This is a genomic window from Thermosynechococcus sp. (genome assembly GCF_025999095.1).
Taxonomy (GTDB): Bacteria; Cyanobacteriota; Cyanobacteriia; order Thermosynechococcales; family Thermosynechococcaceae; genus Thermosynechococcus.
The window spans coordinates 342,482-398,699 of sequence record NZ_AP024678.1; the positions used below are offsets into that span (position 1 = coordinate 342,482).

General features: G+C 54.1%; 52 protein-coding genes, 2 tRNA genes, 3 rRNA genes, 1 other RNA gene and 2 pseudogenes (2 of these 60 cut by a window edge). 29 read left to right on the forward strand and 31 right to left on the reverse strand.

The annotated features are described in order from the left end of the window. Positions 1-285 carry the final stretch of a Bax inhibitor-1 family protein gene (locus tag Q0W94_RS01695; RefSeq protein ID WP_315863150.1) on the forward strand. 438 nt of this gene lie to the left of the window's left edge, so the window shows 285 of its 723 coding nt (coding positions 439-723); its start codon lies beyond the left edge, outside the window; it ends in the stop codon at positions 283-285. Here the strand turns inward: Q0W94_RS01695 and aroC are convergent. The 6 genes from aroC to rimI all read right to left on the reverse strand — a co-directional run bounded on the left by aroC (position 282) and on the right by rimI (position 5,046). Continuing rightward, entirely contained in the window at positions 282-1,373 is a 1,092-nt protein-coding gene (gene aroC / locus Q0W94_RS01700; RefSeq protein ID WP_297760245.1) for a chorismate synthase, read from the reverse strand. The genes Q0W94_RS01695 and aroC overlap by 4 nt on opposite strands. Before the next feature lie 14 nt (positions 1,374-1,387). After that, entirely contained in the window at positions 1,388-1,726 is a 339-nt protein-coding gene (locus tag Q0W94_RS01705; RefSeq protein ID WP_297760248.1) for an iron-sulfur cluster assembly accessory protein, read from the reverse strand. Positions 1,727-1,737: 11 nt separating this feature from the next. Continuing rightward, complete coding sequence (locus tag Q0W94_RS01710; protein WP_297760251.1) at positions 1,738-2,676, reverse strand: TIGR01777 family oxidoreductase; 939 nt, start codon at positions 2,674-2,676, stop codon at positions 1,738-1,740. Between the two features lie 6 nt (positions 2,677-2,682). Beyond that, entirely contained in the window at positions 2,683-3,126 is a 444-nt protein-coding gene (locus tag Q0W94_RS01715) for a ChuX/HutX family heme-like substrate-binding protein (RefSeq protein ID WP_297760254.1), read from the reverse strand. 78 nt (positions 3,127-3,204) lie between these two features. After that, entirely contained in the window at positions 3,205-4,380 is a 1,176-nt protein-coding gene (locus Q0W94_RS01720; RefSeq protein WP_297760257.1) for a transaldolase, read from the reverse strand. Positions 4,381-4,503: 123 nt separating this feature from the next. Next, positions 4,504-5,046: a ribosomal protein S18-alanine N-acetyltransferase gene (rimI, locus tag Q0W94_RS01725; RefSeq protein ID WP_297760260.1), complete on the reverse strand. Its 543-nt coding sequence runs from the start codon at positions 5,044-5,046 to the stop codon at positions 4,504-4,506. A 40-nt stretch (positions 5,047-5,086) separates the two neighbouring features. Here rimI and Q0W94_RS01730 point away from each other — a divergent pair, with 40 nt between their 5' ends. From Q0W94_RS01730 to ald, 6 genes are all read left to right on the forward strand, one after another. Further along, positions 5,087-5,485: a DUF2996 domain-containing protein gene (locus Q0W94_RS01730; protein ID WP_051372892.1), complete on the forward strand. Its 399-nt coding sequence runs from the start codon at positions 5,087-5,089 to the stop codon at positions 5,483-5,485. Positions 5,486-5,488: 3 nt separating this feature from the next. Continuing rightward, a complete protein-coding gene (locus Q0W94_RS01735; protein WP_297760263.1) occupies positions 5,489-5,947 on the forward strand; it encodes a peroxiredoxin in 459 nt (152 codons plus the stop codon). Positions 5,948-6,049: 102 nt separating this feature from the next. Continuing rightward, positions 6,050-6,772 (forward strand): DUF928 domain-containing protein, encoded by a 723-nt coding sequence (locus Q0W94_RS01740; protein ID WP_297760266.1) that lies wholly within the window; start codon positions 6,050-6,052, stop codon positions 6,770-6,772. Positions 6,773-6,779: 7 nt separating this feature from the next. Beyond that, an RNA gene (rnpB, locus tag Q0W94_RS01745) (RNase P RNA component class A) lies at positions 6,780-7,144 on the forward strand. Between the two features lie 81 nt (positions 7,145-7,225). Next, entirely contained in the window at positions 7,226-8,074 is an 849-nt protein-coding gene (gene pheA, locus Q0W94_RS01750) for a prephenate dehydratase (RefSeq protein WP_297760269.1), read from the forward strand. Positions 8,075-8,081: 7 nt separating this feature from the next. Next, complete coding sequence (ald, locus tag Q0W94_RS01755) at positions 8,082-9,173, forward strand: alanine dehydrogenase (protein WP_297760272.1); 1,092 nt, start codon at positions 8,082-8,084, stop codon at positions 9,171-9,173. A gap of 885 nt (positions 9,174-10,058) precedes the next feature. Here the strand turns inward: ald and Q0W94_RS01760 are convergent. After that, the gene (locus Q0W94_RS01760; protein ID WP_297760275.1) at positions 10,059-10,409 is read right to left on the reverse strand and encodes a nucleotidyltransferase substrate binding protein; all 351 of its coding nucleotides are present in this window, start codon (positions 10,407-10,409) and stop codon (positions 10,059-10,061) included. Between the two features lie 84 nt (positions 10,410-10,493). Continuing rightward, complete coding sequence (locus Q0W94_RS01765; RefSeq protein ID WP_297760278.1) at positions 10,494-12,020, reverse strand: UbiD family decarboxylase; 1,527 nt, start codon at positions 12,018-12,020, stop codon at positions 10,494-10,496. 64 nt (positions 12,021-12,084) lie between these two features. On the opposite strand from Q0W94_RS01765, the gene lpxA reads away from it, so the two are divergent. The 3 genes from lpxA (at position 12,085) to Q0W94_RS01780 (ending at position 14,955) form a co-directional block, all read left to right on the forward strand. Continuing rightward, a complete protein-coding gene (gene lpxA, locus Q0W94_RS01770; protein ID WP_297760281.1) occupies positions 12,085-12,888 on the forward strand; it encodes an acyl-ACP--UDP-N-acetylglucosamine O-acyltransferase in 804 nt (267 codons plus the stop codon). Positions 12,889-12,983: 95 nt separating this feature from the next. Next, on the forward strand, positions 12,984-13,490 hold the full coding sequence (locus tag Q0W94_RS01775; RefSeq protein WP_297760284.1) for a hypothetical protein: 507 nt from the start codon (positions 12,984-12,986) through the stop codon (positions 13,488-13,490). A 7-nt stretch (positions 13,491-13,497) separates the two neighbouring features. Then, entirely contained in the window at positions 13,498-14,955 is a 1,458-nt protein-coding gene (locus Q0W94_RS01780; RefSeq protein ID WP_297760287.1) for a serine/threonine-protein kinase, read from the forward strand. Positions 14,956-14,962: 7 nt separating this feature from the next. Here the strand turns inward: Q0W94_RS01780 and Q0W94_RS01785 are convergent, their stop codons facing one another. Both Q0W94_RS01785 and Q0W94_RS01790 read right to left on the reverse strand, forming a co-directional pair. Beyond that, positions 14,963-15,661: a DUF1995 family protein gene (locus Q0W94_RS01785; RefSeq protein ID WP_297760290.1), complete on the reverse strand. Its 699-nt coding sequence runs from the start codon at positions 15,659-15,661 to the stop codon at positions 14,963-14,965. 5 nt (positions 15,662-15,666) lie between these two features. Further along, positions 15,667-15,996, reverse strand: coding sequence for an Hpt domain-containing protein (locus Q0W94_RS01790; protein WP_297760293.1), 330 nt, complete (start codon positions 15,994-15,996; stop codon positions 15,667-15,669). Positions 15,997-16,199: 203 nt separating this feature from the next. On the opposite strand from Q0W94_RS01790, the gene argC reads away from it, so the two are divergent. Next, a complete protein-coding gene (gene argC / locus Q0W94_RS01795) occupies positions 16,200-17,252 on the forward strand; it encodes an N-acetyl-gamma-glutamyl-phosphate reductase (protein ID WP_297762328.1) in 1,053 nt (350 codons plus the stop codon). A gap of 3 nt (positions 17,253-17,255) precedes the next feature. Here the strand turns inward: argC and Q0W94_RS01800 are convergent, their stop codons facing one another. The 3 genes from Q0W94_RS01800 to hemH form a co-directional block, all read right to left on the reverse strand. Beyond that, positions 17,256-17,435, reverse strand: coding sequence for a hypothetical protein (locus Q0W94_RS01800; protein WP_297760296.1), 180 nt, complete (start codon positions 17,433-17,435; stop codon positions 17,256-17,258). After that, positions 17,435-17,713 (reverse strand): hypothetical protein, encoded by a 279-nt coding sequence (locus Q0W94_RS01805; RefSeq protein WP_297760299.1) that lies wholly within the window; start codon positions 17,711-17,713, stop codon positions 17,435-17,437. Before Q0W94_RS01805 ends, Q0W94_RS01800 begins: the two co-directional genes overlap by 1 nt. A 79-nt stretch (positions 17,714-17,792) precedes the next feature. Beyond that, complete coding sequence (gene hemH, locus Q0W94_RS01810) at positions 17,793-18,959, reverse strand: ferrochelatase (protein ID WP_297760302.1); 1,167 nt, start codon at positions 18,957-18,959, stop codon at positions 17,793-17,795. Positions 18,960-19,079: 120 nt separating this feature from the next. Between hemH and Q0W94_RS01815 the strand changes: the two genes are divergently transcribed. The 3 genes from Q0W94_RS01815 to Q0W94_RS01825 all read left to right on the forward strand — a co-directional run bounded on the left by Q0W94_RS01815 (position 19,080) and on the right by Q0W94_RS01825 (position 21,229). After that, entirely contained in the window at positions 19,080-20,672 is a 1,593-nt protein-coding gene (locus tag Q0W94_RS01815; protein ID WP_297760305.1) for an Hsp70 family protein, read from the forward strand. Between the two features lie 24 nt (positions 20,673-20,696). Continuing rightward, the gene (locus Q0W94_RS01820) at positions 20,697-20,960 is read left to right on the forward strand and encodes a DUF3146 family protein (RefSeq protein WP_297760308.1); all 264 of its coding nucleotides are present in this window, start codon (positions 20,697-20,699) and stop codon (positions 20,958-20,960) included. Between the two features lie 65 nt (positions 20,961-21,025). Beyond that, positions 21,026-21,229, forward strand: a complete 204-nt coding sequence (locus Q0W94_RS01825; protein WP_297760311.1) for a hypothetical protein — start codon at positions 21,026-21,028, stop codon at positions 21,227-21,229. Here Q0W94_RS01825 and Q0W94_RS01830 read toward each other — a convergent pair. From Q0W94_RS01830 to Q0W94_RS01840, 3 genes are read right to left on the reverse strand one after another with little or no spacing between them, the layout of a single operon-like run. Then, positions 21,207-22,355 carry a tyrosine-type recombinase/integrase gene (locus tag Q0W94_RS01830; RefSeq protein WP_297760314.1) on the reverse strand — a complete coding sequence of 383 codons (1,149 nt, stop codon included), beginning with the start codon at positions 22,353-22,355 and terminating at the stop codon, positions 21,207-21,209. The two genes, Q0W94_RS01825 and Q0W94_RS01830, sit on opposite strands and share 23 nt — an antisense overlap. Beyond that, a complete protein-coding gene (locus Q0W94_RS01835) occupies positions 22,330-24,636 on the reverse strand; it encodes a heavy metal translocating P-type ATPase (protein WP_297760317.1) in 2,307 nt (768 codons plus the stop codon). Before Q0W94_RS01835 ends, Q0W94_RS01830 begins: the two co-directional genes overlap by 26 nt. Positions 24,637-24,659: 23 nt before the next feature. Next, positions 24,660-25,640 (reverse strand): bestrophin family protein, encoded by a 981-nt coding sequence (locus Q0W94_RS01840; RefSeq protein WP_297760320.1) that lies wholly within the window; start codon positions 25,638-25,640, stop codon positions 24,660-24,662. A gap of 186 nt (positions 25,641-25,826) precedes the next feature. On the opposite strand from Q0W94_RS01840, the gene Q0W94_RS01845 reads away from it, so the two are divergent. The 11 genes from Q0W94_RS01845 to Q0W94_RS01895 all read left to right on the forward strand — a co-directional run bounded on the left by Q0W94_RS01845 (position 25,827) and on the right by Q0W94_RS01895 (position 39,402). Then, positions 25,827-26,036: a chlorophyll a/b-binding protein gene (locus tag Q0W94_RS01845; RefSeq protein WP_126987406.1), complete on the forward strand. Its 210-nt coding sequence runs from the start codon at positions 25,827-25,829 to the stop codon at positions 26,034-26,036. Positions 26,037-27,370: 1,334 nt separating this feature from the next. Then, positions 27,371-28,210 carry a DNA repair protein RecO gene (gene recO / locus Q0W94_RS01850; protein WP_297760324.1) on the forward strand — a complete coding sequence of 280 codons (840 nt, stop codon included), beginning with the start codon at positions 27,371-27,373 and terminating at the stop codon, positions 28,208-28,210. Further along, positions 28,207-29,508, forward strand: coding sequence for an MFS transporter (locus Q0W94_RS01855; protein WP_297760327.1), 1,302 nt, complete (start codon positions 28,207-28,209; stop codon positions 29,506-29,508). Before recO ends, Q0W94_RS01855 begins: the two co-directional genes overlap by 4 nt. Positions 29,509-29,599: 91 nt before the next feature. Continuing rightward, positions 29,600-30,991: a PP2C family protein-serine/threonine phosphatase gene (locus tag Q0W94_RS01860; protein WP_297760330.1), complete on the forward strand. Its 1,392-nt coding sequence runs from the start codon at positions 29,600-29,602 to the stop codon at positions 30,989-30,991. Between the two features lie 75 nt (positions 30,992-31,066). Further along, entirely contained in the window at positions 31,067-31,456 is a 390-nt protein-coding gene (locus Q0W94_RS01865; RefSeq protein ID WP_297760333.1) for a hypothetical protein, read from the forward strand. 78 nt (positions 31,457-31,534) lie between these two features. Next, positions 31,535-34,159, forward strand: a complete 2,625-nt coding sequence (gene mutS, locus Q0W94_RS01870) for a DNA mismatch repair protein MutS (protein ID WP_297760336.1) — start codon at positions 31,535-31,537, stop codon at positions 34,157-34,159. Positions 34,160-34,208: 49 nt separating this feature from the next. Next, entirely contained in the window at positions 34,209-35,435 is a 1,227-nt protein-coding gene (locus tag Q0W94_RS01875) for an MFS transporter (RefSeq protein WP_297760339.1), read from the forward strand. A gap of 68 nt (positions 35,436-35,503) precedes the next feature. Beyond that, positions 35,504-37,303, forward strand: a complete 1,800-nt coding sequence (locus Q0W94_RS01880) for an AarF/ABC1/UbiB kinase family protein (RefSeq protein ID WP_297762330.1) — start codon at positions 35,504-35,506, stop codon at positions 37,301-37,303. A 23-nt stretch (positions 37,304-37,326) separates the two neighbouring features. Beyond that, positions 37,327-38,049: a Stp1/IreP family PP2C-type Ser/Thr phosphatase gene (locus Q0W94_RS01885; protein WP_297760342.1), complete on the forward strand. Its 723-nt coding sequence runs from the start codon at positions 37,327-37,329 to the stop codon at positions 38,047-38,049. A gap of 5 nt (positions 38,050-38,054) precedes the next feature. Then, positions 38,055-38,234, forward strand: a complete 180-nt coding sequence (locus Q0W94_RS01890; RefSeq protein ID WP_297760345.1) for a hypothetical protein — start codon at positions 38,055-38,057, stop codon at positions 38,232-38,234. Positions 38,235-38,268: 34 nt separating this feature from the next. After that, positions 38,269-39,402, forward strand: a complete 1,134-nt coding sequence (locus Q0W94_RS01895; RefSeq protein WP_297760348.1) for a cob(I)yrinic acid a,c-diamide adenosyltransferase — start codon at positions 38,269-38,271, stop codon at positions 39,400-39,402. A 5-nt stretch (positions 39,403-39,407) separates the two neighbouring features. Here Q0W94_RS01895 and Q0W94_RS01900 read toward each other — a convergent pair whose 3' ends face one another. From Q0W94_RS01900 to Q0W94_RS01940, 8 genes and pseudogenes are all read right to left on the reverse strand, one after another. Continuing rightward, entirely contained in the window at positions 39,408-39,731 is a 324-nt protein-coding gene (locus Q0W94_RS01900) for a helix-turn-helix transcriptional regulator (protein ID WP_297760350.1), read from the reverse strand. Further along, positions 39,731-40,352: pseudogene (locus Q0W94_RS12325) on the reverse strand (S41 family peptidase). Before Q0W94_RS12325 ends, Q0W94_RS01900 begins: the two are co-directional and overlap by 1 nt. Continuing rightward, a complete protein-coding gene (locus Q0W94_RS01915) occupies positions 40,324-40,431 on the reverse strand; it encodes a PDZ domain-containing protein (RefSeq protein WP_297760361.1) in 108 nt (35 codons plus the stop codon). The pseudogene Q0W94_RS12325 and the gene Q0W94_RS01915 overlap by 29 nt, the downstream one beginning before the upstream one ends. Before the next feature lie 125 nt (positions 40,432-40,556). Continuing rightward, a 5S ribosomal RNA gene (rrf, locus tag Q0W94_RS01920) occupies positions 40,557-40,673 on the reverse strand. A gap of 145 nt (positions 40,674-40,818) precedes the next feature. Beyond that, positions 40,819-44,363: ribosomal RNA gene (locus Q0W94_RS01925) — 23S ribosomal RNA — on the reverse strand. A gap of 145 nt (positions 44,364-44,508) precedes the next feature. Then, positions 44,509-44,581 (reverse strand) — tRNA-Ala (locus Q0W94_RS01930). 12 nt (positions 44,582-44,593) lie between these two features. Continuing rightward, positions 44,594-44,667: transfer RNA gene (locus tag Q0W94_RS01935), tRNA-Ile, on the reverse strand. A gap of 116 nt (positions 44,668-44,783) precedes the next feature. Then, positions 44,784-46,273, reverse strand: a 16S ribosomal RNA gene (locus Q0W94_RS01940). Together the 16S, 23S and 5S rRNA genes with 2 tRNA genes alongside form the textbook arrangement of a ribosomal RNA operon. A gap of 300 nt (positions 46,274-46,573) precedes the next feature. Between Q0W94_RS01940 and Q0W94_RS01945 the strand changes: the two genes are divergently transcribed. Then, positions 46,574-46,864: a hypothetical protein gene (locus Q0W94_RS01945; protein ID WP_297760364.1), complete on the forward strand. Its 291-nt coding sequence runs from the start codon at positions 46,574-46,576 to the stop codon at positions 46,862-46,864. A 31-nt stretch (positions 46,865-46,895) separates the two neighbouring features. Beyond that, a complete protein-coding gene (locus Q0W94_RS01950; protein ID WP_297760367.1) occupies positions 46,896-48,293 on the forward strand; it encodes an IctB family putative bicarbonate transporter in 1,398 nt (465 codons plus the stop codon). Here the strand turns inward: Q0W94_RS01950 and Q0W94_RS01955 are convergent. After that, the gene (locus tag Q0W94_RS01955) at positions 48,262-48,507 is read right to left on the reverse strand and encodes a hypothetical protein (RefSeq protein ID WP_297760370.1); all 246 of its coding nucleotides are present in this window, start codon (positions 48,505-48,507) and stop codon (positions 48,262-48,264) included. The genes Q0W94_RS01950 and Q0W94_RS01955 overlap by 32 nt on opposite strands. Before the next feature lie 866 nt (positions 48,508-49,373). Between Q0W94_RS01955 and Q0W94_RS01960 the strand changes: the two genes are divergently transcribed. Beyond that, complete coding sequence (locus Q0W94_RS01960) at positions 49,374-50,471, forward strand: ArsA-related P-loop ATPase (RefSeq protein ID WP_297760372.1); 1,098 nt, start codon at positions 49,374-49,376, stop codon at positions 50,469-50,471. A gap of 6 nt (positions 50,472-50,477) precedes the next feature. Here Q0W94_RS01960 and hisD read toward each other — a convergent pair whose 3' ends face one another. The 6 genes and pseudogenes from hisD to Q0W94_RS01985 all read right to left on the reverse strand — a co-directional run bounded on the left by hisD (position 50,478) and on the right by Q0W94_RS01985 (position 54,915). Beyond that, complete coding sequence (gene hisD / locus Q0W94_RS01965) at positions 50,478-51,773, reverse strand: histidinol dehydrogenase (RefSeq protein ID WP_297760374.1); 1,296 nt, start codon at positions 51,771-51,773, stop codon at positions 50,478-50,480. Between the two features lie 141 nt (positions 51,774-51,914). Next, entirely contained in the window at positions 51,915-52,226 is a 312-nt protein-coding gene (locus tag Q0W94_RS01970; protein WP_297760377.1) for a DUF29 family protein, read from the reverse strand. A 4-nt stretch (positions 52,227-52,230) separates the two neighbouring features. Beyond that, positions 52,231-52,284 (reverse strand): annotated as a pseudogene (locus Q0W94_RS12330) (hypothetical protein); the annotation flags it as partial. 91 nt (positions 52,285-52,375) lie between these two features. Next, on the reverse strand, positions 52,376-53,464 hold the full coding sequence (ruvB, locus tag Q0W94_RS01975; protein ID WP_297760380.1) for a Holliday junction branch migration DNA helicase RuvB: 1,089 nt from the start codon (positions 53,462-53,464) through the stop codon (positions 52,376-52,378). A gap of 21 nt (positions 53,465-53,485) precedes the next feature. After that, positions 53,486-54,481: a ketol-acid reductoisomerase gene (gene ilvC, locus Q0W94_RS01980; protein WP_297760382.1), complete on the reverse strand. Its 996-nt coding sequence runs from the start codon at positions 54,479-54,481 to the stop codon at positions 53,486-53,488. Between the two features lie 149 nt (positions 54,482-54,630). Continuing rightward, a complete protein-coding gene (locus Q0W94_RS01985; protein WP_297760384.1) occupies positions 54,631-54,915 on the reverse strand; it encodes an RNA-binding protein in 285 nt (94 codons plus the stop codon). Between the two features lie 234 nt (positions 54,916-55,149). Here Q0W94_RS01985 and mnmA point away from each other — a divergent pair, with 234 nt between their 5' ends. Next, positions 55,150-56,218 carry the 5' portion of a tRNA 2-thiouridine(34) synthase MnmA gene (gene mnmA, locus Q0W94_RS01990; protein ID WP_297760387.1) on the forward strand. 41 nt of this gene lie beyond the right edge of the window, so the window shows 1,069 of its 1,110 coding nt (coding positions 1-1,069); it begins with the start codon at positions 55,150-55,152; its stop codon lies beyond the right edge, outside the window.

Sequence of the window (56,218 nt, forward strand, 5' to 3'; positions counted from 1 at the left end):
CTTGCCAAAACGGTACAACTGGGGATTATTGCCCTGCTGGTGGTGCTGCTTCTGCAGTTAGTCTTCAGCTTCTTTGGTGTCTTTACGCCTACGTTTCTAGAAATTGCGATTTCTGGCATCGGCGTCGTACTCTTTGTGGGGGCTGCGGTGGTGGATTTCTTTGTGCTGCCCCGCACCTACCGCGACGATCAGTATCTCTCTGCTGCCCTTTCGATGTACTTGACCTACATCAACCTCTTTATCTTTATCCTGCGGTTACTGATTGCCCTCAATCGCAGTCGCTAGAAGCGCAGGTGACACTGGGCATGATCCCGTAGCAGATGGTCACAGAGAACCAGGGCCACCATTGCCTCAACCATCGGCACCGCCCGCGGCAGCACACAGGGATCATGCCGCCCTTTTGCGGCCAAAATTGTCTCTTCACCCGCTTGGTTCACGGTCTTCTGCGCTTGACCAATGGTCGCCGTGGGCTTAAAGGCTACCCGTAAAATAATGTTTTCGCCATTGGAGATGCCCCCCTGAATCCCCCCGGAGCGATTGGTGCGGGTCCGAATTCGCCCCTGTGCATCGGTGTAGAACTCGTCGTTGTGCTCTTGACCCGTGAGCAGGGTACCGGCAAAGCCAGAGCCAATCTCAAAGCCCTTACTAGCAGGCAGGGACATCACTCCCTTGGCAAGATCTGCTTCCAGCTTGTCAAAAACCGGTGAGCCCAAGCCCACAGGGACATTGCGAACCACACACTCAATGACACCGCCAATGGAGTTGGCCTGCCGCCGTGTTTCGTCCACCAGGGCAATCATTTTTTCGGCGGCGGCGGCATCGGGACAGCGCATGATGTTGGCCTCAACGGCAGCGGCGGCAACGGTATCGGGATCCACAACCGCCTCAATATCCTTAACCCGCTTGACGTAGGCAATAATTTCCGTAGCCGCCACCTGGGTAAGAATTTTGCGGGCGATCGCCCCCCCTGCAACGCGCCCAATAGTTTCCCGGGCCGAGGAACGCCCACCCCCTTGCCAGTTGCGAATACCGTACTTGGCATCATAGGTGGCATCGGCATGGGAGGGGCGATAGACCTGCGCCATGTCCGCATAATCTTCGGGGCGAGTATCCTTGTTGCGCACCAGAATGGCAATGGGGGTGCCCAGGGTTTTGCCCTCAAAGACGCCGGAGAGAATTTCACAGCGATCGCTCTCTTGGCGAGGGGTCGTGAGACGACTTTGACCAGGGCGGCGGCGATCCAGTTCCTTTTGAATATCGACTTCCGAGAGTTCTAGCCGAGGAGGGCAGCCATCCACGACAACCCCCACCCCACCCCCGTGGGATTCACCAAAGGTGGTGACGCGAAATAGGTGCCCAAAGGTATTGCCCATACTGATCCTCAACCCTACGATCTGCTTACCCGAAAGGCCATACCACAGCCACAGGTTTGACTGGCATTGGGATTGTGGAAGCGAAAGGCGCCCCCCATTAAGTCTTCAATGTAATCTACCCGCAAACCCCGCAATACCTCAGCCGCTTCAGCCGCGATCGCGATCGTCCAGCCCTGGGACCGGGTCAGCAAATCCGTCGGTTTAGGTTCGGCCACAAGAGCCAGATCATAGCGCCAGTCACCGCACTCACTGGGTTGTACCTGAATCCGCAGAATGGCTGCCTGGCCTCGACTAATGCCGTGGGCTTGGAGACGTTCCAACTCTTGGATAGCCGCGGGGGTCAATTCCACCATCTTGCACAAAACTAGTCGGGCCTCTCAGTATATCGTGGTTTGAGGAGGTTGGTTAGAGCCGTCTTGGCATTGGGGTAGTCAAATTGAAAGCCCATAGCCAGCGTCCGCTCCGGCAAGACCCGCTGCCCCTTGAGCACCACATCAGCCCCTTCCCCAAGCAGCAGTTGCAGCACGGGGGCGGGCACAGGCAACCACGAGGGGCGTTGCATCACCTCTGCTAAGACACGGCAAAAGTCCGCCATTCTCAGTGGTTCCGGAGCGGTGGCATTGTAAACCCCCTGCATTGCCACCTGATCCACAGCAGTCAGAATGAGGCGCACTAAGTCCTGCTGATGAATCCAGGAAAACCACTGCTGACCAGAACCCAGAGGCCCTCCCAGATACAACTGAAAGGGCAAGAGGAGCTTGGCCAGTGCTCCCTGCGCCCCAAGGACAATGCCAAAACGGAGAATCACTAACCGCACGCCCAAATCCGTGACCCTTTGGGCAGCGGCTTCCCAGTCCACACAGACCTTGGCTAGAAAATCATTTCCCGCAGCATGGGTTTCAACAAAGGTTTCTGTATCACTGGTGCCGTAGTAGCCAATGGCAGAGGTGGAGACCAACACCCGCGGTCGCTGTTGACATTGGGCGATCGCCTGTACTAATTGCTGCGTCCCTACCACGCGACTGTCGTAGATCTCCTGCTTGCGCTGAGCTGTCCAGCGGCCATTGGCAAGGGGTTCACCTGCCAAATTAATGACTGCATCCGCCCCCTCAAGGGCAGAGAACCAATCCCCGGCGGCCTTGGGGGTGTAGCCCGCCAATTCCACACGGGACATGCCAGCAAATTGTTTAGCGGCTTTCCCAGGGGAGCGTACTAGGGCAACCACTTGATCGCCGCGATCGCTGAGGGCTTTGATGACCTGCTGCCCCACAAATCCAGTAGCGCCGGTTACAACGACTCTCATAAATGCCTATCCATGGGTTGCGCTGGCGGTTTTTGCCTCAAGGGCTGCCACTACCGGCTGCCACTCTGTGCCGTAGCGCTGCCGTAGGGCTTGCCAAGCGGCCACTTGGCCTTCAGCATACTCGCCGGGTTTGCCCCACTGCAAAAAGGCACTGAGGACGGATTTTTCATTGCTATCGAGAAAGCGAATGGCATAGGTGGGAAAATTCCCCCGTTTGGCTTGCCCCTCCTCAAAGCGGATTTTGGCCACCTGATCCATATTCAGGTGAAACTCAAAGTCCTCGGTGTGCATATTGGCATAGCACCCCTTGGGCAGTTCGGCATAGAAGACCTTGGCGAGGGGCGATCGCACCTCCAAAACCGCAACATCGTTGGTGACGACAAGGCGCAGTAGCCCCAGCTGCTCACAATCCCTGAGGAATTGCTGGAAGGAGGGAGAAGAATTGGACATTGTTGGTGCATCAGCTATGAACGCTTCTTCCACTGTGACGCACAGGGGATGCCAATGCAAGCCTACCGAGTGCACTCTCTATTTTGCCTGAGCCAAGTGCAGCACAACTCCCAGACCTGCTCCCATATCCTCTGGAGTGACCTTGCCATCGTGGTTGGCGTCGAGGGCATCAAAGACTGCATCGGTGCCCAGCCACTCTTCGCGGGTAATAATGCCATCGCCGTCAAGATCATAAACATGGAAGAGTTCTTCAGCAGCATGGGTGAGGGTTGCTTCCCCCTCGATACGGGCCAGGTGTCGGCTCAGGAGATCTTCAAGGGTTTCCAGAGCCTTGGTAAAGCCTTTAATCCCTTCCTCGAGTTTTTCACTGGCCATCTCATCAGCCGCGTGCATCTTGCGGAAGGTGGCCTCATCCATGGGCAGTTTTTCAATGGCAAGGGTGGCCGCGATCGCCGGATCCAGCTTGCGCTTTAGCTCGCCGCTCGTGTTTTGCAGCTCTTGCAGCAGGGCCGGTGAAATTGTCAACAGATCACAACCTGCCAGTTCAATAATTTCGCCAATGTTGCGGAAGCTGGCCCCCATCACTTCGGTGGGATAGCCAAATTTCTTGTAGTAGTTGTAGATTTTGGTGACGGAGATCACCCCCGGATCCTCAGGCCCCGGATACTCAGCACGGCCCGTTTTTTTCTTGTACCAGTCGAGAATGCGACCCACAAAGGGGGAAATCAGTGTCACACCCGCCTCAGCGCAGGCGATCGCCTGATGGAAGCCAAACAGCAGTGTTAAATTGCAGTGAATGCCCTCTTTCTCGAGAATTTCAGCAGCGCGGATGCCTTCCCAGGTGGAGGCAATTTTAATCAGCACGCGATCGCGCCCCACGCCTGCGGCTTCGTATTGGCCAATCAACTCCCGCGCCTTTTGTACCGTCGCTGCCGTATCGTAGGAGAGCCGCGCATCCACTTCCGTTGAGACCCGACCGGGGATAATCTGCAAAATTTTCAAGCCAAAGGCCACCGCCAAGCGATCCACAGCAAGGGAGACAATCTCGCGGGGAGTGGCACCAGAGCCCAAATCCGCCTTGGCTTGGCGCAGGGTTTCATCCACAATGGGCTGGTACTCCTTCATTTGGGCAGCAGCAGTAATCAACGAGGGATTCGTGGTGGCATCGCGGGGGGTGAATTTTTGGATGGCGAGGATGTCTCCCGTATCAGCGACCACCACGGTCATTTGTCGCAACTGTTCCAGCAAGTTCATGAGACAGGTCTCCCAAACGTGTCCCTTTCATTATCGTTCGCCCGCCCAAGGGTAGGGGAAAGCGCCGTAACAAAGCGCAATATGTCATCTCTAGGCTGTCATCTCTAGGCTCCCTAGGGAGCTCTAGGTGCAATCGCTGAGGGACCAACCTTGTGCCTCCACCCGCGATCGCCAATGCTGCCAGTGCTGCTGAAGTGCCTGACCCGTTTCGGGAGTATTGAGGTGATTGCGCCAAAGAATCAGGGCATCTTCTGAGGGGTTGTCGTAGTAGTGGGGACGCCGTCCAACCAGCTCAAAGCCAAAGTGCTGATAGAGGCGTTGGGCCGCTTCATTGCTAGCCCGTACTTCCAAAGTTGCCCACTGGCGATCGCCCCCCTGGTGCCCCAGTTGCAAGAGCCGACACAGGAGTAAGCCCGCCAAACCCTGTCGCCGGTACTGCGGATGCACCATTAACAGCACCAGATGCAATTCATCGGCAATTCCCCAACTCACACCACAGCCCCACACCTGATCACGGGTGGCGACCACCAGCAGCGTATGGTGGGAATTCTCCAATTCACGGGCATAGCCTTGGTGCGACCAGAAGCCCCCCAGACACACCTGATCCAGTTGAACAATGCTATCTAAATCCTTAATCGTTGGGCGTCGTAATTCTAATTGCCCCATGGTCGTTGCCTGCAAAGGAGAGTGCTATCATGCAGAGGAAATGGTACCGTGTCGTAGCGCTATGGCCGAAGAAACGCCCACCCAAGCTCCAAAGAAAGAAAAGCCTCCCGCCATTGAGGATAAACCCTTTGCTGAGTTTATTCACGAGGCTTTTTTACCTGCTCTTAAGAACGCCCTCAGCGCCAAGGTGGGGGATGTGACCCTGCGTCTAGAGGACAACACCGTGATTGGTGAGTGGAGCAAGGGAATGTATCAGTTTCGCCTCTACTTCCTAGAGGGGAATATCCAAGGGCCGAAGGCGTTTGTCTGTAGCAGCGGCGGCATTGCCCCCAGCACCATTGAACCCTTTTTGGGGGATGAGCGCAAAGTGACGCTGGATCTCCTGGTCTTTGGGGTCATGCAGCGCCTGAATGGCCAAAAGTGGCTGGGAGGAAATTAGGCGGTGGCAACTGCTGTTCGCGTGGGCGATCGCGCCCCTGACTTTGAACTCACGGCCGCCGATGGCCGCAGGCTGAAGCTCTCCGACTTTCGTGGCCAAAAGAACGTTGTCCTCTACTTTTACCCAGCTTCAGAAACCCCCGGCTGCACCATTCAAGCCTGTGCCTTTCGCGATGCCTACAGCATCTTTCAAGAACTGGGGGCCGAAGTAATTGGCATTAGTGGCGATTCTGTGGCCCGACAGCAGGACTTCCAGAAAAATCACCAGCTCCCCTTTCTTGTCCTTAGTGATCCCGACAACAAGGTTCGTCAGCAGTATGGTGCCTCTTCTCTGTTTGGCCTCTTTCCTGGCCGGGTCACTTATGTCATCGACAAAGCGGGCGTGGTGCGCTACGTTTTTGACTCCATGCTCAACTTCAAAGCCCACGTGGACGAGGCGCTCAAGATTTTGCGCCAGTTGTGAAAAAAGGGAGCGATCGCCATCACCACCCCAGCGTAACCGAGTTCACTGCCCAGGCCTACTCCCTAGGGCTACGCTAGAGCCATCATTCTTAGGAGTTTGGCCATGCGTTCCTGCCTTGCCCTTGTGCCTGCGGTGACCTTGTTTTTATTGCCCCTTAGTTTTCTCAGTCTTGCCCAGGGAACACCCCCTGTGGTTAACCAACATGCCAGTCTTGTGGCGCGGCTGCGGGCGAATTTGCCAAACCGGGGTGTTCCTGGCAGTCGCTTTGGCGGAGCAACCCGTGGTGCCTGTGTCACTGGTAATGAACGTTTAACCGCCCTGCTTCCCGATACTCATTTTGGCCAAACCGCTGTGGCTGCCCCCACTCTCTTTGTTTTTGTGCCTAAGAGCAAAGCCACCCAAGGGGAAGTGACGATTGCGGATGCTGAGCAGCGTCCCCTAGCAACAATGGTCGTGAATCTGCCCGCTGAACCGGGGATTCTGGCACTGAGGCCCAATGTGCAACTCCAAGCTGGCCAAGACTACCGCTGGACCTTTACCCTGCTGTGTGGTGCTGATGCCGATGATCCCTCCGCCTTTATCTCTGTCAGTGGGGGAATTTCCCGGGTGCAGACCGCCACGGATGTGGCCAAGAAACTTCAGGGCAACAGTGGGAGCGATCGCCTTGGGGCAGCAGTTGATGCGGGCCTTTGGTACGAAACCTTGGCGATTTTAGCCGAGCTGCAGGGGAATGCAGTCACGCGGAATCTAGCCCGCAGCCAATGGGTCGCCATATTATCTGCCGTTGGTCTCGGGAGTATTGCTCAAGCGCCCCTAGTACAATAAAACTGAATGAGTTAGCGCGGTGGTTGCGGGAGTCTGCCACTCCTGAGGAAAGTCCGGGCTTCCGAAAGACCAAGCTTGCTGGGTAACGCCCAGTGCGGGTGACCGCGAGGAAAGTGCCACAGAAATATACCGCCGATGGAGGGAAACCTCACAGGCAAGGGTGCAACGGTGCGGTAAGAGCGCACCAGCAACACCGTGAGGTGTTGGCTCGGTAAACCCCGGCTGGAAGCAAGGCGTGCTAGCGCTAAGGAACCAGGGTTGGTCTTTTCCCCAGTTCTTTGCTAGCCAGAGCCGCTAGAGGCACTTGGTAACAAGTGTCCCAGATAGATAACCACCCTTTGAACAGAACCCGGCTTACGTCTAACTCATTCATGGATCCTTTCAAGTAGGATCTTGAAAATTCCCTTGTGAGGATGCGCCCTTGAGTCTTTACCCCTCTTGTCTGGATCATCTATGGTGAGGCTGGGTTATCTTGGCCCAGTGGGCACCTATAGTGAAGAAGCCGCTCAAAGCTACGCCCAATGGCATCAGGGAGAAGCCCTAACGTTAGTTCCTGTGACGACGATCGCTGGCTGTCTTGAGGCCTTGGCGGCGGGCGCGCTAGATTTAGCCCTAGTGCCCAGCGAAAACTCCGTGGAGGGCAGTGTCAACATTACCTTGGATTCGCTGTGGCGATTGGATACGCTCCACATTCAGCACGCCTTTATCCGCCCCATTGTCCATGCCTTCATTGCCCAAACCACAGATTTAGCCCAAATTCAAGCGGTCTATTCCCATCCCCAAGCCCTAGGACAGTGTCAGGGCTGGTTGCAAGCCTATCTGCCCCAGGCTTGCCAGTGTCCCGTGACCTCCACTGCCGAAGGGCTGCAATATGTGGCACAGTCGGATCGGGTGGGGGCGATCGCCAGCGTGCGCGCAGCCCAACTCCATCAATTGCCCATTATCGCCACCGAAATCCAGGACATTCCCGACAACTGCACGCGGTTTTGGGTGGTGAGTCGCCAACAGGGGGAAGGCTGGCCACAGCCGGGGGATACCCACACCTCCATTGCCTTTAGCCTCAAGGCCAATGCCCCCGGTGCCCTGCTCAAAGTGCTGCAACTTTTTAGCGATCGCCAGATTAACCTCAGCCGCATTGAATCGCGCCCCAGCAAACGTGCTCTGGGGGATTATCTCTTCTTTGTTGATCTAGAGGTGAATGGTCGTCCCGATGTGGTGGCTGATTGTCTGCTGGCACTTAGGGAGGCGACAGATGTGCTGAAAGTCTTTGGTAGTTATCAATTTCTCGACCTCGGAGAATAGATTGGCCATGCGTATCGGTGTCCCCAAAGAAATTAAGGATCAGGAATTCCGCGTCGGTCTGACACCAGCGGGAGTGCAAAGTCTGCGGGAGCGCGGCCATGACGTTCTTATTGAAAGTGGCGCGGGGGTGGGTTCAGGCTTTCGCGATGAGGCCTATGTTGCCGCAGGTGCCGAAATTGTCGCTACGGCTCAAGCAGCTTGGGATGCCCAACTGGTGGTCAAAGTCAAGGAACCCTTGCCCTCGGAGTATCGCTATTTGCGTTCTGGCCAACTGCTCTTTACCTACTTGCACCTTGCCGCCAGTCGCGAACTAACGGTGGCGCTTCTGCAATCGGGGATAACAGCGATCGCCTACGAAAGTGTTGAAGAAACACACTATCACCAACGCAGCTTCCCGCTGCTAACCCCCATGAGCATGATTGCCGGTCGCTTGGCGGTGCAGTTTGGTGCCCGATTCCTAGAGCGTACCCAAGGGGGACGGGGAGTACTCCTCAGCGGCATTCCGGGGGTGCGGCCGGGGCGGGTGGTCATTCTGGGGGGCGGTGTCGTCGGCACAGAAGCTGCACGGATAGCCGTGGGGTTGGGGGCACAGGTGAGCATTCTCGATATCAATGTCGAGCGTCTAAAGTACCTAGAAACCCTCTTTGGCGCACGGGTAGAGTACCTCTACAGCAGTTCCCATGTGATTGCTGAGCAATTGCCCCAAGCGGACTTGGTGATTGGTGCCGTTCTGGTGCCGGGTCAGCGTCCTCCCTGTTTGGTGCCCAAGTCCCTGGTGCAAAGGATGCAGCCCGGAGCAGTCATTATTGATGTGGCGGTGGATCAGGGGGGCTGTGTGGAAACCCTGCGACCCACCACCCATTCCAACCCCACCTATACCGCCTTTGGTGTGGTTCACTATGGCGTGCCCAATATGCCGGGAGCGGTGCCTTGGACAGCGACCCAAGCCCTGACGAATAGCACCTTGCCCTATATCCTCTGCCTCGCCGATCATGGCGATCGCGCCCTCGAGCTCTCCCCTGCTCTTGCCAAGGGTTTAGTGGTCAAGCAGCACCATTTAGTCCATCCCGATGTGCGGGTTGTCTTTCCTGATCTGTAGGGGGTGGATCAAGCACCTCTGGATTCAAATGTTCTCCTAGCTCCGGAATTTTGCCTAATCCAGACACCATCAGCCCTAGGACTAGCAGATTTGGAGGTGCTTGAATTTCCCTGAAACCCAGTTTTAGGGAGGGATTGAGCCCCTAGGAAGTCTAAAAACTTGACAGAAAAAAATAAGGATAAATGCATCCTCAGAAATTGCCGTAGGTCCTCAATTGCCCACCCCTGCCGATATAGTTGACTCACTTCCGCATCACTCAGATAATTTAGATTAGTCACAAGACGAAACTTCGTTTGATTCTTATTAAAATTAAACTACTCAATATCTGTCATGATTTAAGTTTATTCTCATGTTATTCTTGATACGTACAACAAATAAACACTTCCCCTCACTCAGTCCCTCTAAAAATTTCCAATTTGTAAACCCTCTATCCATCACCACAACGGCGTTCTCAGCAATTATTTCTAGAATCTTCTAAAGAAATTAACGCTTTACCCATGAGGGTCTCTGTCAAATCCTGTAATTAACTTCACTCGATGATATGGATAGAATCAAAAGAGTTTGCTGGTCAAGCTAATAACGGTTGAATTTATAGAAAACACTATCGGACTGGAAGAACAATGTCTCTTCTGTGCTTGAGATATCAGGTGAGTGTTAATTCCCTGAAATAAGCTGGTGTCCTGAATTCTTTGGCTTTCGAAAAAGTGGAGATGTCCACCCTAATCCCTGAATGATTCAAGCGATAAAATCAATCTCTCATGCTGCTTAATTTATACGATGTCTCTTTCCTTTTTTCTAGCCTCTTAATCTATCTTTCAACACTGTTGGCTATGGATGTGTTTCAAAGTGTACCGCTGTCCGCTGAAACCCAGGCCGTTATGCTGCTTAGTCCTCGGTGGGGGCCTGACAGAAGTCAACCTGTGTTTGATTAGTTCTTCTGCCGCTTTTGCCCTTCTCTGCGTAGGTGTGGCTCAAGCGATTTTGCTTTGCCAAAGCATCCAGCAGTATCTCGGCATCTTCCTCGGTAAAATACCCCGTCTCAGAGGCCTTGCGAGTAGCTTCTCTGGGGGTTCTCACATCGAATCCCCCATAAAAAAGAAGGTCTTGCAAGGTTTGCCAGGGGAGTTCAAGGGTGAACTCAGACATTTGCACAAGACCGGCTCGCTCTAATTCCGAATACTCTTCCTGAGTACAGGCAGTTTCTAGGCGAATTAGGGCGCGGCCAAAGTCTGCCACTGCTGTTGCCAGGGCCTGCTATCTCTATTTTTTTCTATTTGTCATGTTCTATTTTTCATGTTGTATGAACTGCTATTTCTCCGATTATCGCCAACGAAAGGCTGGGTCTAGCTCATAGCCGAATCGTGTTGCATCTACAGCTGTTAAGTCAATATCCCCAAGACCATATTCCTGCCAGCGTTCTGTGACTCGTCGTGCCACCTCCGGATCCGAGGTGAGGGGATCGCCCCAAGGATGGTCTGTTTCGGGGGGAATTTTGGTGGTGGCATCAATGCCCATGCGTCCCCCAAGGCCGATTTTTTCGCTGGCGAAGTCAAGGGAATCAAAGGGAGTATCTTCCAAAATAAAGACATCACGGCTGGGATCCACCTTGGAGCTAATGGCCCACACCACTTGCCGCGGATCACGGATATTGATCTCTTTGTCCACGACAATTACAAACTTGGTGTAGGTAAATTGGGGTAGGGCACTCCAAAAGGCAAGGGCGGCGCGGCGGGCTTGACCGGGATAGGCTTTGTCAATGGAAATAATCGCCGCTTTATAACTGAGGGCTTCCATGGGCAAAAAGAAGTCCACAATTTCCGGTACCTGCTGCCGCAAAATTGGTGTGTAAATGCGGTTGAGGGCTAAGGCAATCATTGCCTCCTCCTTGGGGGGGCGACCACTAAATGTAGTTAAGTAAATGGGATTGCGGCGATGGGTGAGGCAGTGGAAATGAATGACTGGCGAAGCTTCCACACCCCCGTAGTACCCCATGTGATCGCCACAGGGGCCATCGGGCAAGACTTCACCAGGGGTAATTGTGCCCTCAAGGATAAATTCCGACTGGGCAGGTACCTCTAGATCAAGGGTTTTGCACTTGGCCAAATGAATGCCACCCCCACCATAGAGACCCGCAAAGAGCCATTCAGATAAATCCACGGGAATTGGCGTTGCCGCGGCCATGATAATCAAAGGATGTACCCCCAAGGCCACAGCCACTTCTAATTTTTTGCCTCGGGCGGCAGCTTTACGAAGATGGCGTGCCCCTCCTCGCACTGAGAGCCAATGGACGGTCATGGTGGTTGGGGATTGCAGTTGCAAGCGGTAAATGCCCACATTGGGAATGCCGGTCTCACAATCTTTGGTAATCACCAGACCAAGGGTAATAATTTTGCCGGCATCCTTGGGGTAGGGGCGAATCAGCGGTAGTTGCCGTAAATCCAAATCGGGAGCCTTGATCACCACCTGCTGACAGGGGGGCAGCAAATCACGGCTCGGCTTGGCACGGACAACATCAAAGAGAATTTTGCCAAAATCAAGGGCTTGACTCAGGGTTTTCGGCGGCTTAGGCTGCTGCAGCTTCGCTAGCTTTTCACCGAGGGTTTCTAGCTCTAAGGGGTGGTCCATGTTCATTGCCCAGCAGACCCGCTCTAGGGTTCCCAAGAGATTAATCGCCACGGGATAGGGAGAACCAATGACGTTCTCAAAGAGCAAGGCCGGCCCACCTGCGGCCAATAGCCGATTGCAAATCTCGGCCATTTCCAGATCAGGATCAACGGGTACGGTGATGCGTCGCAGTTGTTGCCGCTGTTCTAAAAGCTGGAGATAGTGCCGCAGGTCGTTCGTCATTGGGGATCAAAATCGCTTAATCTCTTTTATGTTAAGAATCTTTAGCCAATCGTGCAGGAATGTCATGGCGGTTCATCCCACGGCAGTGATTGAGGCGGGTGCCCGCATTGGAGAGGAGGTGGAAATTGGTCCTTTTTGCTATGTGGCGGCCACGGTGGAGATTGGACGCGGTACGCAGTTGGCTCCCCATGTGACCCTATTGGGATATACCCGCCTTGGCGAGAACTGCAAAGTGCATAGTGGGGCGGTGATTGGCGATCTGCCTCAAGATCTGGCTTATCAAGGAGGAATTAGCTATGTCCACATTGGCGATCGCTGTACGTTGCGGGAGGGAGTGACGATTCATCGGGGAACCCAGCCAGAAACAGTCACCCATGTAGGGCATGATTGTTTGCTGATGGCCCATAGCCACTTGGGTCACAATGTCTATGTGGGGAATCATGTGACGATCGCCAACAATACGTTAATTGCTGGCTATGCCCATGTGGGCGATCGCGCTTTTATCAGCGGCAACTGCCTTGTGCATCAATTTACCCGCATTGGTCGCTTGGCCATGCTTTCTGGCGGTACTGCCATTCAAAAAGATGTGCCCCCCTTTTGTATGACTCGTAGCCTCAGCACCAACACGATCATGGGCTTAAATGTGGTGGGCTTACGGCGCGCCGGCTTTTCTGCCCAAGACCGACAGCTCCTCAAAAAGGCCCTAGATATTCTCTACCGCTCACAATTGACCACCTCCCAAGCCATTCAGCACCTGCGGGAACAGTTTGTGCACCCTCTGATTCAAGAGTTTTGCGATTTTATCAGTGCCTCAGAACGGGGCATTTGCCACTTTGTCCGCCGCGGCGAGGGAGACGATCGCGCCTGAGGGGAAGACAACCTTTTACCCTCTAAGTATGAGTATGATCCCCTAACAGACTCTTGCCCCTGTGCCCCATGGCTGAAGTGCTGCTATTATCCCTGATGAGTGGTAGCCTTGGTGTGTCAGCACTGCTGTACTATCAGTGGTGGAGCTGGCAGAAGGAACTCAGTCAACAAGGCGATAAAGAAGAGGAACAGTTGACCACCTACCCCTCTAAAGAAGAACACCATCAAGCATCTCCCAAGTTGGCGGGTTGGGAATTCAAAATCCTGCGATCGCGCCGCAACCAATTTCATAATCCCGATGTCCTGCGCAAAGTCTGCCAAGAGGAAGCCCAGGGGGGCTGGATTTTATTTGAAAAGCTGGACGATCGCCGCCTGCGCTTTAGGCGACCCATGGCACTCAGGGAAAAAATTCAGCCGACTGCTAAATATGACCCTTACCGTAGTTACTACGGGCCGCGGTTTGAATGGGAATCTTTGTTGTCCGTGATACTCTTGATGATGATGGCAACCTTACCTGCATATTTGGGCTATCGCTTGGTGATTCTCAGTCAACGGTCAGCCCCGCTGTCAACCACTGCTCCCTCTGCTCCATTGCATCCCTAAGGTACCTATGTCCTCCCTCAGCTTGCTTAGTGTGGGCACAACCCTCCAAGGGGGCAAATATCGCCTCGATGCCCTTTTGAGCCAGGGGGGCTTTGGGGTTACCTATCGCGCCACCCACACCCTGCTCCATCAGACGGTGGTACTCAAAACATTGAACTTGCAGCAGGAACCCCCAAAGCGAATTCATGATCTGGGGGAGCGGTTTATTCAGGAAGCCCAGCGTCTTGCCCAGTTTCATCATCCCCACATTGTGCGTGTCAGTGATTGCTTTATTGAAGGGGGACGTCCCTTCATTGTCATGGACTATATCCCCGGCCGAACATTGGCGCAGGTGATTCAGGAGGAAGGGCCGCTGCCGGAAAAAACGGCGCTCCACTATATCCGCCAAGTGGCCAGTGCCCTTGAATTGGTACATGAGCATGGCCTACTGCACCGCGATGTCAAGCCCGATAACATTATGCTGCGGGAGGGCACCGATCAGGTGGTGCTGATTGACTTTGGCATTGCCCGTGAATACACCACTGGGGTGACGGAAACAAATACGGGGCTGGTGTCAGCAGGTTATGCGCCGGTGGAGCAGTATTTACCCCGCCACCAATGGACGCCCGCCACTGATGTCTATGCTCTTGCGGCAACGCTCTATGCCCTTTTGGCCGGACGCCCCCCTGTGGCCTCGATCCTGCGCGATCGCGTGCCGCTCGAGGATTTACGCCAGTTTCAGCCCAATCTGAGCCAGCGCACCATTGATGCCATTGAAGTGGGAATGGCTTTGGATGTCCGTGAGCGTCCCCAAACGGTGCGGGCCTGGTTGCAACTGCTGATGGGGCAGTCTGTGGCGCGTCAAACCACGGCAACGGTGGCGGTAATGCCGCAACACCGATCCACGGTTTTTGCAAATACGCCACCGGAGGGGACAGCTGTCGTTGCTTCCCCTAGACAACGCCACTTTTCGCCGTGGCTGTGGCTGTTGGGAATGGCCATCCTTGGCAGCCTAGCGGGCATTGGCCTAGGGCTATTTTTGCGCAATCAACGCGTGGACACAGTGACTCCTCCTCCCCCGCATCCTCAGGAACAGGAATTTCCACCAACCCTGCCGACTGTTGTACCGCCCGTAGAGGTGACGCCCAGCCCCACTCCGACACCGACCCCAGAGCCGGAACCCACCCCTACGGAACCGACGCCCACCCCGGAGCAGACGGAAACTCCCACCCCCAGTCCGAGTCCTACGGAAACTCCCACCCCCACTCCAAGTCCTAAGGAAGCCTCCCCAGAGTTAACGCCAACTCCTCCGCCATCCCTATCTCCACCCCCCCCAAAGCCCCCAAAGAGCGCCGAGCCGCCCGTCGCCCCCCCCACCGCCGTTGAATCCTCTCCACCGGCACCGGCGCCCTCGCCAGCACCGACAGACACAATGCCCGAGGTATCACCCCCGCCAACGAGTAACACTGAACCGGCTACCCCTTAGAGAGTGTCTAGTTCTGAAGTGCTCGTAAAAAGGCAGCCAAGCGACTAAAGATTCCCTGACCATGGGGGTTACCTTGGGGGGTGAGGGCACGCTCAATGTCTTCGCTACTGGGGCGTTGCGCAAATTCTGCTAAGCAGGTGGGGGCTGTTTCACTGTATTGCCAAATTTGCCACGGTTGGGGATAACAGCGCCAGAGAATCATGGTTTCTGCGAGGGGACGCAGGTAATAGCAGGGTTCGAGGGTGTTCAAAAATCGTTCCCGCAACCGCCGACCGGCGTAGCCAATGCCAACTACGGCCACATCCTGTAGCCTTGGGTTCAAAAGGACAAAGGGGCGATCGCCCGCAGTGAGACACATCTGCTCAATTGCCGTGACCTCCACAGGGGTAGGGGCAACAATCACAATGGCGCGATCGCTCGCTTCAATGGGTGTCAGAAGTTCATTAACCCCCCGCACACTATAGGCGGTTTCCCCCCATTCACGACGAGCAAGAGCAGCAGCGCCAGCATCGGCAAAAAAGACCTTGAGATCACTGCCCATTGCCGCAAACAGGGGCAGGTAGCCAGCCGCTAAGCCCATGGGATTGAGATCAGGGAGCAGAATCTCGATTTGCAGGCGGTTTTTACCCTCTTGGAGCGCCGCTTGGGTAGCCTGTTGGGCTTGGCTGAGGGCACTCTCCAGACTATCGGGGGGGAAAATGGACATAGGGGCTAGGCAGAAACTTCATTGACCACGGTGTTAAAGAGGTGCTGTAGCTCCTCTATGAGCGCTTTGGCCTGCCCTAGGGTCTCTGTGGTAGTGGACTGTTCTAATTGTGCCGCTACTGCTTGCATGGCGCTAATGCCGACATTACCACTGGCTCCCTTGAGGTGATGGGCATCTCGCTTGATTTGATCCACGTTCCCTTGGTTCACAGCTTCCACCAAAGCCGTTAGGCGTTGCTGGGCATCCTCGACAAAGGCTTGTAGCAGTTCCAACTCAAACTCGCGATCGCCCCCCGAAAGGGTAGCCAAATAGTCCCAATCAATTGGCGATGTCATCGGTTCCCAATTCCCCACAGGTGACTCGTCGTTATTGTAGCCTGTCCTAGCCAAGGCAATTCAAGGGTTGAGGAAAGAAGCATAGGGGTAGCTTTGTAATAATTCTTAACTTCCTTAGGGCAGTTTACCCCCTTGGCGAAGTCAGGGATTCGATGGCACTATCGCAGTGGTTCAGCAAACAACCGCAGCAAAAGCGAGGAACTATGGGCGATCGCGTGAAAGTGGCGATTGTGGGGGCCTCAGGCTATGGGGGGGTGCAACTGGTGCGCTTACTCCTGGAGCATCCCCAAGTGGAGATTGTTTATCTCGGTGGTGAAGGCAGTGCCGGTCGTCCCTACACCGAGTTATATCCCCACTTGCAGGGGCGGGTGCATCTGACAGTGGAGCCCGTATCCGTGGAGGTCATTGGCGATCGCGCCCAAGTGGTGTTTCTCTCGCTGCCCAATGGCATCGCCTGTCAGCTTGTCCCACAACTCCTTGACCAGGGCTGTAAAGTGCTGGATCTATCGGCAGACTATCGCTTTCAGGATTTGAAAACCTATACCCAGTGGTACGGTGAACCCAGGGCAGATCAGGCTACGGCACAAAAGGCGGTCTATGGCTTACCAGAACTCTATCGCGATCGCATTCGCCAAAGTGCCCTCATTGGTTGTCCGGGGTGTTACCCCACCGCTAGTTTGCTGGCCCTGGCACCTTTAATGAAGCAAGGGCTGATTGAACCCAATACGGCAATTATTGATGCCAAGTCCGGTACCTCTGGCGGCGGGCGTCAGGGCAAAATCCATCTCCTCCTTGCAGAAGCTGACAACTCCCTTGCCCCTTACAATGTTGCGCGTCACCGCCACACCCCAGAAATTGAAGCTATTTGTAGTGATTTGGCGGGCCAAAGTGTGCTCGTGCAGTTTACACCCCACCTCGTGCCGATGCCGCGGGGGATTTTGGCCACTGTCTATGCCACACTGCGGGATCCGGGTCTGGTGCGTGAAGATTTGATCACCATCTACCAAGCCTTTTATCGCCATTCCCCTTGGGTGAATATCCTGCCCCCCGGCCTCTATCCCCAAACCAAATGGGCCTGGGGGACCAATGCCTGCTTTATTGGTATTGAGGTGGATGAGCGCACTGGCCGGGTGATTGTCATGTCTGCTATTGACAACCTGATGAAGGGCCAAGCCTCCCAAGCGGTGCAGTGCTTGAATTTGATGATGGGTTGGCCAGAGACGATGGGCTTACCGCAGGTTGCCTTTTATCCCTAGGACTCACGTTTCATCTTGCTCCACCAGGGGCAGGCGATCGCCCCGTAGCATCTCTGGGCTAGCTGCACTTAGGAATAGCCCCAGGCGCCAAAGACCCCGACCCAGACACAACAGAGCCAAAAAAGGAGCCGTACTCAAGCTCAACAACAGGGTGCCTGGTGAAACGTTAGACATCGTCGTCATTAATCACTCTCTGGCGTCTCCTCCTCAGGAGGCATACTATTTAGGAGCAAGTCTCGCGATTTTTTCAGTTGCTTCCAGAGTGCCTTGATTTGATTGTAGGCCTCATCGCTAGTGATTTTGCCCCCCGTTTCCAAGGCACAAATATAGCTTACCCGTTGGGCAAATTCCTGCAAATTGGCATTAAAGGCCAAATTTTGGAGCGTAAATGGGCCGCGGTAGGAACTGATGGGGAATAGGAACTTTTGTTTGTCAAATTCTGGCTTGGGCGATTCAGACACAACTATAGCCCTTTTCAATGGTACTAGCTCTAGGGTATCGAAAATTTTAAGATTCCCCCTCTCAGGCAGGCGACAGTTGTCACAATAGCCCCAGCATATGTAAGGGGCCTTGACCACTGATGAGTTCAATCATCAAGGCCAGAAAACCCAACATGGCCAAGCGACCATTCCAGCGTTCGGCGGCGGAGGTCATGCCCCATTCCCAGCGCTCCTGGGGATAAAGCTTCACCCGCTTGCGGGACTTATTCACCTCAGCAAAGGTACGCGGTGGTGCTGCTAGGGCATCCTTAACCAGTTGGGCAAGGGCGCTAATAAAACCATTGTGATCGTTGAGGGCAGGCACTCGCCGAAACACTTCAATGCCGGCTTCTTCAGCAATCTCGCGGTACTCGATGTCAATTTCTTGGAGAGTTTCAATGTGCTCCGAAACGAAACTAATGGGCACCACCACCAGGGTTTTCACCCCTTGGGCTGCCAATTCAAGAATGACATCTTCGGTGTAGGGTTGCAGCCACTCGACCGGCCCCACCCGACTTTGGTAGGCCAGCACATGGGCATTGGGGCGATTGAGGGCAGCCATGATCAGCCTGACGCAGGCTTCGATTTCCTCTTGGTAGGGATCACCGGCTTCGGTGACATAGCTTTTGGGAACGCCGTGGGCACTAAAGAAAATTACCGCCTCCTCGGGGTTGGGACACCGATCCAGTTCTTGGCGAATCAAGTCCGCCATGGCGACCACATAACCGGGGTGGTTGTACCAGGAGGGGATCAGGGTATAGCGAATTTTTTGCAATTCAGGGTCTTGATTCCATAGGCTCTCTAGAAGGCGAAAACTGGAACCACTTGTGCTAATGGAAAACTGAGGATAAAGGGGCAAAATCACCAGATCGCGAATTTGATCCGCTTTGATTTGGGCGATCGCCTCCTCCGTAAAGGGGTGCCAGTAGCGCATCCCAATGTACAAGTTCGCCTCAATGCCAAGACGTCCTAGGGCCTCTTTCAGGGCACGGGCCTGCTGTTCGGTAATGCGCCGCAGGGGGGAGCCGCCACCAATTTGGGCATAGTTTGCCTGAGAGCGGCGGGCGCGACTGGTGGAAATAAACCAAGCAAGGGGCTTTTGGAGCCAACGAAAGGGGAGGCGAATGATTTCGGGATCGGAGAACAGGTTGTACAAAAAGGGGCGCACATCCTCGGGGCGATCGGGCCCCCCTAAATTGAGAAGTAGTACACCTGTTTGGCTCGCCATTCCCAAAATCACCTAAATCTTTTCGCGATCGCTTTCTTATTGTGACATACTCTCAGGATCTGAGGGGGAAAAAATCTCGCTAAGGTAAGGATTAAAGAAGGCTGTTGATGTGTTCAAACGGTGACCTACGCAATTGATTTTGGAACCAGTAATACGTTGGTGGCGCGGTGGAATAATGCCGCTCAAGCTGCCGAAGCGGTAACGCTCCCCGGACGCTCGGTGGGCTTTGGTGAGGTGCCTGCCCTGATTCCCAGCTTGGTCTATGTGGAGGATGCCAGTGTGCCTCTGGTGGTGGTGGGGCAGCAGGTGCGCGATCGCGGGCTTGATGTGGTGGGCGATCGCCGATTTTTCTCGCGATTTAAGCGCGGTATTGGCACCGCGGTACAGGGCTATTTACCAGAGTTAGAGGGCTGTTCTTTGAGCTTTGAAACCATTGGCACGTGGTTTTTGCAAGCCCTGTTGCAAGAACTAAAACACACTAGCGGCGGCGATCTCGAGCAGGGGCTGATTTTCACGGTGCCCGTAGATAGTTTTGAGACCTATCGCAGTTGGCTACTGCAGGCCTGCGCAGGATTTGAGATTGCCCAAATTCGCCTCTTGGATGAACCCACGGCGGCGGCTTTGGGCTATGGGGTGGCCGATCGCCCGCTGATTTTGGTGATTGATTTTGGCGGGGGTACCCTCGATCTCTCCCTTGTGGAACTCAAGACCAATCAACGTCAAAGCCATCCCTTGGGATTTATTCTCAAGTGGGGCGATCGCCAGTGGGCCGCTAGCGACAACCAACGTCCCCACACCGCACGGGTGATTGCTAAGGCAGGATTGAATTTGGGGGGCACGGATATTGACCACTGGATTCTGGATGAGTGGGTGAAGCGCGGCTTGCCCGCCAATAGTCTGCTGCTGCGCCTTGCTGAACGCATAAAAATTCAACTCTCGCAGCAGCCCTATGCCCAAGAGGTGTACTTTGACAGCGAAACATTCACCACCGTTGAACTGCGCCTTGAACGGCCTGAATTGGAGGAGATTCTCCGCCAACAGCAGTTTTTCCAACGCCTCGATCATGCCCTCACTCAAGTGCTACAACAGGCCCGCCGCCAAGGCATTACTCCCGACATAATCGATGCAGTTCTCCTAGTGGGGGGAACCACCCAAATGCCAGCGGTGCAAAAATGGGTTGCCGAATATTTTGAGGCTGCAAAGATCAATTCCCAGCATCCCTTTACAGCCGTGGCCATGGGTGCTTTGGCGCTGACCCAAGGGCTAGAGCTCAAGGATTTCCTCTACCACAGCTACGGTATTCGCTTCTGGGATGCCAAGCTCAACCGCCATGGCTGGCACCCAATTATTCAGCGGGGACAACCCTATCCCATGGCTGAACCCGTGGAAGTGATTTTAGGTGCCTCGACCGAGGGCCAGCCCAGTATTGAACTGGTGATTGGTGAACTGGGGGATGAACAAGGGGGCGTGGAGATCTTTTTTGATGGCGATCGCCTGATTACCCGTAGTGTGGGTGAGCGGACAGTGCAGCCCCTCAACGACAGCCCCCAGGGCAAAACCCTCGCAAAACTGGATCCCCCTGGGTATCCGGGGAGCGATCGCATTCGTGTCCTCTTTCAAGTGGATGGCGATCGCCAGCTGCGGGTCACCGTTGATGACTTGCTCACCCAAGAGCGTCTCATCAATAATCAAATCGTCACCCAATTGCGTTAACCGAATTGATTACAAATTGATATTGTGCCTAGCTCTCCCCTACCCCAAACCACTGCCTATGTCCGCATCATTGCCCAAAGTTGGCAAGAGGGTCACATTCGTGGCCACGTCTGCGCTAGCGAGTACCAGTGGGAATTTTGTTGGCAATTTAAGGCGAAAAAACTGCAAATCTCCCCAGTCCTTGGACGTGCCCTGATCAAAGAACCCTTGGGGCGCTTTCTGGAAGCCCAAGATTACCAATTGGAGCCGGGGGGCGATTATGAATTTGTTGTCCGTGCCAAATTTTAGGTGCGCTCCTCTGTGCCTAAGCTACAATCAATGAGAAGACCTGTGCTGATATTGCCAGATAGCCTATGTTCTTGAGCGAATTAGCGCCCCTTGTTCAAGAGTTGAGCCAAAAACCCGTTGCCTTTATGGGGGGCTTTGTCTCTGGATTGTTGGGGTTGAGCCTCGATCAAAAGCCGGTGAGTGACTGGCTCAAGCAGTACGGCGACTATCAGCCCCCCAGTGCACCCCCGCCACCCCCCAGTGACTTCAAGAGTATCCGCATTGAGTAAGGACACGAGTCACTACCTGCCGTTGATCCCGTAAGGTCAGCCAGCGGTGATAGGTTTGGGTATGAATCGTCACACTGTGTCCCATCATCCGTGCGGCAACGGTATCGGGTAAGCCATAGTGAATTGTGCGCACCGCCCAAGCATGGCGCAAGTCATAGGGACGAAAGGGCAGGCCGTAGCGGCGGAACTGTTGATTTACCCGTTGGCCAATGCGTTGCAGGGTGGTTTTGGTTAAATCGGTATTGATCCTTGGCAACTGGGGCGATCGCAATCCAAAGGCCTCAACCCACTGGGGAGGAAAGGGCCACACTGGACGGCAGCCAGTTTTTGTGGTTTCCTGCACCTCGATCATTCCTTCCGAGTCTCCCATGACGAGACCACTCAAATCGCAGAAAAACACTTCATGATTGCGCAGGCCATAGGTGGCCATCAAGCCATAGACATACCGCCACTGGGGATTGGGAATCTGTTGATAGGCGGCTAGAATCTCCTCATCACTGGGTAACTGCCGTGGTTGGAGCGATCGCCGTGAATAGGTGCCCCAAAACTGAGCAAAGGGAATCGGTAACGCCACCCCTAGGAACCGACAAAACCCTTGAAAGGCGCTACAGGCCACCTGTCGTTGTCGCTGATCAGCAGGGATTTGTTGCAACAGGCCATAGATCAATTCTGCTAACGAATAGTCGGGATGGGCAGCCGCGGCTTTGAGCAACTGTCGCAGATAGGGGACATAGGCGGTTTCCCATGTCGTACGACTGAGATTCCCCTGAGCTAGCCATGCAGTTTCAAAGGCGGCAATTTGCTTGCCCAAGGATAACTCCCCAAGACGCCCTAGCCCCTTGACCCGTTCATAGTCCTGCCAGCGAAAGGTGTTTTCGAGTAACTTGGCGGCAATAATTTTGGCTTCCTTCTCTGCTGCTTTAAGACCGCTGGGGGTGGCGGGTAACCCTAGACTTAAACGCTGTTGGTGGGGGCGGAGCCGATGGCTGCCCGGTCGTGGCGGCAGGGTACCCCGTAGGCTGAGACGTTGGCCGCGTCGTTCAATTTGCAAACGCAACTGCGCCAGTTTGAGGCGTTGATTGACCTGCTGAAGTTGTTGGTCAAATGTCTGAGGGGAGGTGGCCATTGCTCAAGGACGGTGAACTCAACTTGCTGCCGAAATGATCAAAACTGCGGCGAGGGCGTTTTTTCCAAGGAATATCCAGAACCCCCGCTTGGGAGCGGCTCCGACTGGGCTTGCCCTCAATTTTGACGGGACGATAGTCCATGAGGATGCGCAGGCTATTCAGTTCGGCCAAGAGGGTTGCCCCATTGCTAATCAAAACCGCAATTACGGGGTGCAGGCTCAAAAAGACCCCCGCTAAAACGACACTGACATTGGGAATGACTACAAGGGCAATATTTTGATTGATAATGTTCATCACCTCTTGACTGAGGGCGATCGCCTGCACCAGTCCTTCAAGGCTATTCATCAAAACCAGATCTGCGGTTTGCCGCGCCGCATCACTGCCGTCAGCAAGGGTGATGGAAATATCAGCATAGGCCATTGCTGCCGTATCGTTGAAGCCTTCCCCCACGTAGGCCACTACTTTTTCGCCGCCATTTTTGAACTTCTCTAGGAGTGCGACTTTGTCCTCTGGCAGCCTATTCGTATAGATTTGACCGGGGCGAAAGCCAGTGGCATAGCCCACCGCATTGGCGACTTCGTGGTGATCTCCCGTTACCATATAGCACTCAATGTCCCGCTGTTGTAGAGCGGCAATCACCCCGGCGGCTTCAGAGCGTACGGGGTTGCTGTAGAACACCAGTGCCACCAGTTCACTGTTACAGGCAACACACACAAGGGAACGATTCCAGAGGACACCTTCATGGGTGCGTAGTTCATCGAGATCAATGGGCACTTGGCGATCGCGCATCAGTTGGGGTGTGCCCACCAAAATTTCCTGTCCCTCTACGGTGGCTGCAACGCCTTTGCCTGGCTCATAGACCCAGTCACTATAGGTGCCTCCCTCAATGCCGCGTTCAGCCGCATACTCAAGGATGGCAAGGGCAAAGGGGTGATTGATTGACTGTTCCACGGTGGCAAGCCAATAGAGCAGCGTTTGCTCACTCAGGCCGGGCTTGAGGAGATTGACCCCGACAATGGTTCCCTTCACCTCTGTCAACGTGCCAGTTTTATCAAAAACAATGACATTGACCCGCGCGAGGAGTTCAAGGGCGCGGCCATTGCGAAAATAAACCCCGACCTGGGGAGCATGGGTGAGGGCAGCCAAAATGGCAGTGGGAATCGTAATGCCAATACCTGAGCCAAAGTCCAATTGTAGGGGGGCGATCGCCCGATGGGCATCTAGGGTAGCACCATAAACAATGGCAGCAATGCCCATGGCAGGTAAGATTGCCTGGTTGGAGATTTCCTCAGCGTAGTTTTCAATGCGGGTATCCAGCTGGGGCGCTTGGCGAGCCAATTGCAGTGTTTTGCCCACCTGAGTCTCCTCACCGACGGCTTGGGCGACCACGCAAATTTGTCCGCGCACCACCAGGGAAGAAGCAAGCACCGTTTGCTCAGCTTCACAGGGCAGTAGATCCGACTCTCCTGTGAGAAACTGCCGCTGAATCACAGCCGACCCCCAGAGCACGGTACCATCCACAGGCACAGCAGAGCCGGCGGCTACAATCACGCGATCGCCCACCTGTAGCTCACGCACAGAGACATTTTGGCGAGCGCCGCCCCGCTCTACCCAATAGGTGCGCTGTTGATCGAAGGGGTCAAAAACTTGCTTTTCCCCCACTTGAGCGGTCATATCCCGCAGGGCCCCGCCCAGCTGATTCATAAAAGTGGCTAACACCGGTGCCATGTATTCCCCTTGCAGCGTATGCAAAATCGTCCACAGGGATTCCAGTTGGGTGACATTGAGATGGCGGTGTTTGAGGCTCTCTAGGGCTTCCTGGAAGGTGGGTAGTGCCACAACCACAATGACAGTGGCGACAATGGCAGGGTAAAAGGGCGTTTGTACCGGCAGCAGCGCCACGATCGCCAGCGCCAAGGTGGGTAGCGCCATTTTCTCGATAAAGTAGTTGGTGTTCCAGGGGGAGTACACCAACTTATCCATGGGCAGCAGCCCCGCCAGGGGCGGTAGAGACTCATCTGCTGCCGCTTGAATCAATTGGCCAAAGCGGTGAAGGGGATTATTCGCTTCAGGGTTGTACTGGATAATCAGGCTAGCGGCGGGCAAGTTGAGGCGAATCCGTTGCACACTCCCTTCTTGCACAAACAGAGCTTGCAGTTGCCGCCCATAGCGATCGTCATATTGCAGCCGGGGAATCCGTAACCGCACTCGCCCCGGTAAGTGGTGCACCACTTCGTAATACACCTTTGCTGGCGGAGGGGAAAGCACAGTTGCACTCATGGTCAATGACCCCTAGAAACTCATTAGGAAAAGGGCTGGGCCGAGGGATGGCGATGGGTCGGCGCCCTAATCAGGTCATTGATATTTTGCTGCATTGTTAGGCAAATGGCATCCAAGGGCAAATCATTGAGGTCACGGCCAAAGGGATTTTCAATTTCAATGCCAATTTCTTCGACGCCAAAGAGGGTAAACGCAATGAGTCCCACCATTGGACCCGTCCACCACACCAGGTTATCCACCAGTTGAAAGGGCAGCAGTAGGCAATAGAGAAATAGTAACTGCTTGAGGTGAATGGCGTAGGCAAGGGGCATCGGTGTTTTTAGAATGCGCTCACAGGCCCCCATCGCATCCACCAGTTGCACGAGCAGTTCATCCATGTAGGTGAGTTGATATAAGGACAGGTGCCCGCGGCGGTGTTGGTGGTGCAGATAGTCCTCGAGCCAAAGGGCAATGCGCAGGGGGACATTTTGTACGGTTTGCAGTTCTTTGTATTGGTGGGGCTTGAGCAGGGGTTCCAGTTCGGCAAAGGACTCCCCCCGCAGGTGTTGCTTGGTGGCGATCGCAAACACCCCCACTAAATGAACAGCATCAATTTTAGCTTGGCGATCCTCGGGACCATTTTCGTCAATGGCGGTCCACATCAAGCGGGTTAGGCTGCGGGAACTATTAACAATATTGCCCCACTGGCGGCGGCCTTCCCAGAAGCGCTCATAGGCAGTGTTGGTGCGAAAGACAAGGAGCAACCCCAGCACAATCGACGGAATAAGACTGCCCAGAACTGGCCAGTGGACATTGAGCACGTAGCGATCGATCGCCGTCACCAAGAGGCCAAAGACACTGCAAACGAGCACTTGCGAAAGAATGGCAGGAATGACGGAGCCCCGCAGGCGCAGAGCCAGATGTAACCACTGCGGCGGTTGCAACAAAAACTCCGCCACGCCCGACCGAGCCGGGGGCAATTGGCGTTTGGAGCGGTGAAAACCGAGGAAGGAGAAGCGGCTCATGAATACCAGCGGCAATTCCCACCCCCATCTTTAGCACACGGTTGTGCTGAAACGGTGTTTTTAAGGCAAAGAACCACTGAGGCGACTGCAAATCTTAAGAAAATCCGTGAGCCCTTGCCATTCCCTGGGGAAAGTGTTAACTTGTATTAAGAACATGAAACACTTTGTAACAAACGGAGTACCGAAATGAAAGGTGGTAGCATCATTGACGATCAGGGCAAAATGAACAACTTTGCCATCGAACCCAAAATGTACGTGATGAGTGAGCCGCAAGCTGGCTTTACTCCCTACGCAGAACTCTTCAATGGTCGGCTGGCCATGATTGGCTTTATTTCCCTGTTAGCCTTGGAAGTGATTACGGGTCACGGTCTGATTGGCTTTTTGAATAGCCTCTAGATCATCGCTGCGCTCTTAGGCATATCAGTTCTTCAACAGCCCTGGCACCGCTAGAGAAAACAAAAAATTCATGGAATGGATCAGCCTACCTTTTGGGGTGGGCTTTTCCCTTTGAGTCTTTAATGGAATGAATCAATCATAAATCATAAGGTCTGTGGACTGATCTAACAGTTTTATTTGCTTGGGCGGTGCGGCGGTCGGCATTGGCTATGGCAAAGTGCCTGTCGCTACGGGAGGCCTCTCAATTGGTCTAAGTGCGGCTTGGTTTTCCATTCGTGAGAATCAGCAAGCTCTACTGAGTCAGCAATTCCAAAGGCCGATCGCCCCAAGTGATGCAATAAATGCTTGTTACTCTAGAGTTTAGATCACTCCCAGGAAGAATCCCTAGAGCTAGAGAAAATTCTTGATCTATATCGCAATTTCTACAGTAGAGCGCATTCATAACTTGGCAGTGATTTCAGAGAGAAACATGTGCAAAATAACCTTGAAACGCTCTTGGGAAATACGTTTACCAACTCAGATATTAGGCTCAGATATTAGGCGGGAGTATCCTATTCCCCAGACCTACTCCCATGCAGAAGTGTTGAAAGATAGATTAAGGGGCTAGAAAAAAGGGAAGAAATATCGTATTTCTCTCTCAAAACAAGATAAAACAGTCAATTTACTATGGTATCCTTTGCAACTCTTGTCAAGTTTATTCTCAATCGGCTCAGCCAGTGTGACTACCCCCTCCTGAACTCTCAACTGTTCTTCAAACTCTGGTTGACCTAAACGCTCGAAAGAAGGTTAAAGTCTTGGCGTAACTCTTAATTGCCGTCTATGACTCTAACCTTCAAGGTGTCAAACATGGCTAATCACGTGATACAGCGGTTTCCCCTCTAGTGAGGTACAGTCGTGACTTAGGCAGTAGGGGTTCTAGCCTCCATCTTGCCCCTCAACCCAATTCGAACTGCTGCCTGCGGCCAGTGATGAGATGGAACCGTTATCTGGCGAAACCCCCGAAGCGGAAGCCCCTCGACCAAGCACGAAAGGCGGTAAGGTTCAAGCGCTCGGGCGATCGCACTGAGCAAAGCCATAGAGGAATTCCTCGGTCATAAAGATAAAGATGTCAAACAACAATGATCAACAGGTACATTACTTAACTGGGGAGGTTATGGGGTAAAGCGTTCATTGAATGAGTAAGGAAAATTGGCAAATAAACGCGATCGCCCTGTTGAATCTAGAAGTGACAGACAGAAAACCTTAAAATAATCTCACTCCTTGGCGCAGATCATCAGCGATTTACCCCTGGAGAATCTGCACCGCAGTGATGCCCAATTGTCTGGATACTTGGGATGGGTCGCACCTACCGCACTATTGGCATTAACCTCAAGGCCATGCCCCTGGGGGAAAGCGATCGCCTGCTCAGTGTCTTTAGTCGCGATCGCGGGCTGCTGAAGTTAGTTGCCCCCCATAGCCGCGGCGCCCGCTCGAGACTGGGGGGACGGGTGGATTTGTTTGTTGTCAATGACCTCTTTATTAGCGCCGGCCGCAGCCTAGACCGCATTCTCCAAGCAGAGACAGTAGCCACATACCAAGGCCTCAATAACCACTTGACCACGCTGACCGCTGCCCAATATCTCGGTGAGGTGGTGCTCTACCAAATCCATCCCCAGCAACCCCAGCCGGATCTCTTTAATTGGCTCTGTGCCACGTTGGATCAGCTTCAGGGGGCTTCGAGTCGCGCTGCCCTAGCGCTATTGGTGCGCGGCCTGTGTGGCATCCTGCGATTGGGGGGGATTGCCCCGGAATGGTACCAGTGCCACGAAAGTGGCTGCAAAATTGCCGTCCCTACAGCGGATACCGACTGGCGATTGGGTTTTAGTTTTGCCAGTGGCGGCGTTTTTACGATCAGGGCGGATCATCCAGTGGGGAATGGGTCTTTTGCCGGTGCGGGTGGCGATCGCCAACTGACAGCCAGTGAAGTCCGTCTGGGGCAATGGCTCGCGCTGCCCACCACGCAATTCTTAGCACGGGATGAGTTCCTCGCCCAAGCCGAGGCTTATCCCCTCAGTGTTTGGCTCTCCCTGGAGCGGGTGTTGCGCCAGTACCTGCAATTTCATCTGGAGCAAGCGTTGCGGGTGCCCCCTCTCCTTGATAGTTGTTTTTCACCTGTTGCGGTGTCCCAGCCATGACCATTGAGCAGCAAGACATTCCCTTGGATTTGCCCCTACCACCGGTGCCGCCCCTCTGGCAAAACCGCAATTTTATTGCTCTTTGGTTGGCACAGATCTGCTCGCAGTTGGCCGATAAAGTTTACCTTGTATTTGTCATTGCGCTGACGACGGAGTTTTTCCAAGCGGCAAACCAGAGCATCAGTGGCTGGGTGTCGGCAATCATGATTGCCTTTACAATCCCGGCCATTCTCCTGGGATCTGTGGCGGGAGTGCTGGTGGATCGCTGGTCAAAAAAACAGGTGCTCATTGTTACGAACCTATACCGTGCCCTCCTCGTTTTAGGGATTCCGATCACGATTCTCCTTGGCGCCGGGCAGCGGTTTGGCTTTATGGTGCTGTTGCTGATCACGTTTACAATTTCCTGCTTAACCCAGTTTTTTGCCCCCGCCGAACAGGCCGCCATTCCTCTGCTGGTGGATAAGTCCCATCTAATGTTCGCCAATTCCCTCTATACGCTGACAATGATGGCGGCTCTCGTTGTGGGGTTCGCTGCCGGTGAGCCACTTCTCAATCTCGCAAGCCACTGGCATGCCCGGTGGGGTGGGGCAGTGTTTGTTAGTGCCTGCTATGGTGGGGCAGCCCTTCTATTGATGCTGCTGCGGCCACCGGATCAGTGTCATCTGCCTCCGAGTCGCCCGCGGCAAGTGTGGCAAGAACTCCGCCAAGGTCTTCAGCTTTTGCAGGAATATCCAGCCCTGCGTTTTGCGCTACTGCAACTCATTTTGCTCTTTGCTATTGTGGCCGCCATGTCCGTTTTGGTGGTGCGCCTTGCGGAAATCTTACCTAGCCTCGATACGGCTCAATTCGGTTTTCTCTTGGCCGCAGCGGCCGGCGGACTCGGGCTAGGGGCACTGCTGTTGAATACCGTGGGTAAGCGCTTTGCCTATGGCTGGTCAAGTTTGCTAGGCTGTTGGGGGATGGGAGGCATGTTCCTGGGTCTGTCCCTAAGTCTAAATTCCTTGGCTTGGAGCATCGGCTACATCGTGGGGTTGGGCTTTTTTGCCGCCTTTGTGGCAATTCCCATGCAAACCCTCATCCAACTCATGACACCACCAGAACAGCGGGGGACGATTTTTGGCCTGCAAAATAACCTGGTGAATATTGCCCTCAGTGTGCCCTTGGGCGTGGCTGGTTTAGCGGAGACATGGTGGGGGCTGCAACCGGTACTCATCGGCTTGGGGGGGGCGATCGCCCTTGGTGGGACGCTGATGACCCTCAGCCATCGCAACGGCATGGTGAGCGGCAACCTGCTCTAAAAGTTCCATAAAAAATCTTCAATCTTTTCATCTTGACGTTTTTTGCGCTACGCTGTAGAGTCAATTGACGCTTTTGCTGGCGTAACTTACCATGTCACCTGCCTTCTCCTCCTCCTCTACGACCTCTTCTAGCCCTGTGATCGCCCTCAAGCAAATGGTGTCGCGGTTACAGCGGGAAAACAGCAAAATTCAGGAGCTATTGGCATCCCTGAGCTTTGCCCTGCGGAGTTTCAATAATCTGAATCAATTTTTTGAACTGATCCCGCTGATTACCTGTCGGGTAACGGAGGCGGAGGCAGCTGCATTGGTCCTATTTCGCGCCGATGGCCAAGCCCGTCTTGAACAGCTCCATTGTCACGCCAGCGATCAGTGCCCCAATATTCGTGCTGCCCTAGAAACCGCCACCCGTACCCTTGCCAATAGCGTTGGTATGGCTGCAATCGATGCCGGCAGCGATCGTCCTCGACTTGAGCAGCTTTTAGATCAGCAACTGCGGGAACGCCTCCCCCAAGGCATTCAATTCTACGCCACCGCCATTCTCGTCAAGGACTCCAGACTCACAGAGCGGGGACGGCTATACGTTTTTAGCCAACAACCGGACTATGGGTGGAATGAAACGCGACAGCAACTGTTGCAGGCGATTGCGGATCAAACGGCGGTGGCCATTGCCAATGATGAATTGGCCTTAAAGTTGCGCGATCGCCAGCGCTTGGATCGGGAACTGGAAATTGGTGCTGAAATTCAACGGCGACTTTTGCCCCACCGCTGTCCCAAAATTCACGGTCTAGAGCTAGCGGCCGAGTGTCGCACTGCCAGTTGGGTTGGGGGAGACTACTACGACTTTATTCCCATTACCTATGGCCTCAGCGATCAACAAGAGATTGAACAAGGCCGTTGGGGCATTGCCATTGGCGATGTCATGGGTAAAGGGGTACCCGCCGGACTGATCATGACCATGACCCGTGGCATGCTGCGGGCAGAAGCGCTGAATGGTCACCGTCCCAGCCGCATTTTGCAGCACCTCAACCGGGCGATGCAGCCGGATTTAGAGAGCTCCCACCGCTTTGTGACCCTCTTTTACTCCGAGTACAACCCGCAAACCCGGATTCTCGCCTACAGTAATGCTGCCCACCTGCCCCCCCTCCTCTGGCGGGCTGAAACCGGGATGATCCATCGGCTGGACACCTACGGTATGCTCATTGGCTTGGATCCCCGCAGTCAATACCAAGAAGCCGAAGTACGCCTCCAAGCGGGGGACACCGTGATTTACTACACCGATGGCATTACAGAAGCCGATAATCCCAAGGGCAAACGCTTTGAGGAAGAAGGGCTAGCAGCGGTTGTCAAGGAAGGCTGCGCCAAAGGTTTAGGGGCACAGGCCCTATTGGACTATATCTTTGATGCCGTTGATGCCTTTACCAATACCAAGGGCCGACGCAGCGACGATATGACGTTGGTGATTCTGCGGGTGATTGACCAGTAGGCCATACCGCAACCCTGGCTCTGGGGATTGTCAGTTGCCCCAGCCGCTCCTGTAACAGAGAGCCCTCCCAAGGTGATGACAATCAAATCAATAAAAGCGGTTAAGATAACCGCAGGTATCTACGAGGTGGCGATGCGCTACTTTGTTGAGGTCAGCTTCCGTTGTGATGATGCTGCCATTTGGGACACCCTAACCCGTTACCTCGGCTTTGTGGTTGCCGAAACCCTTGACCAGGCTATGGCACTGCATCATTTTTTTGAGATGCATCCACTGGTATCTGGCGTCGAAACCTTTGTCCAAGCCAGTGAAAGCCAACCCTATCTGCTGCTGACCACCTATCCAGAGCGCATCAGCAGGGCCAATGTCCAACGCAGTCGTTTTCAGGAGGCGCTGGCAATCCTTGGCGAACAGAGTTCTGGGCTGGCGGAATGGCTCTTTATGGAGACGACGGGGGATAAGTATTAAGCACTCTACTCCACGCTAGGGAAAACTATAAAATATAAGGTCCCCTTGGAGCACACCACAGGAAGTTGTGACGTTGCCATGTCCAACGATCGCCCGCTGATCCATTCTGAGACTGAATCCCCTGCCCTGCGCCTAGGACGTAACCCCGGTTTGCAGGTGCGCCACGATGAGGTGGAGCGATCGCTATTGACGCCAATGCTCCAGCACTATGCTGAACTCAAGGATGCCTATCCCCAGGCCCTGCTTCTCTATCGGGTGGGAGATTTCTACGAAACCTTTTTTCAGGATGCCTGCACGGTGGCCCGCGAACTGGAACTGGTGCTCACCGGCAAAGAGGGGGGCAAAGAAGTGGGACGGGTGGCCATGGCCGGCATTCCCCACCATGCCCTTGAACGCTATTGCCGCACCCTCATTGAAAAGGGCTACGCCATTGCCATCTGCGATCAAGTGGAAGACCCGGCCCAAGCCCAAGGATTGGTGAAGCGAGAAGTGACCCAAGTCTTTACACCGGGAACGGTTTTAGATACGGAGCTGCTTCAACCGCGCCGCAATAATTTTTTAGCGGCTGTTCTGCTTTCTGGCAACCATTGGGGGTTGGCCTATGCCGATGTCTCAACGGGGGAGTTTTGTACGACCCAAGGGAGCGATCGCGCCGATCTAGTGGCTGAACTCAACCGCTTGCAACCGGCAGAAATCCTCCTGCCCACTGAAGCGCCGGATATTAATCGCGTCTTGCGCCCCGGTGAAGGCAAGGAGCAATTGCCCCCAGGATTGCCGCCCCAGTGGTGCTACACGCTGCGATCGCCCCAGGATTTTCAGGCAGCGGAAGCGCGGCAACGCCTCTGTCAACGTTTTCAGGTGAAATCCCTGGAAGGCTTTGGCTGTGAGCATCTGCCCCTGGCCATGCGGGCAGCCGGTGGCCTCTTAGCCTATTTGGATGAAACCCACCGCCAACAACCGGTGCCCCTGCAAAACCTCAGCACCTATTCCCTGCAACAGTATCTTTTTCTGGATCCCCAGACTCGCCGCAATCTGGAACTCACCCAAACCGTTCGCGACGGCAGTTTTCAAGGCTCACTGCTGTGGGCGATCGATCGCACCGCAACCGCCATGGGGGGACGCCTGCTCCGCCGTTGGCTGCTGCAACCCCTCCTTGATATTGAGCAGATCACGGCTCGCCAGGAGGCCATTGCTGAGTTGATCGCCAATAGTAGCCTGCGCCAGAGTCTACATCGCCATCTTCAGGAAATTTATGACCTTGAACGCTTGGCTGGTCGGGCGGGATCAGGGACTGCCAACGCCCGGGATTTAGCAGCGCTGCGGGACTCCTTTCGCACCTTAGTCTCTTTGGCAGCGGTGGTTGCGGACACGACCTCTCCCTATCTGCAAGCCCTGGCTCAACTGCCACCGGTTATTGAGCAATTGGCGGACACCCTCAGTGCGGCCCTGGTAGATCACCCCCCCATTAGTCTCAGCGAAGGGGGGATTCTACGCCCCGGCGCCTATCCCGAACTGGATCAGCAGCGCCAGCAAATCGAGCAGGATCAACAGTGGATTCTCAATCTCGAAGCCCAAGAGCGACAGCGCACGGGCATTAGTACGTTGAAGGTGGGCTACACCAAAGTCTTTGGCTATTACCTCAGTGTCTCCCGCGCCAAGCTGAGCCAAGTGCCCGATGACTACATCCGCAAGCAAACCCTCACCAATGAGGAACGCTTTATTACGGCTGAGCTCAAGGAACGGGAAGCACGGCTATTGGCGGCGCAAAGCCATCTTTTTGAGCTGGAGTACCACTACTTTGTCCAGTTACGGGAGCAGGTGGCGGCTCAGGCCTCAACGATTCGCGAGATTGCAGCAGCAGTAGCAGCGGTGGATGCCCTTTTGGGGTTAGCCGAGGTGGCGGTGTATCAGGGCTATTGCCGACCGCAAATGACCCGCGATCGCCAGCTTTGCATTCGCGGTGGCCGTCACCCCGTTGTGGAGCAAACGTTACCGGCCGGCTTTTTTGTTCCCAATGATACCCAACTGGGAACAGAGGCAGATTTGATGGTGCTGACGGGTCCCAATGCCAGCGGCAAAAGTTGCTATCTCCGGCAGGTGGGTCTGATTCAACTGCTGGCGCAAATGGGTAGCTATGTGCCCGCTACTAGTGCCACCTTGGGCATCTGCGATCGCATTTTTACCCGCGTGGGTGCCGTTGATGATCTGGCCACCGGCCAATCCACCTTTATGGTGGAGATGAATGAAACCGCGAACATCCTCAACCATGCGGGCGATCGCTCCCTGGTACTCTTGGATGAAATTGGCCGCGGCACCGCCACCTTTGATGGCCTGGCGATCGCGTGGTCAGTGGCAGAATATCTGGCGACCACCCTCAAATCCCGCACTATTTTTGCCACCCACTACCACGAACTCAATCAACTGGCAACGCTGCTGCCCAATGTGGCCAACTATCAAGTTGTCGTCAAAGAACTCCCCAACGAGATTATTTTTCTACACCAAGTGAAGCCCGGTGGTGCCGATCGCTCCTACGGCATTGAAGCCGGACGCCTTGCCGGCTTGCCTCCGGTCGTGATTCAACGCGCCCGCGAAGTGATGTGCCAAATCGAGAAGCACAGCCGAATTACCGTCGGACTGCGCAAAAACCCAATGAGTGCCCCCCCCACCACCCCTGAGATCAATCAGGGAGAGCTGCCTTTTTAATTCCTTGGCTAGAATAGAGACTGTAACGTTTTGTTAACAAGGGGAATTTGTGGTTGTCTTGTTAAAGCTAGCCCCACCCCTACGGCAAACGCTGCTCCGGCTGATCTGGGCAGGTCTGTTGTTTTGGTCCAGCATTGCTGCAATGTTGCCCACCTTACCCCTCTACATCGCTGAGAAGGGGGGCACGCCCCATCAGGTGGGGTTTGTCATGGGTGCCTTTGCCGTGGGACTGCTGGGGTCTCGCTCTTGGTTAGGACCCCTAGCCGATCGCCGGGGACGCAAAATTACACTGCTCATTGGCCTCGCTGTGGCGGCAATCGCCCCCCTATTCTACATCCTTAGCCACAACCTACTGCTGCTGATAGCGGTGCGCCTGCTCCATGGCGTGAGCATTGCCGGCTTTACCACCGGTTACATGGCTCTGGTGACGGATATTGCCCCACCCCAACATCGCGGCGAAATCATTGGCTACACTAGCCTTGTCCATCCCATTGGGGTAGCCCTTGGGCCCAGTTTGGGCAGTTGGCTGCAAATGCACTACGGCCATGGTTGGGTCTTTATAATTGCCAGCACACTGGCCGCCTTTGGCTTCATGACGGCCGCAGGGGTGCGGGCGGTGAATAGGACCCAGCAGGCCGGAGAGCCTTGTCCAGAGAAAACCCTCTTTTGGCGGTTATTGCTTTCGGAACGGCTGCGGATTCCTAGCTTAGTGATGTTGAGTGTGGGCTTGACCTTTGGCACGATCGCCACCTTTATTCCCCTGTTTATTGCCACTGAGCAGCTCGACATTTCCGCAGGACTGTTTTACGCCGTGGCGGCGATCGCCAGCTTTATCGGTCGTGTCCTTACGGGTGCTGCCTCCGATCGCTGGGGACGGGGGATTTTCATCTCCGCTAGCCTTGCCGCCTACATCATCTCAATGGTGCTCCTCGCCCAAGCCCAAACCGCCATGGATATCCTCTGGGCAGCGATTCTTGAAGGTCTTGCCGGCGGTGTCCTGATTCCCATGGTGGCTGCCCTCATGGCCGATCGCTCTATCCCCCAGGAGCGCGGACGGGTTCTCAGCCTCAGTTTAGGCGGTTTTGATCTGGGAATGGCCCTAGCGGGTCCCCTGCTGGGGGGACTCGTTGAGCATTGGGGCTATCGCCTCATCTTTCGCATGGCGGCAGTCTTTAGCCTCCTGGGGTTAGCCTTCTTTTTAACCGCCAGTAGTAAAAGCCTGCCTGATTCCCTGCGCTTTGCCCTTGGCGTGGGGCGCGATCGCTATGCCCTGTAGCCTACTATTTTTTGGGATCGCCCCCTTCGATGGCACAAACAGCGCCAGCCCCCTTAAGAGAAGATGGCATGTCGCTGCTGTATCCCCTCCCCAAGCAAAGGGCGGTATCCTTAGGGATTCGTTACAATTTTTTGAGATTACCCACTAGGGAAAAACGCGTGTCCACACCCATTTCGGCCAGTTTGACCCCCACCGGCAAATCCTACCGTTGGAATCGCGAGCGTTACTCGAAAACGCGGCGCTTCTTTGATATTTGGTTTTTTGTCTGGCGATTTCTCTTTGGCCGCTGGCTCCTCAGCCAATCTTGGAGCTACTGGCGCGGTATGACCGATGCCAAACGGGCGGCGCGACGCCGTGCCCAAGCCATTTGGATTCGCGAAACCTTCCTTGACCTTGGCCCTACCTTCATCAAACTGGGGCAACTGTTTTCCACCCGCGCCGATCTCTTTCCCAGCGAATACGTCGAAGAACTCAGCAAGCTTCAAGACCGTGTCCCCGCCTTTAGTTACGAGCTAGTTGCAAAAATCATCTCCGAGGACTTTGGCCGCCCCATCCCTGAATTGTTTCGCAGTTTTGACCCCATCCCCATAGCCGCCGCTAGTCTTGGCCAGGTTCACAAAGCCCAACTGCTTTCTGGGGAAGAGGTGGTTGTCAAAGTTCAACGCCCCGGCCTACGGCAGCTCTTTGACATCGATCTTGCCATTCTCAAGGGCATTGCCCAGTATTTTCAGAACCATCCCAAATGGGGTCAAGGGCGCGACTGGATGGGCATCTACGATGAGTGTTGCCGCATTCTCTACGAAGAAATTGACTACCTCAACGAGGGGCGCAATGCTGACACGTTCCGCCGCAATTTTCGCGATCGCGAGTGGGCCTGTGTCCCCCGCGTCTATTGGCGCTACACCTCCCGGCGCGTCCTCACCCTTGAGTACCTACCGGGGATTAAAATCAGCCACTACGAAGCCCTCGAAGCAGCTGGCCTAGACCGCAAACGCCTGGCAGAACTGGGTGCAAAGGCCTACCTCTATCAAGTTCTCAACGATGGCTTTTTCCACGCTGACCCCCATCCGGGCAACATTGCCGTCAGCCCCAACGGCCAACTCATTTTCTACGACTTTGGCATGATGGGGCGCATTCAACCGACAACCCGCGATAAACTGCTGAAAACATTTTTAAGCATTGCCCAGCGGGATGCCGAACAGGTGGTACAGTGCCTTGTAGAGCTAGGGGCGTTGGTACCCACAGGGGATCTAGGGCCCGTGCGGCGCTCGATTCAGTATCTCCTCGACAATTTTATGAGCCAGTCTTGGGAAGTGCAATCGGTGGCTCAAATCAGCGATGACCTTTATGAAATTGCCTATGACCAACCCTTTCGGTTTCCTGCCACATTTACCTTTGTGATGCGCGCCTTTTCTACCCTCGAGGGCGTGGGCAAGGGACTGGATAAAGACTTTAACTTCATGCAAGTTGCCCAACCATTTGCGACCGAACTTATGACCAACGGAAACTTCCCTGATCCTGGTAATGGCAGCCTTTTCTCAGAACTGAGTCGACAAGCGGCTCAAGTGGGCAGCAGTGCCATTGGCTTGCCCCGTCGCCTTGAAGAAGTACTCGATAAACTTGAAAATGGTGACCTGCGCTTGCGCGTCCGTTCCAGTGAGAGCGATCGCATTCTGCGGCGCCTGAGTAACATTAACTTAGGGCTAAATTATGTCGTGCTCATTGGCAGTTTTTCCTTGGCGGCAACAATTTTATTCGTTAACCAGTATCTCTTCCTGGCAGGTGTGGCAGCCGCATTAGCGGTATGGTTTGGTATCCTCTACTGGCGGCTAATGATTAAACTCGATAAGTATGAAAAAATGTTTTAGCAAGAAACCCAGGACAGGGGGGCATGGACGTTGCTGGCTTAACTGACTGTGGTCTGATTCGCAAAAGCAATCAGGATGCTTTTTATATTGACGAAAAGCATCACCGCTTTTTTATTGTTGCCGATGGCATGGGGGGGCACGCCGGCGGCGAGGAAGCCAGTCGTTTAGCCGTCGATCACATTCGGCAGTATCTGGAGACCCACCTCGAAGACCTGCAGCACGACCCGGTGACCCTCCTCCGGCAAGCTTTTCTTGCAGCCAATCATGCCATTGTTGAGCAGCAACGCCAAAATACTGCCCGTGCTGATATGGGGACCACCGCTGTGGTGGTTCTCATTGATGCAGGTGGCCGTACGGCTTGGTGTGCCCATGTGGGCGACTCGCGCATCTACCGCTGGCGCAAAGATCAACTCCAGCAGATTACCAATGACCACACGTGGATTGCCCAAGCGGTACAACTGGGCAGCTTGACGGTTGAGCAGGCACGGCAGCATCCGTGGCGCCATGTGCTCTCTCAGTGCCTAGGCCGCGAAGATCTCACCCAAATTGATATTCAACCCATTGATCTAGAGGCGGGCGATCGCCTGCTGCTGTGCAGCGACGGTTTAACCGAAGAACTCAGTGATGAGGTCATCAGTATCTATCTCAGTGAGCCCAATATTGAAAAAGCAGCGACTGCCCTTGTGCAGGCAGCCAAAACCCATGGCGGGCGTGATAATGTCACCGTCGTTGTCATTGGTATTTAAGGCCTATGCAAACGGAATTTATCCGTCTCACCCTACCGCGACACAGCCTTTCCCAGCCCTTCCATGACGCCATCGAAGAGGCCCTACAAGCCCATGGTCAACCCCTGCGCTGGGCAATTACTGGCACCACCCCCACTGATTTAACAGTTGAAGCCGTTGTTCTCAAAACCCCACCCCGCCCTTGATACAATCCCCCTAGGTTCTTCTATTCATGCTCCTATGACCCATGCAGGTATTGGCATTCAAACCGCTCAGATTCGCCCCGGCCGGGTGAGCGGTCAACTCCACGTCTATGACGGCACCGGTAAAGGAAAATCTCAAGCGGCTCTTGGAGTCGTGCTGCGCTCCATTGGTCTGGGTATTGCCTCTGCATGGCCCACTCGGGTACTCCTGTTGCGCTTTCTCAAAGGACCCGGTCGTGCCTATGCCGAGGATGCCGCCATTGAAGCCTTGCAACGGGGGTTTCCTCACTTAATTGATCAAGTGCGGACAGGACGAGCGGAATACTTCACTGCTGAGCAAATTACCAAATTCGATCGCCAAGAGGCACAGCGGGGCTGGGATATTGCCAAGGGGGCGATCGCCTCTGGTCTCTATTCTGTCATTGTTTTAGATGAACTCAACCCTGTCTTAGATTTAGGCCTTTTGCCCGTTGATGAAGTCGTCAACACCCTCCGCCGCAAGCCCGAACACCTAGAGATTATCGCCACTGGCCGGGGTGCCCCTGCCCAACTCCTGCAAATTGCTGACCTTCATTCCGAGATGCGGCCCCTTGTGCATCCTACGGCTCAAGAACAGGGCATTGAGGGGATTGAAATCTATACGGGTGACGGCAAAGGCAAGTCCACCAGTGCCCTCGGTAAAGCCCTGCAGGCGATCGGCAAAGGAATTAGCCGCGACCAATCCCACCGTGTTCTGATTCTCCAGTGGCTCAAGGGGGGGCAAGGCTATACCGAAGATGCGGCGATCGCTGCCCTCAAGGAAAGCTATCCCCATTTAGTGGATCACCACCGCTGTGGTCGGGATGCCATTGTCTGGCGCGGTCAACAGCAGGAAATTGACTACATCGAAGCCGAACGCGGCTGGGAAATTGCCCGAGCCGCCATTGCCTCCGGGCTTTACAAGACAATCATTCTCGACGAACTCAACCCCACCGTTGACCTTGAACTTCTCCCCGTCGAACCCATTGTGCAAACGCTCCTGCGCAAGCCACGCACCACTGAAATTATCATTACCGGTCGCTGCAAATATCCCCCCGCCTATTTTGAACTCGCCAGCGTTCACTCGGAGATGATCTGCCACAAGCACTATGCCGAGAAGGGCGTTGATCTCAAGCGCGGCGTTGATTTCTAAGAGTTCTAAGAACAGATACGAGCCGGCACTATCTCCCCCACTGTAAACTGCTGCAAATAGGCGATGACAGCTGCAAGTTGGGGCCGATTTAAGCGGTAGTAAACCCACCGCCCCTGTTGGCGCGACAGCACGAGATTGGCTTGCCGCAGTGCCCGCAGATGAAACGAGAGCTTTGAGGGACTCAGGTGCAGACGATCGCACAGATCACAGACACACAGTTCCTCCCGATGAAGGATCGCAATCACTTTCAAGCGCAACGGCTCCCCAAGAGCATGGAAGGCCAACTGAATCTCAGCGGGATATTCCTGATAACTCTCTGAAGCAACCATCACGGCACCGCGCAGGGAACACCAAGGGGCTGGCGAAACTGCTCCTTTGTTTGAGCCGTATTCACAGGTTTAGGCGCTTGACTCCAATCAATGACTTGGTGCAATTGATCCAATTCTGCTTGGTACAGGCAATCGTCTGCTGTCGTCCCCAAAGGGGCATTGGTACTCACCTCTTGCGGCAGGATGCCCAGCACATTGGGCATCATCCCTGTGCGGTTAATATCCGTGCCATTGGGCGAGTAGTAATGGGCAATGGTCACTGACAACCCTGAACCCTCACTCAATTCATGAATGGATTGTACCAAGGCCTTACCGTAGGTGGGTGTACCCCACAATCCCACGACGATTATCCTCCGATGCGCCGGTGAGAATTTCACTACTGCTAGCGGAGCGGTGATCCACCAAAACCACTAGGGGCAAACCCGTCAATACCGATTGACTCGCCCGTACTTGCTCACCATTGCCACTGCGAGCAACCGTACGCACAATCAAACCTTGATTCAACCACCTGTGGGCAATATCAATTCCTGTCTGCAACAGCCCCCCAGATTTCCCCGCAAATCCAGAACAAACCCCGCCACCTTTGCCGGCTCTACGAGATGCGACGGGTAGAGTGACCATCAATAGCCAGCAGGCGATCGCCCGCCCTAATTCCCGTCTGAGTTGCCGGTGAATTTTCCAGTAGCTCCAAGATCGTCAACTGTTGTGCCTTCCCCTCTACCGTCAAGCGAATCCCAATCCTTGAAACTTGCGATGATCCCTTAAGCGTTTCTTAAAAATCGAGACCCCATCTAGAAAACCTAGATGGGGTAGCGTGAATATTTTGCCTAGCACCGAGCTATTTTTGCAGGAGGCGACCCTCCAACTATCTTCACCGCTGCGACGTTTCACCTCTGAGTTCGGGATGGATCAGTGTGGTTCCGCCGCGCCATAGGCACTAGGCAAAGCCCTGATTTTGATTTGAATTGAGAACCTAGACTCGAGAGCTGCTAGACAAATTCCGCCAAAATAAGCTTTAACTAAATAACCTTTCAACTGAATAGCGATAGTCAGGAGAGTTACTTTACTCAGACACCCGTTGATTGATGAGGTCAAGCCCTCGGTCTATTAGTACTCCTAGACTTCATCCATTACTGGACTTCCATCGAGAGCCTATTAACGGGTGTTCTACCCGTGACCTTACTGGCTTATGCCATGGGAGCACTCATCTTGAGGTGGGCTTCCCACTTAGATGCTTTCAGCGGTTATCCACTCCGCACATGGCTACCCTGCGTTTACCGTTGGCACGATAACAGGTACACCAGAGGTGCGTTCCTCCCGGTCCTCTCGTACTAAGGAGGACTCCTCTCAATGCTCCTACGCCTGCACCGGATATGGACCGAACTGTCTCACGACGTTCTGAACCCAGCTCACGTACCGCTTTAATGGGCGAACAGCCCAACCCTTGGGACGTACTACCGCCCCAGGTTGCGATGAGCCGACATCGAGGTGCCAAACCTCCCCGTCGATGTGAACTCTTGGGGGAGATCAGCCTGTTATCCCTAGAGTAACTTTTATCCGTTGAGCGACGGCCCTTCCACGCGGAACCGTCGGATCACTAAGGCCGACTTTCGTCCCTGCTCGACTTGTAGGTCTTGCAGTCAAGCTCCCTTATGCCTTTGCACTCTACGGCTGATTTCCGACCAGCCTGAGGGAACCTTTGCGCGCCTCCGTTACCATTTAGGAGGCGACCGCCCCAGTCAAACTGCCCACCTGAAACTGTTCCTTCGCTGGCTAACAGCAGAAGGTTAGAATTCTAGCCTTGCCAGAGTGGTATCTCACTGGCGACTCCATATCCCCCGCAAGGGATACTTCAACGTCTCCCACCTATCCTGCGCAAGCAAAGCCCGAACCCAATTCCAGGCTACAGTAAAGCTTCATAGGGTCTTTCTGTCCGGGTGCAGGTAGTCCGCATCTTCACAGACACTTCTATTTCGCCGAGCCTCTCTCCGAGACAGCGCCCAGATCGTTACGCCTTTCGTGCGGGTCGGAACTTACCCGACAAGGAATTTCGCTCAGTTGCTCTTTACCGTTTCCGATAAAGCTGGACTTTACCTTGTGCGACCACGATTAATTTGAGATGCCAGCTTCCGAATCTTTTCTAGACCGTCATCTGTTAAGTGCGCTCCTGCTTGACACAGAAGCACCACATCCCTGAACTTAAGGAAGTCTATGTTTTTGCTTGTCTTCAGTGGATGTTTCAAAAAGAAAGGACAAATACGGTCAGCTAAGTGCTCTATGCTACGGACTCGATAGGCCATGCGATCGCCGTGATTTACACGAACAACACCGCAATCAAAGTAAGCCTTGAGTGCATAGAGAACCTTTATGTTTCGTCGATGCTGGACAACGGTAAACTCAGGAAGAACCTGAAAACCAGCTGCCATGCTTGAATGAGGATTAATTCCTATGTGGAAGCATCCTTCACCATCAACGAAACCAACAATCCACTGGGCATCTAAATTCATGTGTGTCACACCTGAACATCAAGTCTCTGAGGATTCCTAGGTTTACCTAGGTCTTTCCTGCGGATTATCCCCATGTCTTTCACTTTTTAACTGAACAGCACTACAGCACCTTAATATTTCTTAGAACTTTTTCTAGTCCAGTGCCTCGCTGAACGAGTAGTGAAAAGCTGTTAGAGGACTTTCCCGCATATGGTTCAGTTTTACTAAGGCTAGCAGTTGTTAACCTTAGGACCGTTATAGTTACGGCCGCCGTTCACCGGGGCTTCGGTCGCCAGCTTCGCTTGCGCTGACCGGCTTCCTTAACCTTCCGGCACTGGGCAGGCGTCAGCCCCCATACATCGTCTTACGACTTAGCGGAGACCTGTGTTTTTGGTAAACAGTCGCCTGGGCCTCTTCACTGCGACCACCTTGCGGTGGCACCCCTTCTCCCGAAGTTACGGGGCCATTTTGCCGAGTTCCTTAGAGAGAGTTATCTCGCGCCCCTTGGTATACTCTACCCCCCCACCTGTGTCGGTTTCGGGTACGGGTATCTTGGCTTAACGTGCTTAGAGCTTTTCTTGGAAGCATGACATCAATCACTTCCCCACCGTAGTGGGTCGTACTCCTGCCTCAGCTCAGAGCGTTTTCACCGCTCCTCAACACCTCGGACAGTTGAACCGGTAACCAACATCCGGCTGATCTAGCCTTCTTCGTCCCTCTGCACAAACCAAGATGAGTACTGGAATATTGACCAGTTGTCCATCGACTACGCCTTTCGGCCTCGCCTTAGGTCCCGACTAACCCTTCGCGGACGAGCCTTCCGAAGGAACCCTTGGGGTTTCGGGGCATTGGATTCTCACCAATGTTTTCGCTACTCAAGCCGACATTCTCACTTCTGCTTCGTCCACACCTGCTTACGCTAGTGCTTCAAACTAATGCAGAACGCTCCCCTACCACTTACGTAGTAAGTCCACAGCTTCGGTACATCACTTAGTCCCGTTCATTTTCGGCGCAGGAACGCTTGACCAGTGAGCTATTACGCACTCTTTTAAGGATGGCTGCTTCTAGGCAAACCTCCTGGTTGTCTGAGCATCCCCACCTCCTTTGCCACTTAGTGATGATTTAGGGACCTTAGCTGGTGGTCTGGGCTGTTTCCCTCTCGACGATGAAGCTTATCCCCCACCGTCTGACTGGCTGTGTGTACACAGGGTATTCAGAGTTTGACTCGATTTGGTACCGCTCTCGCAGCCCGCACCGAATCAGTGCTTTACCCCCCTGCTATAGTCACAACCGCTATGCCTCAACATATTTCGGGGAGAACCAGCTAGCTCCGGGTTCGATTGGCATTTCACCCCTAACCACAGCTCATCCGCCGATTTTTCAACATCGGTCGGTGCGAACCTCCACTTGGTGTTACCCAAGCTTCATTCTGGCCATGGTTAGATCACCCGGGTTCGGGTCTATAGATACTGACAAACGCCCTATTCAGACTCGCTTTCGCTATGGCTTCGGCATTCTTGCCTTAACCTGCCAGTACCTATAAGTCGCCGGCTCATTCTTCAACAGGCACGCCGTCACTCGTTAAATCGAGCTTCGACTGCTTGTAAGCCTACGGTTTCATGTTCTATTTCACTCCCCTTCCGGGGTTCTTTTCACCTTTCCCTCGCGGTACTATGCGCTATCGGTCACACAGGAGTATTTAGCCTTACGAGGTGGTCCTCGCAGATTCATCCGGAATTCCACGTGCTCCGGACTACTCGGGATACAGCTAGGATTGTTAAGCTTTCGACTACAGGACTTTCACCTTCTCTGGTGTAGCATTCCACTACTTCGTCTAGCCGCCCAATTCCACGTTGCTGTCCCACGACCCCAACAGGCAAGCCCGTTGGTTTAGGCTGTTCCCCTTTCGCTCGCCGCTACTAAGGGAATCGAGTTTTCTTTCTTTTCCTCTGGCTACTAAGATGTTTCAGTTCGCCAGGTTCGCCCTCTAACGTTATGGATTGGCGTTAGAGTTATTGGGTTACCCCATTCGGAAACCTCCGGATCAACGCTTGTTTCCAGCTCCCCGAAGCGTATCGTCGGTATCCACGTCCTTCATCGCCTCTGTGTGCCTAGGTATCCACCGTAGGCTCTTTGTAGCTTGACCACAGTCAACATTGGTGTCTGTGTTTCTAGACAGAACACTGAATTGTTCTATCTAGAGTAACTACCTGACTAATCACTATTCAGTTTTCAAGGTTCTGTTGCTAAAGTTTCGCTGAGCAGACACGTCAACCGTTGATGGGATGACGTGGAGGTAAGCGGACTCGAACCGCTGACCCCCTGCGTGCAAAGCAGGTGCTCTACCAACTGAGCTATACCCCCAGGCATGTGATATGGGCCATCCTGGACTCGAACCAGGGACCTCACCCTTATCAGGGGTGCGCTCTAACCACCTGAGCTAATAGCCCATGCCTGTCTGCTTAACCTAGCAGAGTCTGAAAGCCAGGGTTAACCTCGTGCTTAGACCGCATTGAATCTGTTCTAATAAGGTGACGTTGCAACCTGAACAGATTGGGTCTCCTTAAAAGGAGGTGATCCAGCCACACCTTCCGGTACGGCTACCTTGTTACGACTTCACCCCAGTCATCAGCCCTGCCTTAGGCGTCCCCCTCCCTTGCGGGTTAGAGTAACGACTTCGGGCATGGCCAACTCCCATGGTGTGACGGGCGGTGTGTACAAGGCCCGGGAACGTATTCACCGCAGTATGCTGACCTGCGATTACTAGCGATTCCGCCTTCATGCAGGCGAGTTGCAGCCTGCAATCTGAACTGAGCCGTGGTTTAAGAGATTAGCTCGCCCTCGCGGGTTGGCAACTCTTTGTCCACAGCATTGTAGTACGTGTGTAGCCCAGGACGTAAGGGGCATGATGACTTGACGTCATCCCCACCTTCCTCCGGTTTGTCACCGGCAGTCTCCCTAGAGTGCCCAACTGAATGCTGGCAACTAAGGACGAGGGTTGCGCTCGTTGCGGGACTTAACCCAACATCTCACGACACGAGCTGACGACAGCCATGCACCACCTGTGTTCGCGTTCCCGAAGGCACTCCCACGTTTCCGCGGGATTCGCGACATGTCAAGCCCTGGTAAGGTTCTTCGCGTTGCATCGAATTAAACCACATACTCCACCGCTTGTGCGGGCCCCCGTCAATTCCTTTGAGTTTCACACTTGCGTGCGTACTCCCCAGGCGGGACACTTAACGCGTTGGCTACGGCACTGCTGGAGTGGATACCAGCAACACCTAGTGTCCATCGTTTACGGCTAGGACTACAGGGGTATCTAATCCCTTTCGCTCCCCTAGCTTTCGTCCATGAGTGTCAGTAACGTCCCAGTAGGGCACTTTCGTCACTGGTGTTCTTCCCGATATCTACGCATTTCACCGCTACACCGGGAATTCCCCCTACCCCTGACGCACTCTAGCGATCCAGTTTCCACCGCCGATCCGAGGTTAAGCCTCGGGCTTTGACGGCAGACTTGGAAAGCCACCTGCGGACGCTTTACGCCCAATAATTCCGGATAACGCTTGCCTCCTCCGTCTTACCGCGGCTGCTGGCACGGAGTTAGCCGAGGCTTATTCCTCAGGTACCGTCATTGTGTTCTTCCCTGAGAAAAGAGGTTTACAACCCAAAGGCCTTCATCCCTCACGCGGTCTTGCTCCGTCAGGCTTTCGCCCATTGCGGAAAATTCCCCACTGCTGCCTCCCGTAGGAGTCTGGGCCGTGTCTCAGTCCCAGTGTGGCTGATCATCCTCTCAGACCAGCTATGGATCGTCGCCTTGGTAGGCCATTACCCCACCAACTAGCTAATCCACCGCGAGCTCATCCTCAGGCCAAAAAAGATTTCACCTTGCGGCATATGGGGTATTAGCGGCCGTTTCCAGCCGTTATCCCCCTCCTGAGGGTAGATTCTCACGTGTTACTCACCCGTCCGCCACTAGCACCGAAGTGCTCGTTCGACTTGCATGTGTTAAGCAGACCGCCAGCGTTCATCCTGAGCCAGGATCAAACTCTCCATTTTGAAGATAGAGAATTTGACTTTTTGCTCTAGTAGGTGTAACCTACATCGAAAATGTACTTACTTGAGTACTTTGACGAGGGTCAACGCTCTGGCTTTCAAACGTTCATTTGTCTAGGTTCAGGACTCGTTTCGGCTGCGCGCCTCATCGAGTGCTTTATCAATCTAACAAGCCTACATAGGCGTGTCAACCCCTTTTTCGAAATTTTTTTCGGATTTTTTTCTGGAATTCGCTGAAGTGCTCTCTACAGGCGGCTTTGGGGGCTAAAAATTTTTTCAGATTTTCGTTGCAGGAGGGTGAGCATGTCACCGTTGGCGCTGCTGGAGGCCTATAGCCGTGCGCATCCGCAGGAAGTATTGCTGGTGGCGGTGCAGGTGGGGGAGCAAGAGCAGGTGGTGTTGATTTTTAAGGGGGTGTCGTCGTCGTTGACGGGAGCGACGGTGCTGGACGCCGATGTTCCCCTTTTGCCGGAGGAGGCGGTGATTGTGACGGTGGATCGGCTGGGCAGTCCCTACAACCCTAGTGCGCCAGTGTATTTGGAGCGGGGAATTCCTTGGGAGGATTTTCAGCGACGGTGCTTGGGCGTAAGCTGATCGACGAAACGTTTGCTTAAGGGATGGTGTTATGGATGTGCTGCTGCGGCGGTTAGATTTGGAGGGCTGGCGAAGTCACAGTAGGGTGGGGCGGCTTTTGGGCTTGCTCCAAGGGTGGCGGGAGAAGAGTTGGCTGGGGCGATGGCTGCCATACTTTGCGGGGCTGTTGGTGGGATTGGTGTTGGTACTGGCGCCGCTGATGCCGTCGGGGATGATTGGGATGCTGCTGGCGGCAGGAGGGGGATGTTGGCTGCTGTGGACCTTGGCCGGGGAACGGGAGGGCCGCTGGTCGGGAGTACACTTGCTGGTGCTGCTGTATTGGGGGATTGCGCTGTTGGCAACGGTGTTGTCGCCGGTTCCTCGGGCGGCAATGGTAGGGTTGGCGAAGCTGACGTTGTACCTACTGTTTTTTGCGCTGGCGGAGCGAGTGATGCGCAATCAGCGGTGGCGATCGTGCGTGCTGACGGTCTATTTGCTGACGGCGTTAATGGTGAGTGTGGAGGGGGTACGGCAGTGGATTTTTGGGGCGGAGCCGTTGGCGACGTGGACGGATCCAGAGTCGGCCTTGGCAAATGTGACACGGGTTTATAGCTTTTTGGGAAATCCAAATTTATTGGCGGGTTATTTGTTGCCGAGTGTGCCGTTGAGTGCGGCGGCGATTGCAGTGTGGCGAGGCTGGCTGCCAAAGCTGTTGGCGGTGGTGATGCTGGGGATGAATACAGCGAGTTTGGTTTTGACGTTTAGCCGTGGCGGCTGGTTGGGGTTGGTTGCAGCAGCGATCGCAGGGGTGGTGTTGCTGGGGATTTGGTTTTGGCCAAGGTTACCGCTGAAATGGCGTCGTTGGGGAGTGCCGACTATGGGGGGGCTGGCGCTTGCTCTCTGTATTGGCACAATTGTGAGCGTGCCGCCGCTGCGGGAGCGTGCCGCGAGTATTTTTGTTGCCAGAGGTGACAGTAGCAATAATTTCCGCATTAATGTTTGGCTGGCAGTGCAGCAGATGATTTGGGCACGGCCTTGGCTGGGAATTGGTCCCGGCAATGTGGCGTTCAACCAAATCTATCCCCTGTATCAAGTAAACGTCCGCTTCACAGCCTTGGGAGCCTATTCAATTTTTCTGGAAATTCTTGTCGAAGTTGGTTTCATTGGCTTTGGTGTCTTTCTCTGGTTATTGGCGGTGCTAGGCGATCGCGCCCGGCGTTGCTTTAAGGAGTTACAGGCAACAGCAAGCCCTCAGGGATTCTGGTTGATGGGCGCGATAGCAGCAATGATTGGGATGCTGACCCATGGGCTGGTGGATACGATTTGGTTCCGCCCAGAGGTAGCCACCCTATGGTGGCTGATGGTGGCGATCGTGGCTAGCTTTACACCCTTGCAGAGCGAAACAGCAAACGGAACTTTTAACAATCGCGATCCTGGGCCATTAAGGTAGGCATGGACTTGCGATCGCTAGCGTGATCCTGCCAGCCACAGTGGGAACAGTAACATTGGCCTATCCTGAGCTGGGAGTGATGGATGGGTTGGCGGCAGGCGGGACAACGGCCGGTGAAGTAGGGGTGGCGCATCAGCATCCGAATCTGCTCAACAGGGGAAAGGTGACCAATGACTTGCTCAAGACTGTTGGCAGGACTCTCTAGGGAAAACATCAGGGAATCCTAGGGAAACGTTTGTACTGGTTGACAAAATCTCTTTTCTCTAGTCTGAGGGCGATCGCCGGCACGGGGAACCGTAGAAATACGGAGATCTTCCCCCTGTAGCCTGTGGAAAACTCCAGAAGGCCTGTGGAAAATTCTGGGGAAAAACTGTGGAAAACCCCGGAAAAACTCTGAAAAACTGTGGAAATCTTTTTATTCTTTTTTCACCGAGATAATAGCCTGTGGAAAAACCCCCTACTTTTTCCACAAGTTTTCCACAGAGCATAAGTGGCTCAAACCCGCTTGTAGAGAGCATTTCTGAAAAGTTTTCCACATTTCCACAGGCCCTACTACTACTATAATAATATTTAAATAAATTAGTAGTAGTAGTAGTGTATTAGGATCCTAAAGCGAACAAAATTTTTACAGAGAAAAATAAGGATGTGATGGAGGCAACTCGGGATTAGCTCGGGATTAGCTTGAAGGTGGGTCAGAGCTTGGGGAAATCATTGGTTGAGAGGATGGGAATACCGAGGAACATCAGAAAACCAAGAACGAACAGTTGAGATGGTTAGAGGATCGAAGCTTGTAAGGGCTTGGGGAAAACATTGGGGAATTTGGGGAAAACTTCAAAAAAAGAGTCTGACTTGAGGTTCAAAACGTCCTAATGAGGATCTGTTTGCGCCGCGAAAAATTTTTTTGGCCTGAGAATGGCCTAGAAGCCCCTAGAAGGGGGGCGATCGCCCGCCTGAGTAGGTTTTATCGTTGAACATATTTGGCTGCCCATAGAGGCGATTTTACGAGGGGTTGTTGAGAAAACCTTGGGGCAGCCGTTTGCCGATAGGATAGTCCAAGCAGCTATCGTCCTCAAACTTGCCATGACACGCATTGTTACCCTCCTAGGAGGAACCGCAGAACAACAAACAGCACTGGGTCTGGCCATTGCCCAGTGGTTTGCTGGGCAACAGCAGCGAACCTTACTAGCGGTGCCGAGTCCAGCCACTTCCTTGCAATTCCTGATCGGCAGTTCAGAGCAGGTGATTGGTTGGCAGCCCAAATTGCTATCGGAGAGATTGGCGATCGCGGAGCTGCTGGCCACTGAAAGTCTCAACGCGGCATGGCAAGAACTCAGCCGTTTAGTAGAACCCTATTTGCCCCAAGAGCTGGTGGGTAAAGTTTATGCGGCGGAATTAGTGATCTTGCCAGGGATGGATACCTTACTCACGTTGAATGCCCTGCGTGTGCACTACAGCAGCGGCGAGTACGATGTGATTGTCTATGCTGGGGGCAACAGTCAGGATACACTGCGGCTGATTGGCTTACCCCAGGGGCTAGCGTGGTACTATCGCCGATTTCAACGTTTGTTGGATCAAGTGGATCTGAACGCGATCGCGAACGCTATTGGCGGACCGATCGCCAGCGCAATTATGGCTGCCAATATTGACACGCAAAAAGTTCGAGAGCGCTTTGCTGAGGCGAAGGAGTGGGTTGATCGCGGTGTGAAAATTGCCGCAGATCCTCAGCGCCTATCGGTGTGTCTGCTCACGGATACCACAGCGATCTCAACCGCACAAACGCAATGGTTATGGGGCAGTGCCCAACAGGTGAATGTGCCCATTTCTGAGGTCTTTTGTATGGGGGAACCCACACCAGAAGTCAGCCGCACGTTTGCACCGCTACGTATTTCAGTTCTTCCTAAAGACTGGAGCAACTGGCAACGTCTTGTTTCCTATCTTCCGGACTTGAATGAGCTAGGAGTCGCACCGGCTCCCCATGAGTTTGATGAGACGCAACAACAGGTGCGCATTTTTCTACCGGGATTTCGCAAAGAGCAGGTGAAACTCAGCGAGTTTAGTGGGGAACTGACGGTGGAAGCTGGCGATCAGCGGCGCCACATTGAACTGCCCCCTAGCCTCAAGGGCAAGCCCGTTCGCGGGGGTAAATTTGAAGCCCCCTACTTGATCGTCAGTTTCTAAGGGTTGCTAAGGTTCAAGGCGCAGACGCACGGAGTCACGGTGGGAAATCAGGCCTTCCGTTTCAGCGAGAGTCATGATTGCTCCTCCCTGTTTGCGTAAGGCGGCAGGGGTGTATTGAATGATACTGGAGTGTTTCAAGAAGGTTTCTACGCCCAAGGCAGAAGCATAGCGGGCAGCACCAGAAGTAGGCAGAGTGTGATTCGGGCCCGCCAGATAGTCACCAACCGCTTCAGGAGTGGAATAGCCCAGGAAAATGGCACCGGCATGGCGCACCTGCTCCACAAGGCTCCAAGGGTCTTCAACTTCCAGTTCTAGATGCTCCGGAGCAAAGCTATTGGACAGCTCGACTGCCTGTTCGAGGGTTTCAACAATACCAATGAGGCCGTAGTGGGCGATCGCCTTCTCAGTGAGGACACGGCGGGGATGGTCAGCCAACTGTTCATTCACGGCTGTTACCACTGCGTTGGCAAGGGAAAGACTCGGTGTAAGTAAAATGGCCGCTGCAAGGGGATCATGTTCCGCTTGAGCCAGCAGATCAGCCGCAATCTGAGTAGGATGGGCCGCCTCATCAGCAATGATTAAGACCTCCGATGGCCCCGCAAGGGAGTCAATGCCAACACGGCCATAGATCTGCTTTTTGGCAAGCATCACATACAGGTTTCCCGGCCCAGTGATGACGTCCACCCGCGGAATTGTTTCTGTGCCGTAGGCAAGGGCGGCAATGGCTTGGGCGCCACCAACGCGATAAATCTCTTGAATTCCGGCTTCTTGGGCGGCAACGAGAACCGCAGGGTTAATACCTTTGCCTTGACCGGGGGGCGTGACCATGACAATCCGCTGCACACCGGCCACCTGAGCGGGAATGGCATTCATTAAAACTGTACTCGGATAGGCCGCCCGTCCTCCCGGCACATAAAGTCCGGCCGCGTCAACGGCAGTGTAGCGTTTGCCTAGGACAACGCCATCTTCGCCAAATTGCACCCAACTTTTAGGCACTCGCTGGCGGTGAAAGGCTTCAATTTGTTGCTTGGCGAGGCGAATTGCATCTAGGAGTTCTTTGGACACCTGTTGGTAAGCGGCATCCAGTTCATCCCCTTTCACCCGTAATGTTTCGGGGGTGAGGTCAATGTGATCGAACTGGGCGGTGTACTCAATGAGGGCGCGATCGCCTTCTTGGGCCACACGGCGCAAAATTGCCTCAACAGTAGCCTGTTGTTCGCTCATCTCCCCGCTATCGGTGCGATCGCAAATGCGGCGTAGTTCAGCGCGTAGGTCTGTTAACTGGGTAATGATCCGCAACATGGTCGTTCACGTAGGCGAGGCAGAGAGTAGGGTCAAGGTTAAAAAACCTTAATCAACCCTATCAATAGCTTACAGTGATTTTCCAATTACAGGGGCGGGCTTAGGCTGACCAACAACGGGTGCTTGGAGCAAGATCACGATTCACAATGCTGCCCCTTCGGAGTTCGCATCAGGTGGCCGAGGCAGCCAATTCTCAGCCAGGGCTTGTTCAAGGGTAAACTCGGGGGCGTCAGGAATCGCATGGGGAGTCACCCCACTGGCGTTGAGAAAGAGTTTTCTGCCATTGCGATATTGTTTGATGAAAACTTCCTGCAAAAAAGATATCAGGATAGAGCTGGCTTCAAGTATTTCCGGAATAGGCAATCTAAAATTCAATTCGTCACTTCTGGTTGCCAACCTGGCAGGCAGTATTTCTGTTTTGTGTCCCAGTATTGAATTTTGAGGGGTGCTCACAGAGTTGTATGAAATAGCTAGCGATCGCCGATTTTTCAGTGCGACCTAGGCCCTCAATCTCCTCAAGTCAATTTTCCACATATCTCTTTAGTTGGGCAAGGGTTTCATTGAGCTAAAGACAAGAGTCGGTCCCATAGAGAAGTTGGGTCTTAAGACGCGGTGTCATAGGGACTGGACAACAATGGCAACTGGCTTTCTGGTGCAGTATAGCCTAGATGTTGCCAAGCGCGGGGAGTGGCGACTCGACCTCGGGGTGTCCGCTGCAGATAGCCCATCTGGAGAAGGTAGGGTTCATAGACCTCTTCAATGGTTTGCACATCCTCGCCTGTGGCGGCGGCAAGGGTTTCAATTCCCACTGGCCCCCCTTGATAGGACTCAATCATCACCCTGAGGAGGCGGCGATCGCTCTCATCCAACCCTACTGGATCCACATGCAACAGTTCCAGGGCTGCCCTAGCCACATCCAGCGTAATCCTGCCATCGTGCTTCACAGCCGCATAGTCCCGTACCCGCTTGAGAAGCCGCAGGGCAATGCGGGGCGTACCGCGACTGCGCCGGCCAATTTCTAGAGCGGCTTCAGGGGTGATGGAAGTTTGTAAGAGAGCTGCCCCCCGCTGGACAATCTGTTGTAGTTCTTCGGGATGATAAAAGCGTAACCGCTGCACCAAGCCAAAGCGATCGCGCAAGGGCGAGGTCAAAGCCCCAGCACGGGTAGTTGCTCCCACAAGGGTAAAGCGATTGAGTTTGAGCCGTCGTGTGCGTGCCGTTTGCTGTTTTCCCACCGTCAGATCAAGGTAAAAATCCTCCATAGCTGGATAGAGGAGTTCCTCGGTCATGCGGGAGAGGCGGTGAATCTCATCAATAAAGAGGATATCCCCCGCTTGCAGGTTCAGCAGCAGACCGACAATGTCGCGGGGGCGTTCCAAAGCTGGGGCACTGGTCACTTTACAGTTGACCCCCATTTCTGCCGCCAAGATCAAGGCAATGGTGGTTTTGCCTAAGCCCGGCGGGCCATAGAGCAGCAGGTGATCAAGGGGTTCCTGGCGTGTCTTTGCTGCCTGGACGGCAATGTGCAGGATATCCTTTAGTTCCTGCTGGCCAATGTAGTCCTGTAAAGAGTGAGGACGTAGGGAGTCCTCTGCCAGGGAGTGCTGTTCCTCTGGGGTGGGTTGATTGGAGAGCACGGAAGGGGGGCGCGATCGCTCTGGCGGTGAATTTTGCGACGAAATAATCGCCATTGTTGCCCCCTAGGGCAAAGCTTAAGCCCGTTTTAACCAGCTAAACATAGAGCGCAGTTCTTGACCCACCTGTTCAATGGGGTGTTCTGCCTCCCGGCGCCGCATCGCCGTAAAGCCCGGTTTACCCGCCATATTTTCCAGCACAAACTCGCGGGCAAATTGACCCGTTTGAATCTCGTGGAGGATTTTGCGCATTTCCGCGCGGGTTTCGTCGGTAATAATCCGTGGGCCACGGGTGAGATCGCCGTATTCGGCAGTGTTGGAGATGCTGTCCCGCATTTTGGCCAGCCCTCCTTCCACAATCAAATCCACGATCAGCTTCACTTCATGGAGACACTCAAAATAGGCCAGCTCTGGCTGATAGCCCGCCTCGACCAGGGTTTCAAAACCAGCCTTAATTAGAGCACTGAGACCCCCGCAGAGCACCACTTGCTCGCCAAACAAATCGGTTTCCGTTTCTTCGCGGAAGGTGGTTTCAAGAATCCCGGCGCGGGTGCCGCCAATCCCTTTGGCGTAAGCCATGGCTAACTCGCGGGCTTGACCACTGGCATTTTGATAGACGGCAAATAGGCAGGGAACCCCTTCCCCTTGCGTATAGGTGCGGCGAACGAGGTGACCAGGACCTTTCGGCGCTATCATCACCACATCCACACTCGCGGGGGGGACAATTTGGCCAAAGTGAATGTTAAAGCCGTGGGCAAAGGAGAGAACATTCCCCGTTTGCAGGTGGGGGGCAATTTCCTGTTCATAAACAACCCGCTGAACTTCATCGGGTAGCAGAACCATAATCCAGTCGGCCATTTTCGCAGCTTCCGCCACGGGGTGCACCGCTAGACCATCGCCACGGGCGCGCTCTGCAGAACGACTGCCTGCATAGAGACCCACCACAACATTGAGACCGCTATCCCGCAGGTTGAGGGCATGGGCGTGGCCTTGGGAGCCATAGCCAATAATGGCGATCGTTTTGTCCTTGAGGAGTTCTAGTTGGGCATCTGCGTCGTAATACATGCGCGCCATAGGGATGATGTTCCTTGTCGAATTGCATTCAGCAGGTCGTTATTATTTCTCTACCATATTGGCAGAACAAATAAAGCCCTCCCCACAGGAATAGGGCGGCATAGGCCCTATCAAAAGTTTGTGAAAAGGGCGAAGTACCTCCTAGGGAGTTAGCGATTACGGGAATAACGATGGTTGCCACCACCCATGGCTTCGCGGGGACGTGCTTTGTTGACTTTGAGTTGCCGTCCCATCCACTCGGCACCGTCGAGATCGGCGATCGCCGCGTCTTCTTCAGCATCGCTGGACATTTCTACAAAACCAAAGCCCCGCTTACGGCCTGTTTCCCGATCTACCGGTAAATAGACCTGTTTGACGGAACCGTACTCGGCAAAAACGGCCTCTAGGTCTTCTTGGGTAGCCGTGTAGGAAAGGTTGCCGACATAAATAGACATAATCTGATCTGCTCCAAAGCAAAAATTGAACCCTGTGTTGACGTTGACTTCGGAGAGACGACTGTCACGTAACCAACCTTCCCTAAAACCGAACTCAAGAATCGCTCTACTTAAGAAACTCAAGCGGCGATTACTCGCCAACCTTGTCTCCCAATTATAGCCGATTGCGATGACCTGTGTTGTGAAAGTAGGAATGCTACCCTAAAAGAGGTAGATTTTTTGTGAATCTTAACAATGTCCGACTTACCGGCGGTTGTTGTCGGCCTTTCCGGCGGTGTGGATAGTTCTGTTGCCATTGCCAGCCTCAAAGCGCAAGGGTACCCCGTTGTGGGTCTGACGCTCTGGCTGATGAAGGGTAAGGGGCAGTGCTGCTCTGAGGGGCTAGTGGATGCGGCGCGCCTTTGTGAGGAGCTGGGAGTCCCTCACCACATCGTGGATAGCCGCGAAATTTTTGAGAAATATATTGTGAACTACCTGATCAGTGGTTATGCCAGTGGGGTGACACCGCTCCCCTGTTCCCAATGCAACCGTTTGGTGAAGTTTGGGCCGATGCTGGCCTATAGCCGGGAGCAACTGGGGATTGACTACATTGCGACGGGGCATTATGCCCAAGTGAAGTACAACCCTCTCAGCGATCGCTATGAACTGTGGCGAGCCGTGGATCGCCATAAGGATCAAAGTTACTTTCTCTATGATCTGCCCCAAGAGATCCTCGCTCATGTGCTTTTCCCCCTTGGTCAGCAAACAAAGGCTGAGACCCGTGCCCTGGCGGCCAAGTATGGTCTGCACACAGCTAGTAAGCCGGAAAGCCAAGATCTCTGTCTGATTGAAGCCCATGGATCCATGGGCCAATTCTTGGATCAGTATCTGCCCAGTCAGCAGGGGGAGATTGTGGATGTCCATGGCCGGGTGCTGGGGTACCATCGGGGGATTCACCACTATACGATTGGCCAGCGCAAAGGCTTGGGAATCGCCGCACCTGAGCCCCTGTATGTGGTGGCTTTGGATCGAGAACACAATCGCGTTATTGTGGGCGATCGCGCCACCGCCGGCCGGCGGGAGTGTACCGTGGCACGGGTGAACTGGGTCTCGATACCACCTCCTAAAGAACCTATGACAGCCACAGTGCAAATTCGCTATCGCACCCCCCCTGTGCCGGTGACTATCATTCCCGACGCCAATGCTGAACAGGTACAATTAGAGTTTGCTGAACCGCAATTTGGAGTAACGCCAGGGCAAGCGGCGGTTTGGTATGCGGGCGATCGCCTGTTGGGGGGCGGCATTATCCAGCCCGTTGCGACAC

Coding starts and splice junctions, on each gene's coding strand:
- aroC (WP_297760245.1), bottom strand. CDS start 1,373: ATGGGCAATACCTTTGGGCACCTATTTCGCGTCACCACCTTTGGTGAA.
- Q0W94_RS01705 (WP_297760248.1), bottom strand. CDS start 1,726: ATGGTGGAATTGACCCCCGCGGCTATCCAAGAGTTGGAACGTCTCCAA.
- Q0W94_RS01710 (WP_297760251.1), bottom strand. CDS start 2,676: ATGAGAGTCGTTGTAACCGGCGCTACTGGATTTGTGGGGCAGCAGGTC.
- Q0W94_RS01715 (WP_297760254.1), bottom strand. CDS start 3,126: ATGTCCAATTCTTCTCCCTCCTTCCAGCAATTCCTCAGGGATTGTGAG.
- Q0W94_RS01720 (WP_297760257.1), bottom strand. CDS start 4,380: ATGAACTTGCTGGAACAGTTGCGACAAATGACCGTGGTGGTCGCTGAT.
- rimI (WP_297760260.1), bottom strand. CDS start 5,046: ATGGGGCAATTAGAATTACGACGCCCAACGATTAAGGATTTAGATAGC.
- Q0W94_RS01730 (WP_051372892.1), top strand. CDS start 5,087: ATGGTACCGTGTCGTAGCGCTATGGCCGAAGAAACGCCCACCCAAGCT.
- Q0W94_RS01740 (WP_297760266.1), top strand. CDS start 6,050: ATGCGTTCCTGCCTTGCCCTTGTGCCTGCGGTGACCTTGTTTTTATTG.
- pheA (WP_297760269.1), top strand. CDS start 7,226: ATGGTGAGGCTGGGTTATCTTGGCCCAGTGGGCACCTATAGTGAAGAA.
- ald (WP_297760272.1), top strand. CDS start 8,082: ATGCGTATCGGTGTCCCCAAAGAAATTAAGGATCAGGAATTCCGCGTC.
- Q0W94_RS01765 (WP_297760278.1), bottom strand. CDS start 12,020: ATGACGAACGACCTGCGGCACTATCTCCAGCTTTTAGAACAGCGGCAA.
- lpxA (WP_297760281.1), top strand. CDS start 12,085: ATGGCGGTTCATCCCACGGCAGTGATTGAGGCGGGTGCCCGCATTGGA.
- Q0W94_RS01775 (WP_297760284.1), top strand. CDS start 12,984: ATGAGTGGTAGCCTTGGTGTGTCAGCACTGCTGTACTATCAGTGGTGG.
- Q0W94_RS01780 (WP_297760287.1), top strand. CDS start 13,498: ATGTCCTCCCTCAGCTTGCTTAGTGTGGGCACAACCCTCCAAGGGGGC.
- Q0W94_RS01785 (WP_297760290.1), bottom strand. CDS start 15,661: ATGTCCATTTTCCCCCCCGATAGTCTGGAGAGTGCCCTCAGCCAAGCC.
- Q0W94_RS01790 (WP_297760293.1), bottom strand. CDS start 15,996: ATGACATCGCCAATTGATTGGGACTATTTGGCTACCCTTTCGGGGGGC.
- argC (WP_297762328.1), top strand. CDS start 16,200: ATGGGCGATCGCGTGAAAGTGGCGATTGTGGGGGCCTCAGGCTATGGG.
- Q0W94_RS01800 (WP_297760296.1), bottom strand. CDS start 17,435: ATGACGACGATGTCTAACGTTTCACCAGGCACCCTGTTGTTGAGCTTG.
- hemH (WP_297760302.1), bottom strand. CDS start 18,959: ATGGCGAGCCAAACAGGTGTACTACTTCTCAATTTAGGGGGGCCCGAT.
- Q0W94_RS01825 (WP_297760311.1), top strand. CDS start 21,026: ATGTTCTTGAGCGAATTAGCGCCCCTTGTTCAAGAGTTGAGCCAAAAA.
- Q0W94_RS01830 (WP_297760314.1), bottom strand. CDS start 22,355: ATGGCCACCTCCCCTCAGACATTTGACCAACAACTTCAGCAGGTCAAT.
- Q0W94_RS01835 (WP_297760317.1), bottom strand. CDS start 24,636: ATGAGTGCAACTGTGCTTTCCCCTCCGCCAGCAAAGGTGTATTACGAA.
- Q0W94_RS01840 (WP_297760320.1), bottom strand. CDS start 25,640: ATGAGCCGCTTCTCCTTCCTCGGTTTTCACCGCTCCAAACGCCAATTG.
- Q0W94_RS01845 (WP_126987406.1), top strand. CDS start 25,827: ATGAAAGGTGGTAGCATCATTGACGATCAGGGCAAAATGAACAACTTT.
- recO (WP_297760324.1), top strand. CDS start 27,371: ATGGGTCGCACCTACCGCACTATTGGCATTAACCTCAAGGCCATGCCC.
- Q0W94_RS01855 (WP_297760327.1), top strand. CDS start 28,207: ATGACCATTGAGCAGCAAGACATTCCCTTGGATTTGCCCCTACCACCG.
- Q0W94_RS01860 (WP_297760330.1), top strand. CDS start 29,600: ATGTCACCTGCCTTCTCCTCCTCCTCTACGACCTCTTCTAGCCCTGTG.
- Q0W94_RS01865 (WP_297760333.1), top strand. CDS start 31,067: ATGACAATCAAATCAATAAAAGCGGTTAAGATAACCGCAGGTATCTAC.
- mutS (WP_297760336.1), top strand. CDS start 31,535: ATGTCCAACGATCGCCCGCTGATCCATTCTGAGACTGAATCCCCTGCC.
- Q0W94_RS01880 (WP_297762330.1), top strand. CDS start 35,504: ATGTCGCTGCTGTATCCCCTCCCCAAGCAAAGGGCGGTATCCTTAGGG.
- Q0W94_RS01885 (WP_297760342.1), top strand. CDS start 37,327: ATGGACGTTGCTGGCTTAACTGACTGTGGTCTGATTCGCAAAAGCAAT.
- Q0W94_RS01890 (WP_297760345.1), top strand. CDS start 38,055: ATGCAAACGGAATTTATCCGTCTCACCCTACCGCGACACAGCCTTTCC.
- Q0W94_RS01895 (WP_297760348.1), top strand. CDS start 38,269: ATGACCCATGCAGGTATTGGCATTCAAACCGCTCAGATTCGCCCCGGC.
- Q0W94_RS01900 (WP_297760350.1), bottom strand. CDS start 39,731: ATGGTTGCTTCAGAGAGTTATCAGGAATATCCCGCTGAGATTCAGTTG.
- Q0W94_RS01945 (WP_297760364.1), top strand. CDS start 46,574: ATGTCACCGTTGGCGCTGCTGGAGGCCTATAGCCGTGCGCATCCGCAG.
- Q0W94_RS01950 (WP_297760367.1), top strand. CDS start 46,896: ATGGATGTGCTGCTGCGGCGGTTAGATTTGGAGGGCTGGCGAAGTCAC.
- Q0W94_RS01955 (WP_297760370.1), bottom strand. CDS start 48,507: ATGTTTTCCCTAGAGAGTCCTGCCAACAGTCTTGAGCAAGTCATTGGT.
- Q0W94_RS01960 (WP_297760372.1), top strand. CDS start 49,374: ATGACACGCATTGTTACCCTCCTAGGAGGAACCGCAGAACAACAAACA.
- hisD (WP_297760374.1), bottom strand. CDS start 51,773: ATGTTGCGGATCATTACCCAGTTAACAGACCTACGCGCTGAACTACGC.
- ruvB (WP_297760380.1), bottom strand. CDS start 53,464: ATGGCGATTATTTCGTCGCAAAATTCACCGCCAGAGCGATCGCGCCCC.
- ilvC (WP_297760382.1), bottom strand. CDS start 54,481: ATGGCGCGCATGTATTACGACGCAGATGCCCAACTAGAACTCCTCAAG.
- Q0W94_RS01985 (WP_297760384.1), bottom strand. CDS start 54,915: ATGTCTATTTATGTCGGCAACCTTTCCTACACGGCTACCCAAGAAGAC.